This is a genomic window from Nocardioides sp. PD653-B2 (genome assembly GCF_002117935.1).
Lineage (GTDB): Bacteria > Actinomycetota > Actinomycetes > Propionibacteriales > Nocardioidaceae > Nocardioides.
On record NZ_BDJE01000074.1, the window covers coordinates 1 to 49763 of the forward strand.

Sequence of the window (49763 nt, forward strand, 5' to 3'; positions counted from 1 at the left end):
CTTCAAGGTGGCCGGCACCCGGCCGGCCGGGATGCTGACAGCGATCAGCTGCTGACCGGGCTGCGGAAGCAGACTGGTCGTCAGGGCGTCGTCGGTGAGGACCTGGCCTGGCACCAGCGCCACCGTTGTCCGCTTGCCGAATACCGAGCCGACATCGGCGACCGGGATCGCGCCATCGACACCCGACACGGTCCGCGAGACCAGCATCGGGTCCTTCGTCGTCCGCACGTCGGCCTCGGTGATCGGGTGCCCGGCAGGGATCGGCCGCGCCACCACCAGCACCTCCGAGGCGTTGTCCTTGTGCACGTACAAGTAGCCGCCAGCGATCACCGCGGCGATCACCACCAGAACAGTGACGAGCATCTGGCCGTACTTGCGGGGCGCCTTCGACACCGCCTTCGACAGCGAGGCCGTACCCGGCAGCCCGGGAAGGCCGGTGTTGGCACGCCGGTTGTTGGTGGCTCGGCGGGAGGTCCGAGAGTCCAGGCTTGTCATCAGTTCGTCACCACTGTCTGTCGCTGAAGCACCGTGATCGAGGTCGTGTTGCCCGCGGCCGCGAGCGCGGCCGGGAGATCGCCACTGGTCAGGCCGCCACAGTTGCCGGTACAGGTCCAGGCCAGCGTGTAGTTGATCCGCGCCGAGACTGTCCACTTGTCACCCGTGGGGTCCTTCATCGTCTTGTAGGCGTACGAGCAGTTCGTCGGAGAGTCCTCGGGCATCCCCTTCACCCATTCACGCCCAGGCCCGACACAGGAGACCGTGTCGCCGTTGCCCATGTCCCACTGCGTGTACGACGGCGTTGCCGTCAACGTGACCGTGGCCCCGTTCTGCGACTGGGAGGCGGACACCGAGTGCCACTGCGCGGCAGGGATCCACATCCAGTTCTTGTACGAGATGTAGGTGTGGTACGTCGGAGGCGGAGCGATCGAAGCGTTCGCCAGCTCGTACGGCAACGAGACGGCGAGCGTGGTGGCGACCGCCTTGCCGTCGACCGGCTGGTTGCCGGCCGACGACCACCACACCGCGTAACTGGCCGACCCCGGCCCGGCGCCGGTCTGGCATTGCCACCACTTGCCGTTCTCGTTCTCGTGGCCCTTCGGCGGCGGATCCTGGGGGTTCATGGGTTCGGCGTAGCAGTAGTGCGGAGCGCCCCACCAGGACAGACCAGCCGCATTCGTGCACGGCACCACCGACCCGTCCTTGTCGTGACACCCCGCTGGCGCGCTCCCGCCACCCGGCGGGGTCGACGGGCCAGGAGTCGGTGTCGGGCCCGGAATAGTGACACCGATGCATGCGTGGGTGGTGGGGTTCCAGTGGCCGGGGCAGTCCGACGGTCCGTTAGCCCACGCCGGGCTCGTCCCACCAGGCGCCAGCAGCATGCCGGCCGCCGCAAGCGGGATCAGCAGGGCGAGTGTGCCAAGCGTCGCGTTAAGACCCCGGCGGGCTCTCTGAGTCAGGGTGCCGTCGGACCGCATGCCCGCTCCTTGTTCTGGTACAGATAGCCCAGCAGCTTCCAGCCCTTGGTCGTGTTGAGCATCCGCACCGTGACGAGTTGCTTGAGTGGCGGATCGACGGGGTTGACCTTGCCGGTCGTTGGGTTAACTTCGTGGTCGGTGCTCATGTCGAGGCAGTAGTTGAAGTCCACGTCGGTCTTGGTGATCCTGGTGGCGCTGGTCCACAGAACCGTCGGGGCCCTCTCCATGCGGACGCCTCCGGTGACGTAGATGTCCAAGAAGTTCTGGTGCTCGGTGATGGGGTCCGTGACGTACTTCGCGAATCCCGCCTGGACCGCAGGAGTGTCCACACCCTTGCGGGCAGCCTCGGTATAGAAGGCCCACCACTCTTTCCAGCGAGTGAGCGCCGCGTTGTAACTCTTCATTTGAGCCGGGCTGAACTTGTTGTCCCACGTCGGCTGCGGCGTCGGAGAGCTCGAGGGTGAAGAGCTGATGGTTGGCGACGGGCTCGGGTCGCTCTTCGGGTTGCCGCCTCCGCAGGCGCTGAGGCCGAGCATGAGTACGACGGCCCCGAGGGCTGCGCAGGTGTTCGTATGAAAGCGGCGCATTAGCACCAAACCTCCCGAGTGAGCGAGTGTTGCCAAGGCTGAGCGTAAGCCGCCACCCCGACATCGCCGGCGTGGATCCGCATCGCGACGGCCTCTGCAAGCGCGGTCTTGGCCATGGCGGCTCCTCTCCACTGGTGGTTCTCCCCTACAAACGGGATGGCAACCCACTGCACGGCGGATCGGACATCACGACGCCAACTTTCTTCACCTGCCTCCGTTTGCACGAGCCTGGTGTCGCTCCCCGCACCGCCGAAGCGGACGGCCGGGAGCGACACCAGCACCTGACGAACGCCCCGGCCGTGGCGCCGGCCGGGACGGTGGGGACACGTCAGGCGGGAAGGACAACGGCGCGACGCGAAGACGACTGCGGCACCGACCATCGGCCGGGTGTCACTGCCTTCCGGGCCGCCGCGGAGGTGGGCGGCTGGCCCGGCGGCGATGGCAACAACGTGCCCTGCGGGCAGCCGTACGGCTCCTCGCGAGGTACGTCGCTGGTTCGTCTCCACGGTGTGTCCTTCCGAGACCGGCTGGTGGGCCCGGCGGGCCCGTCCACCTGCGACCCGGTGTGGCCGGTGCCTTGGCGGCTCCCACCATCGGGCCTTGTCGTGCATTACTCTGAGCATGACACATGACGGACACTAAATGTCCGTCATCATGCAATGAGTTCGGCGTGTTTCGGGTCCGGCACAATGCAGCACGTGCCGCGATTGTCGAAACCGCCCAGGATGCCCGAGGGGGTGGCGGCGATCATCGACGCGATCGGCAACAGCGCACGCACCGAGATCCTCCGGAACCTCTCGCAACGGCCGATGAGCGCTCCCGAGCTGGCCGAGGTCATCGAGGCAGCTCCACGCCAGGTGCTCAGGCACCTGGCACTGCTCGAGGACATGGGCCTGGTTACCGCCGACCACCCCCGCGGTGACCGGCGAGCGAAAGGGCGAGTCGTGTTGTGGACCACCGACATCGCTCGCGCCGAAGAGGTCGGCCGCATCTGGCTCGACTACGTCGCCGGGCGCCCCGTACCCGGCGCCGAGCAGGACGCTTAGAACTCACGATGGACACGACGTCTCGGGATCGTGTCCGATCCGCCGAGAGGTGTGTTGCCTCTCCCGACGTGTGGGAGACTCGGCTGCCTGGTCACGCCGCCCACGGTTTTTTCGCGAAATTTCTGTTATTTCGCCGACACGCCGCAGAAGCCGAGGTCCGTGACCCGTGCGCAGTCAGCCGATTGGATGTGCGCATGGGGCGAATGTCCAAGGGTGAGCGTCGGCAGATGATGACTCGTGTCCCCCCGCTTGCAGGGGACCTCATCAAGCGCGAAGTGCAAGCGCTTGGTTGCCACTACTCCGACTACATCGCGTATGTCATGTGCCAGCACGCAGGCGTACCGATGAACCTTCCAGTTGGCGAGGTCGACCAGCACCCGGAGCCGCGGGAGGCTCCCGGCAATCGGGTCGAGTTCAACTCGCGGGTCCCCGTCGCTGCCGCGAGTGTGGTGACCGACGAGGCCGACCGGATGGGCGTCTCGATCGCCGATTATGTCGGCAAGGTGCTTTGTGACCGGCTTGAGGTTCCGTTCGAGCCGCGCATCAAGAAGAAGGCTTTGAAGGCCTGGGCGAAGGCCGCGGAGGCCGGAGAGCAGATGCGGATGACCGGTTGACCGGGTCAGGGCAGTGCCCTGAAAACGACAACGGCCCCGCTGCAACGGGGCCAAGTCGGAAGTTCCACCGGGTTGCCGCCCGGGTTCAAGAAAGTTGTTCAGCCACACGAGCGGCTTTGTGCTGCCCACTGTACGGGAGGTCTAGGTGATGAGGAAGCCATTCCCACACCCGCGTGTCGAAGCTGACCGCGCCCTCGTTCCGGCGGCCGCCCGCGTGACTGTCCCTTGGACCGGTGTTGACCTGGTCGTTGAGCTGCCTGCCGTGACCTGGCCCACGTGCTCCCTGTCCCGTCGTACGCGGAGGGAGGTGATGGCCGCAGCCGGCGGTAGCCGCAGCGGGCGTGGATCGCCCTAGAAATGACGAAAGGCCCTGCGCCAACAGGACCTGACCGTCTTGGTGAAGACCGGGACCAGCGCCAACTGGTTTCCGGGGGACCTCTGAAAGGAGGTTGCTCAACTTGTTGCCGGTAACTGTACCGGCGTCGCATGGCGATGCCGCACACCCTGATGCCGTACGGCGTGTCTCGCCGGCGCTGTTGGCGTTGGACGAGCACCTGTTCAACCCTGACGCCTCCCAGTGGCTGGTGATCGATGCCGGCAACGAGGCTGTCCCCCGGACCACGGTCCCGACGCTGGTCGACGGGCTCGACCTGGTCGGCAAGGGCCGGATCGCCGCGCTGGTGGGTCACCTGCGTGACGGCGCCGGCGTGGTCGATATCGACGTCCCCGGTCCGTTGGGTGACTTCCTTGCGGCCGAGGTCGCGGACTGGCTGCGCCGTCGTGATATCTGGGTCCTGGAGCGCCCCTCGGGTGGCGCGAAGGGCCGTTGGCACCTGTTCTTCGCCCATCCCGACTTCCACTACGCCCCTGCCTCCTCGAGGACCGGGCTCGCGGCCGAGATCGGCTCCTACCTGAGCGACCTCGCCGCGGATGTGAAGGTCCCGCGCGGTGAGCTCGACCTGCGCGATGCCGTTCGCCCGCTGACGTCCCCGCACCGCCACGGCGCGGTCACCAAGCCCACCGGCGACCTACGCGCGGCGCTGCGAGAGCTGAAGCGCACTCTGCCCCGCCGGCCGGTGGCGACCCCTCTGCGGCCGCGGGCGAAGGTCAAGCCCAGCCAGACGATCCACCCGACCGCGAGCACATCTACGCCACCAGCGGGGACGGGGTCGGGTCTGGTCGTGCCGCTGGCGTTGCAGCGGTGGAAGCGCCAGCTGCGCGCCGATTGGCGCCAGTACCTCCTGGCCGGGACTGTCCCGGTTGGATCGTGGTCCGCGGGTGCGACCAAGCGGCGTACGGCGGTCGAGGTGGACCGTTCTCTGGTCGAGGCGGCGTGCACCCGCGAGATGGTGTGGGCGATCGGCGACCCGGAGCTGGCGTGGCGCCTGATCCGCGAGTCCCACCCGAGCGCGATGACCAAGGCCAAGCACCAGGGCTACTCCTGGTGGCTGACGTATGTGTGGAACGAGCTCGTTCGCTCCGCCGCGGAGTTCAACACCACTCCCGACCAGAAGCCCCGCGCGGTCGAGGCGCCGCCGGCCGACGTCGTCGACGCGGTGGCTGCCGGCCGGGCCGAGCTCGAGGCCTTGATGTGGACCGTTCCGGCCCGACAGCGGCCCGCGCTGCTCCAGGTCGGCCACCAGCTGCTGGACCGTGCCCTGCGCGTCGGCAGTCTGCGGGTGCCGTGTCCGGAGCGGGATCTGTTGCTCGATACCGGCCTGGGTGACCGCAAGACCGTCCGGTCGGCGCTGCGGCTCCTCAACGGGCGCCTGGGGACCTTGCACACCGACTGTCTGTCTCTGACTGCTCGCGACTCGACGTCGTATGAGTTCGAAATCAACTCCGCTCCTGAGCGGGGGGGACGGCAAATCCCCCCACCTGTTCTTGACCCACCCCCGCCGGCCCGCGGCCTCTGGGCCACCCTCCCCCGCTCGAGCCACAGCCTCTGGCGCACCCTGCTGCGGCTGGATGCCCCCGCTGACCCCGCTGAGCTGGCAGTGAAGGCAGGGCTGGTGGAATCGAAGACTGATGCGGTGTCGAAGTCGCAGAAGTCCACGGCGAAGGCGGCGCTGGTCGCGTTGGCGAAGGCCGGCATGGTGAAGGTTGACGAGCACGGACGGTGGCAGGCCGCTACCCGACCACGCTCGGTCCAGGTCGAGCAGGACGCGGCCGCCGCGTACGCCCGCCAGCTGGAGACGGTCGAAGCAGAACGGGCCGCCTACCGTGCAGGTACGACGTCGACCTGGACTGCGGGCCGTGCACGTGCGCTCAAGGCCTCCAAGGCACGCGAGAAGGCCTGGTGGGACAGCCTCTCCCCCGCCGCTCGCGCCGCCCGCACGGCCGCGAAGCGGTTCGAGTTCGACCAGATGTCCATCACTCAGCAGGCCAAACTCAAGGCCGAGCTCGCCGAACGACGCATCCGCGCCGGCTCCGAGGAGATCGACCACTACCGATCCTGGCTGCAGAGCCTCCGCGCCGACGAGTACGTGGCGCGCAGCCTCGAGCGCAAGGAACGCTTCAAGCAGCTCTCCGACGCCGAACGAGGCGCATCGGTCGCCGCATGGGACCGCCACCGGCTCCGCTACGGACTCACCGCCCAACGCCTCACGCCCACGGTGACGGTCGGCGCCCCGTCGTTGACATCGGCTGAGGTCGAGCAGGCCGCCCTTCTCCCCGACGGCGCCGCCTCACGCGACGCAGCCTTCCTCGAACGCCAAGGCAAGCTCTTTGAGAAGAACTCCGAGCAGCAAGCAGCGGGCTAATACCGGGGAGCATCCCTCGGCCCGCCCGGCCGTATCAGTCGGTATCTTTGATCCGAAAGATACCGACCGATACGACCTCTAGCAGCCGCCGACGGCCAGCGAGCGTGGCTCTTCGGTCGAGGTCAGTACCCCACGCTGGTGCAGGACGTCGATCAACGGGGCCGCCAGCTGCCCCTTGACACCGAGCTCGGTCGCAAGTTCCCGCCAGGTCGGCCCCTCCCCCGTCTCGGCCCACACGCGGGCCACGTGCGCACGGGCCGCATCCGCATGCTCATCGGCCAGCGCCTGCGCCTCCACCTTGATCCGTTCGGCCCGCGCCCGCTGGACCTCTCGGCGCCGTGTCTCCTCTGCGTAGATCGCGCTCGTCGGCGGCACGTCAGCGCCGCCCATAGCGCCGTTGAGCACCGCCACGGCCGCCTTCCACCGTCGTAGGCCGGGCCTGCCGGCATGAGTTGCGTACCCTCGATGCCGCTCGACGACCTCCGGTGTCACTTCGCGGTTGTAACCGGCCGCGGCCAAAATCTCCTTGACTCTCTCGTCACTGGCCTGAGGTTGCGCCTTGCGTTGCTCGCGACGGCGCTTGGCCTCGGCGTAGATCTCCCGAACATGAGGAACCTCGAGGTCCCCCGACGCGGCCGTGAGGACCGCGACCGCGGCCGCCCAGCGCGGCAGGCCAGGCTTGCCGGCATGGGTAGCGAACCGACGATGCGCCTCGATGACCTCTGACGTCACCGGACCGGAGTACCCGACGGCCGCCAGCAGCTCGACGACACGAGCATCGTCCGCCTTCGGCCGCGGCGGCCGTACGTCCCGGGGCGCTGGCGATGACGACCCGGGCTCAGTCTGTGCACGTGCTCGCGCGGCGGCGGCGGTCGCGTCGTCGTGCCGGCGATCCTCACCCGTGGCCGTGCTCGGGGTCGTGCTCGCTGTCGACGCCTCGGGCGGAGGGTGTGGGGCGGTTCGGCGACCGCGGACCGTGTGTCCGCAGTTGGCGCACACGGCGTAGGGCCACTCCCCCGATGTCCCGGTGCGTGACCCGTCGCGCTCACGTCGCAGCTCGACCCAGGTACTCGTCGACCCACACGCCTGACACGGCTTGCCCAACGGCCGGCGAGCATGAGGGCTGAGCGTCGCCTGGTCCGCGCTTGCGCGCACGTGCACTCCCCTATCCCTCGTTGCCCAGGTCGAGGTAGGCACTCAGCACAGCGGCAACGAATGGCGAACGCTTCACCGGCCCGTGCCGTTCAGCGAGGTTGTCGATCACGGTCAGGTTCGTCGACTTGATCCTCAGCGACACCCCCACGAACCGCTCCCCCGCCCCGCCTGTCCCACGGTCGAACAGGCCGTCACTGACCGTCGGCCGCTCCGACGCGGCCGCCACCACAGAACTCAGCGCGCTCTGGTTGGCAACGATCGCATCGAACAGCACCTCGACCTGGGAGGTACGGTCATTCTTCGCCCGGTCGCGCCACGCCTCAGCCAACGTGAACGGCACCGACACCGACACCGACTTCATCGTCTCCGCCGTCGAGCTCACCTTCGGCCGTGGCGGCTGCTTCTCGGCCCGCTTCTTGGACCGGCCCTCCGCCTTCGGCTCCTGGACGGTCTCAGTGCTCGTCTCAGGATCCTGCGCCGGGCTGGGGCGGTCCTCGACCGGCGTCAACGCCGGTGCCGGCGGTGCCGCGGGCACCGAGCTCTCGCCCTCCGTGATCTCGGCATCAGCCTGCGCTGGAGGAGGCACCGTGGCCAGTGTTCGTGGACGTGCCGTCGGGCCGGGCAGGTTGACCGGCTTCTTCAACCCCTCGATCCGCTTCATCGGCTCACGACGGCTCATGCTGACTCCTGCGCTTCCTCGAACGAGTTGATTCGGGTCAAGATCGCGTTGGTGAGCAGCAGATGGTCACCGGCCAGTCCCCCGACACTGCCCGGGATGCGGTCCACCTTGCGGCCCTCCCGCAGCGCCTGCCACCACGGCTCTTCCTCGTCCTGGGCCATCTCGGCCAACTCGTGGACGAGCTTGCCGGCGTTGCGCGCGTCGACCGCGGCGTTGGAGTGACGGATGAATACGACCTCGTCGTCGGCGTCGTAGAACACGTCCGACGCATCCCCCAGAACCGCATGGATGTCCTCGATCGCGTTGCGCTTGATCCGGCCAGCGTTGGTGTCGAAGTCGTACGGGACGACCCCGAGGATCTCGATGTCGGGGTTCGCGTGGCGGACCTCCTCCAGTTCCTCGGACAGGTCCTGCAGGTTGCCGATGCTGGACCGGTCGCTCTTGGTCGGGATCACCAGCCACCGCGTGGCCCCGAAGACAAGCTGCAGCACGTCCGGCCGGTCCGGCGGGGTGTCGATGACGATCAGGTCGTAGTCGCGGGCAATGGGCGCCAGCGCCTCGGCCAACATCAGACGGAACTCTGTCCCCCGCTGCCGCTTGCCCTCCAGAACGTGCTCGATCATCTTGAGCATCCTGCGGCCCATCGGGATCACGTCGAGGTTCGGTCGCACCTGCCGCAGCACCGGCTGCAGGGGCTTGTGTGCGTCGAGGACCTGCAGCATGTGCGCCCCACGATCGTTGTCCTCGGTGTCCTTGTAGCCGAGATCGTTACCGGCGTCGCCCTGCGCGTCGAAGTCAACGAAGAGCACCGTCCAGCCAGCAGCTGCACAAAGCCCGGCGAAGTTGGCCGAGCAGCTGGTCTTACCGACCCCGCCCTTGCCGTTGGCGAAGGTGATGACGCGGCTCAGCACGTCCTTGGTCAGTCGCGGATTCGTCACGGCCATCTCGGCCAAGCTGGGCACCATGGGGGAAGTCGGGCCTCTCTGTGTCAGGGACGACGAAGCGGTACGGACTGATGATGCCGCAGGCCACCACCGCGACGCGGTAGCGACACGCGGTAGTGAGTTGCGGTCGTGCTGTGCGGTAGTGGAATGCGGTAGTCCAAGAAATAGCGGGGGAACGTGGTGCAACGCCGTACAGATATGCGCTAGTGCGGTGACACACCGCTGCGCAGTGCCGCACCGCGCTGGTGTCAACCAATGCGGGACAGCGGTGGTGTGTAGCCGTAGTGCGCCGAGTCAACGGTGAGCGTCACTGTCTCGCACCGCCGCAGGCTGATATTGCGCGTCACTGCTGCGGCGGAACAATGCGGATCGGCAACGCAGCTAAGTGCCGACACGCGGCATTGCAATTGGTCCGAGCTCGACCCCGGTGTCGGGCCACCTGGACTAGGTGGCATGGCATCACCATGCCGCATTCGCGTAACGTCATGCGGTACGGCATTGCGGTAGTTCGCTGCGGTAGTTCGGTGCGTTATCGCTCCGCGGTAGTCCGGCGCGGATTGGGCCACGAGGCCCCAAGCGCCTCTGGCGCGTTGGCCTCGTGAGGCGTGGTTGGGCCCGGCCAGGGGTTGAAAGGCCGCGAGAGGGCCGTTCACGGCCTCTTCGTGGGGGTCCTGGGCACCAGTCCAAGGTAGTCGAACTACACGGACGAAATTCAGTGGAACTGGAGCTAATCGACGGCGGGTCGGCCGGTGAGGGACCCGACCTGGTGCCGATCCCGTTCGAGGGGAGGTTTGTCTTGGCCAACGTCAGGGGAGCCGCACTGGTCGGAGATCAAGCGGAATGTCGACGTAGGTGGACGCCGGCGGGTTGTCCAGGAGCGTCGCCGTGCCGAGCTGCTCGGCCTGGCGTAGGTCAACGTTCCAGCCCAGAAGTGCGGATGGGTGGGAGGCCGCGATCTGTCGACCGTTGCCGCGGGGGAGGCCGAACTTCACCCTGCCCTTGATGAACAGCACGGAGGCGGCCGACGCCATCGCGTCATGCCAGATGCGGGTGTCGGTGTGGGCCGGGATGAGGAGAACCACCTCTGATCCGGTCGCGCCGGCTTCCGCGCATCGACGAACCCAACGGACGCGGGCCTCGCCGTAAGGCGGGTTGCAGAAGATCGTGGCGGCATTCCAGGGGAGCGCTGCCCCGTCGTCGGGTAGTGCGTAGAACCGATCGGCGCCGACCGGATTGTCACCGGTGGTGCACGGGTCGAGTTCGATCCGGCCGCCCAGCACGGCGCGGATCGGGTCGAGGACGTAGCCCGGCGTCAGATGCACCTGCTCGGCGGCGGCCTCCGGCCGGCGTCGCAGCTCGTTGTCGAACCGGAACAGCGCGACCGAACCCGTCACCTCGCTCACCTTCGTCCCCACAGTCAGCGGGCCGGGGTCCGGTCGACCGGCACGGTGGGGGAGGGGAGCGGCGGCCGCGGCGTGACCGGGGTCGGTGGATGCAGCGCAGCCCTTTGGAGGCAAACCAGCGGGTCGGGTGCCCAGGCGGGCTGCTGGGGGAGTGGCTCGGAGGCAGGAGCCGCCACCCGATCGTCGAACATCGACCGCTCAGACGCGCCCCCGCACGCCAGCGACACCAGCGTCCGGGTCTCCTCGCGGACGGCGTCCCAGGTCACCAGGCGATCCGCAGGTGTGCTGGTGCGCTGCAAAGGCATGACCCGGTACTCCCGGCGCACATCCAGAAGCGCGGTCGCGGCCGCCCGGTGCCCGTCTGCGGCTGCGGTCTGGGCCGCGACGCGGCGGACATGGTCGATCGCCATGGTCGGGTCGGTGAACCTCGACGTCTCGTTGGATGCGTTCATCTCGTCACGCTCTGCTCAGCGTCCCGGGCTGGGCGGCCGCGACGAGGCTGGTGTCGGGGGATCGGGATGCGTGGACGGCGTGTGCGTCTCGGCCGGCGGCTGGAGCATGGAGCGCTGCAGCGCGGCCGCAGCTCCGGGGGATCCGGCCTGCTGCTCGGCGCCGGCCTGCTGACCAGTGAGCTCGGTGAGCAGCGCGATCGCGCGATCCGCGAGGTCGCACCCCGCATCATCGCTCGCCTGCCAGTCGCCGGCAGGCGGGAAGAAGGGACCAGCTTCCTCGGAGAGGCCTGCGCGCGTCGAACGCCATTCGGCATGCTCGGCGATCAGGTCAGATGCCGTACTCAGCTGCTCGACGCTCGGCCCTCCCATCCTGTTGCCCAGGGCGGTGGCGAGAAGTGGCAGGAGCTCCTCGGCGGTCGGCAGGTACACGTTGGCGGCCTCGCGGTGCTGGCGGTCCCAGTCGGGACGTGCGCCGGGCGGGTGTCCTTCGTAGTCGCAGTAGTGCCCGTCCTCGACCCCGTCGAGTGGGTAGCCGTCGACAGTGACCGGCGAGACGACCCATCGCGGCCCGCTACCGCTGTCGGCGAGCCAGAGCGCGTCGAATGTGGGTCCCGCGTAGGTGCCGGCCTGGTCGAAGGACACGAACACGCCACCACCCTCGGTGGTCCAGCCCGTCACCGTGCCGTACTGCAGGCCACGGGTGCCAGTGCGCCGGTAGACGCGGGTGCCTTCGGGTGCGGTCGCAGCTGTGGCGAGCACGGGCCGGGTCTCGGTCTCCTCGAGGTGGAGGTAGACCTTGACGTGGTTCTCGATGCGGTGCGGATAGTCCGGGGTGTCCTCCCACCCACTGTTCCCGCCGCCCGCATCGTCGTACCTGGTTGGTGCCTCGGCTTGCTCGCTCATGTCGCTCGCCTCCGGTCTCGTCGATCGTGTGTCGTTCGTGCCTGGTTGGTGTGGAGTGCTCGGCCCCGCAGGTACACCTCCCTGAAAGGAGGAAGGGATTGTGGGTGCCCTTCGCCGCAACAACCCGGGCGGCGTTGACGGGGCCGAGCTTGGTCTCTAGAAGGCCGGCGCGCTGGGACTGGCGCCGCGGGCCGTCGGGAACGGCGTCGGCGCCCGCGCGGGGTCCGAGGTCAGGGGCGGTGTCAGATTCAGCGTCTGCTGCAGGGCAGCGCGCTGGAGCGGGTCGCTGAACCTGGCCGCCGGCTCACTGGGAGCAGGCAGCGCGGCCAGGTCGGTCAGCGTCCGGTCCACCGGCGAGTACCGCCTCACCCGAGACGGGCCGGCGGGCTGGTTGGGGTCGGCGTCGAGGAGATTGCTGTTGCCGCGCAGCAGCTCGCGCCGCAACGAGGTGGCCAGGTTGTGGGTGACCTCGTGGGTCGCCTTGGCCAGTTCGAGTACCTGGGCCGGTTTGAGCCGGATCGGATCGCCGGAGGCCTCCATGCGTTCCACGGCGTTGACGAGCTCGCTTTGTTGCCACGAGCTGCGCTTGTTCGTCGGGTCACGTCGATCATTGACGTCGACGAGATGCTCGATGAGGGGGTGCAGGTCCTCGAGGACCTCAGCGCGGTCGCTGAAGAACGCCGCCAGCCTGCGTGTCGCCGCAGAGGTCTCGGCGGCCCGGGCGAAGACGCGGCACAGGTGGGTCTGGCTCGCGGTGACGTGCTTGGCGGCATCGGCGGTGATCTCGGGCTCGTCATCGAAGGAGTCGCTGGGCGTCGTCGGCTTCAAGAAGCGGGCTAGGCGCCGTTGCGCCGGCGCGAGGTCCTCGGGTCCGCCGACCAGCGCCACCGGTGCAACCACACCCACACCGGCCGTCGCCTCGACGGGGTCTCTGGGGGCCGCGGCATCGGGGCTCGCGCTGGTGGCATGCCAGGTCGCGACCCGGGCGGTCTGGGAGAGCACCATCCGCTTCTCATCGAGGCCCATCGCGTACTCGGGCCGCTGATGGTCGGCCAGCAGACCGACCTCTTCGAGCCGGGAGTCGAGCACCAGCACTGCCTCCAGGGCCACCGCGACATCGCGCATCACCCACCAGCCCGCCCCCGGATCGGAGCGCCACGGCTGCTCGGCGGCCGCCGAGAGTGCGTGGGAGCCTGCCTGCAGGTCGACCGCGGCCGCGCGCCACGCCTCGACGGTCGCATCGGCCGAGGCGGTGCCGAGGATCTCGGCGGGGGAGCGGCGCTCATCGAGCGGCAGCGAGGGCAGCGCGAAGGCGATGTTGTCCACCAGGGTGGCCAACTGCTCGTCGAGACCCTGCAGCACCGGTTCGGGTGCCCGGGCGGGGAGGTGATCGCCCGGCGGGAACCAGTCGTCCTGCCCCAGGTCGTAGAGCCTGCGACGTAGCGCGTCGATGACGACCTCACGACAGTGCAGCAGGTGATCGACCGCTGCCGGCTCGGCCGGCAGTTCATCGGCACTCACCAGCGCATTCAGCGCCCGGGCGGCGTTCTCGGCGTGCCAGCCGTACGTCGCCGACCTTCCCGCCTGTGCCGTCGACGGGCTCATCGCGGACCGTCCACCGCGCCCAGGCGGAGTCGAAGGGTGCTCATATCGGGAGAGGCAACAAACCCCTCACCGGATCGGACCTGTCCGGGCCAACAAGCTGCGCACGCTTCGCGCGCCGTGCCAGCGACCTACCGGCCGGGTGTCTCCCGACCCTTGTCGAGGCCGCGCGTGGACGGCGCGTTCGGGGGCCGGTTCGTCGTCGGGCGCTGGTCCAGCGCGGCGGCCTGCAGCACGGGGGAGCGGCCGGCCGGTCCTGGTCCACCAGGGGATGGGGCTGGTAGTACATCGGCAAACAGCCGCAGCTCGTGCTCGGCGATCCCGTTGCGCGCAGCGACGGTGCGCCACGTGGCGGCCGCCGACCGGCTCGAGTCGATCAGTTCGGCCGCCACGTCGGGGCGGATCCCGAAGTACGGTGCCGCCTCCAAGAGCGCATCGTGCTCCTCGCTCGCTGCGGCGGCGCCGTTGATCGAGGTTGCGCGACTCTTGTTCGGGTCGGGGTTCGGGTTCACATCGAACGCAGGGGCCAGGGCCCACCCGCGAGCGGAGTGGAGGAACCCGTGATTGCGGAAGTGGTCGTCGATGTTGTGGAGCGCGCTGAACACCGCCATCCGATGCCACATGGACGCGAGGTCGGCGTCGGGTTGGGCGGAGTGATCGGCGATCGCCGCCGCGAGGTCCAGGTAGTCGGCAGGGTCACTGTCCCGCAGACCCGTCAGGGTCATCGCACTGGCATATCCGAGCCTGCGGGTGCCGTCCCGGTCGAAGCGGCGAAGGATCAAGACGCTGCGACCGTCGATCTTGGTCAGATGCCGTGCCGGAACCTCCAGGCCGGCGAGCTCGGCGATGTCGAGGGCAGTCTTCTCCCATGCCATCACATCCCACTCATCGCCAGGGTGGGGGAACTTCGCGATCGACAGCGCACCGTTACCGTCAATCACCGACGCCTTCGGGCGTGCACCGCCCAGTGTCGTCCCGCCGACGTCGAGGAGTTCGCGTACCGCATGCATCTCCTCGTCCGTGGTGTGCGCGATGTTCGCGAGGTGGTCGGAGGCGTGCAGGAGTCGGGGGAGATCGATGAGACGAGGGATCGTGTGTCCTGCCGCCAGGTACTCGGCTTCCCCTGGCCGGCGGAACCGCAGGGCGCCCTGTCGAGAGTGGTCGGAGACGCCGACCAGGTAGTCGACCTCACTGATGGACCCAGCAGCGTCCCAGGCCTTCTCGATGAGCCGGCGACCCCAACGGTCAGGTGCGCTGTCGGCGAAGGCACCCGGTAGACCGGCCGTGTGCCCGCGACCCACATCCAGCGGCAGCGCGGGGTCGATCGCGTAGGCGTCCGGTCGAGCAAGGTAGCCGGGGGAGTAGGTGAAGGTCGTGGTGACCGCTCGTCCTCGGCGGGAGAAGTGAGCGGTCCCGACAGGTACCGCCTGCCCCTCGCGCTCGACGTCGACGTCAAGTTGGGTGTCCATCAGCGACGCACCCGCCTGGCCAGCACCTGGTCGGCACGAGCGCGACCCAACTCGGTCTCATAGGGATCCAACGCGACCACGGCCTCATCGAGGCGCCCAAGAGCACGCAGCACGTTCAGGTAGGTCTCCAGCGTCACCGTCGGATCCCCGTGCTCCAGCTTGCGTAGCGTCGGCGCCGAGATGCCCGCCCGCTGGGCAACGGTCTCGGCTGTCAGGCCAAGCAGGCGCCGCCACGTCACGACATGCTGACCGATCCGCTCGGCCGCCAACGTCACCTTCGCAGGACTCGGTCGACGCATCATCACCACCCCATCCCCGCTCATACCGATAGCACCACTCCAATAATGGCACACAAGCGAAACGATGCTTACACTTAACAAGTGAGAATAGCGGCTGGACTGTTCTCACTTACGATCAGAACCGGATCAGCGGGTGATCGTGGGTCCGCTCCTGTCGATGGGGCCTGGGAGATCAGCGGGCTGAGCGGGGTCGCCCCGGTGGGCTGGTGCCGTGGACAGGGCACCAGCCTGGAGAGCGGCGCTGCCTGACGGCGGGGGAGTGGCCGTGGTCGGATCATCGGTCCCGAAGTGGTCGGGGTCGCCTGGGTCGATCAACGTGACCCGGCTGTCGTAGGCGGCGCAGGTCTGCGTGATGGTGGCTGACTCCGGTGCGACGTAGACGTCGTCGAGCCACTCGGTGCCCTTGGTGTCCTCGCAGAAGCTGTCGATCAGCAGCGAGTCCTGCATCGCGCAGACCGCCTGCGCGTACGACGAATAGGGGCCGACCGCCTCCGGGCGGGGGTCCTCACCGTCGTACCAGCACAGTGTCACCCACCACCCCGAGGCCTGCGCCCCGCCGTGCGCACTCACGTAGTCCTCCCACGTCGCGTCCGCGGGCAGCACGCCGCGGCCGACGCTGCCGTCGAGACCGATGAACACCGGTGGCAGGTGACCCTCCCCAGACTCGCCCGGCGCCTCGGCCGCTGTTTCGGCCGGTTCCTGGGCTGGTGTCAGATCAGAGGACTCGGCTGCGGGCGGTGCGAACCGAGGGTTGCTGCGGTCCATGGCCGCGGCGAACTCGGCATCGCTGAGCTCGGCACTGTTCATCGCGACCTCGCCCGCCCAGGCCAATGCCTCATCCCTGTCCGGCCCGTCCGCCGGCATCCGTCTCGTCTCGCTCATATCGGGAGAGGCAACAACCCGCCGCCTCGATCGGACACTGGACCGAGAGGCCCCGGAGCGCAGCCGTACGCCGAGGTTCTCGCTACCTGCTCATCGGAAGGCTGGACTGCACAGGCGGACCTCGAGGGGCGCATCACGACCGCCGTCGCCCAGCCGGTCGTTGCCTCGCTCGTCGTTGTCCGGCCCGTTGGCTGGGGCCGTCAGGCCGCGCAGGATCGCGGCCCGCGCTGCCGTGGGGGAGAGGCCGCCGTGCCCGGCGCCGATCAAGGGCATCGCAATGGACTCGATACCCAGCTCAGACGCTCGCATGACCGCGTTCCGCGTGCAGGCCTCGACGCCGGCCGAGGTGGCTCGCCACCATGTGTTGAGCCCGACCACGTGAATCAGCCACTTTGGCCCAGGCATCACATCGGCGCTATCGGTGTGCGGTTCGCGGGCCATGTCGCCCGTGGTGGTGACCACCGCGTCACCGACGTCGAGCAGGCCCATCTTCGCCAGATCCCGCCACGGCGCCGGCCCGGTGGCCCTCTTCAACTGGCCGCTCACCCCGCCGGTCAGCAACAGCCACCGGGGGACGAAGTTCCGGTTCCACGGGTTCACCAACGCCTGCACCGGCTGGGCAAGCAGATCGCCGTCGACCTCGAGGACCCTCACGGCCGGCACGGCGCGGTGTTCTCGTGCTCGTGGCCGTCAGGCGGCGATCGCGGAGGTCGCGCGGTGCAGGAACCGCAGCGCGGAGTCGATGCGGAGCGTGTGCTGGAGGATCTGCGAGTCCGTCATGAGCGCGGTCATCCGATCTTCGAGTTCGGCCAGGCTCGCACGGAAGTCGTCGATCTGGATCGCGACGTAGTGGGTGGGTCGCCGCTGTCCGAAGTCGACGAGCTCGGCCTCAGCCATCCCGAGGAACGGCGCGGCCCGCCTCTGCTCGGGATGCCCGGTTGCGCCGATGAGGGCCGCGATGAGCGAGATGACGTAGACGAAGTCCGGGGACGAGTCGTACCCCTCGCGCTCGTTGTAGGTGGTGGCGATCGGCATCAGTGGTGGTCCTTTCCAAGCAGGCCAAGTCGCGGGCTCGACCCTTCTTCCAGTGGAACAGATCGAGAAGGGCAGCGCACCAGGCGCGCCCGAAGTGTGCAGTAGCTGTGCAGAACTCCCGGCGAGCGATCGATCGGAACCCGCGGCAACGGCGGCGCGGTCATCGCGCCCAACTCGCCTGGGTCGTCGGGCCACCGAAACCGATACCCGGCGGCGCCGGTGCCGGTGGGGGAGGAGGAGCGATCGCCGGACGAGCCGCCTGGAGATCCGCTTGGGCGGGGAGTGGGGATCCGTTAGGCGGGAGCGCTGCGGTTGCGTGCTCGGGCTGCATGTGCGTGGAGGCGTCGCGTGCGTGGATGCGTGGCCGCGGTGCCGGTTCGCCCCGGAGATCGCGGGCCCGTTCGGCCATCTGCTGCTTGACCCGGCGGCGCGAGGTCCGCACGGCGCCCATCTCGGCTGGCTTCACATTTCCCGGTGCCTCGAGGCGGGCATCGCGCAACGCACGCCACGTGTCGGTGGTCTCGTTGTAGCGGGCCTCGGCCTCGGCCACGAGCTCGGCGTGCTTGCGCGCCGCCTCTTCACCAGCACTACCGGCGGTTGCAGCTGAGGGCTCCGCGTCGAGGCCCTCCACAGTCGGCGGCACTCCATCCGGGCGACCTGCCGCGTCTGGTGGGGGAGACGTGGGGTTGTCGGCGGCGACCAGCCGCATTAGCTCGGTCAACGCCTTGCTGCGTTCCTTGAGCGCGTCCAGCTCGGCGGCCGGCTCGAAGACGGTGTCCTTCTCTGCGGCGGAGACCTCGACCTCGCCCTGGAGTCGCTCGAGGCGAGCCTGCACTACGGCGGGGCGGTCGTGGATGGAGCGCACGAGGTTCTCCAGGCGGGTGATCGCGCCGACGTCGATCTTGCCCGCGCTGAGTGTCGCGGGGGGGACGTCGAGCAGGTCGGGTGCCCATTCGCGGGTGTTGCGGGGGTCGTCGACCCCGACGCGGTAGGACGCGTCTCCGATCCCCGGCCGGTAGGTCCAGGCATAGAGCCGGACCCCGCCCAACTTCCCGATCAGGAACGGGCGGCCCTCGCCGTAGGGCGCGTACTCCAGGCTCCCCGCCAGGGTCGGTAGCTCAGCCAGCCGCTCTGCAGCCTGCTTACGCTCGGTGACCGGCTGACCCTCGATGCGCCCGTACTTGTTGGGCACCTGGATCGCGAACGCCTCACCGGAGGTATCGGACAGCTCGGTGGCGGCCGCCTGCAAAGCGGAGATGTTGACGTTCAAGGTGTCGATCATCCGGGTTCCCTGGGCCACCACGTTGGCGTGGTACTCCTTCGAGGCCGCGAACGAGTCGGCCTGGTTCTGCATCCGGCGCAGGTCCAGGTCGAGCTGGGCCTGGTCGAGCAGCAGCGGGTTGTTCGCTGCCAGCGCGGTCAGCATCGCGGACTCGGACTGGGTCGCGGACTCCGACTGCCCGATGATCGTGGCATCCAGGTCGGCCAGCGCGAAGGCACGCAGGAAGTTGTCCTTGCGGGCGACGTGCGCCCACTGGAAACCCTCGGTGGAGCCTTCGAGCGGGTAGTAGAGGACCCGGACCTCGTCGTACTGGTTGCCGCGTCGGATCGCGCGTCCGTTGCGCTGCTCGATCTGATCGGGCCGGTAGGCGCCGTCGACGTGATGCAGCGCCGAGAGCCGGTTCTGCACGTTCAGGCCGGTACCCATCTTCGCGGTCGACCCGATCAGCACCTTGATCTCGCCGGTGCGGCACCGCTCGGTCAGCTTCCCAAGCTTGGCGGCATCGCCTTCGGCGTCGTGGATGAACGCGACCTCGTCGGGCTTGAGCCCGCCGTCGACCAACGCGAGCTTCAACGCCTCGTAGAAGGAGTGCTTGCCCTCGCTGTTGGGAATGCCCTTGTCGCAGAACACCAGCTGGAACCCGCCCCGGATCGGCGCCGGTTCGGTCGAGCCGCGCGCCACCATGAACTCATCGTCGCGGGTGCGCGCCCACTCATCGAGGACCTGGCCGGCCACCAGGGGCACCTTGGAGTCGGCATCGGTGAGCTCGGCGGGGTCGATCCCGGCCTCCCACAGCTTCAACGGTGAGATGAGCCGCAGGTCGACCGCGGACGTCAGACCGTCGGTGCCGATCGCGACCACGGTGTCATCGCCGGGCTCGGGCTTGAACTTCGGCTTGATCGCATCCCGGCGGGCCTTCAACGCCCGGATGAACGCCTGCTGATGCTCCGAGACCCCCTGCAGAACCTTCTCGGCCTGCCCGCCGCGCAGGGCAGGGCGCTCCAAGCCGACGTCGTCGGCGGTGACCTCGTCGGCGAACTGCACCCAGATCCGCTTGAGCTCACCGGCGTTGACCAGGCCATCGCCCTCACGCTGCATCACCTGCAGCCGCCCGGTCACCGTGGGCGCGATCGTCTCCTCCATCTGCAAGAACGCCTTGCGGAAGTCGTCGAACTCGGCCACGCCGGCCTCGGCGAGCAGGTCGGGGCGCAGGAACCGGATCATCACGTAGAACTCACGCGTGCTATTCGAGATCGGGGTCCCGGTAGCGAACAACGCCACCGACCGCTTCCCGAGCTCGGCGTTGCGCTCGCGGAGCCAGTCGAGCTTGGCGCGCAGGTCGACCGCACCCAGGTTCGGCTTGCCCTTCGCCAGCGCGCGCACACTGGATTCGACCTCGTCGTTCTTGTACTCATGGGCCTCGTCGACCACGACGTAATCGAACCCGGCGGTCTCGAAGTCCAAGGGTCCGACGTCGCCGCCGATACGGTCCTGCAGCTCCCGCAGCGAGGCCTCCTCGCGCTCGATGCGCTCACCGATCCGCTTCACGGCCTTGGTGTCGCCCTCCTCCAGGGCGGTGGCGCGCTCATGGCGCAGCTTGTCGAGCTTCTCTTCGATGTTCGCCTCGACGGTCTCCTCCGACAGCGGCAGCAGCCGGAACGAGGACGCGGTCATCACCACCGCGTCCCAGTCGTGCGAGGCAGCCTGCGCCACGAACCTGCGGCGCGAATCGGCACCCGAGATGCCCTTGGTGTCGGTGGCCAGCAGCTGCGCGTCGGGGTAGAGGATCGTGAACTCCCGCACCCACTGCTCCAGCAGGTGATTCGGCACCACCACGACCGGCTTGTGGACCTGCCCCAGCCGCTTCTTCTCCATGATCGAAGCCGCCAACGTGAAGGTCTTACCGGTGCCGACTTCGTGGTGCAGCAGCACCGACTCGCAGTCCTTGGCCATCGCGACCGCGTCGTTCTGATGCGGGTCCAGGGCGATCGCATCCGACATGCCCGGGTAGGCCGAGTAGGGGGAGTCGACGTAGTTGACGTCGGTGTAGGAGCGGTACTTGTCGTTGTAGACCCCGTGCAGGCGCTCCTTGCGGTCCGGGTCGCGCCACAGCCAGCGGGCGAACTCCTTCTCGATGACCTCCATCTGCTCACCGGCCGCCTCGGTCTCGGCGCGGTTGATCCGCTCCACCCCCTCCGAATCCTTGTCGGTGACCTGCGGACGCTGGCCCTTCAACGCCGTCTCGACCAGCTGGTAGGTCGTACGCCGCGACGTTCCCCACTTCGCCTTCAACGGCTTGCGCCAGTCATGCCCCGGAGGGGCACACATCGAACCGCCGCCCTCCAGGGCGGCGTTGCGGGAGCGGCCGTTAGCCGGCGAGCACTTCCAGCCGTCCTCCTCGCTGTAGGTCACCGTCGCCCGGTCGTTGCTGGTGATCTCGCGGACGAACGCCTGCACATCCGATGCGGGGATCCAGACCATGCCGAGCTTGGCGCTGATCTTGGTGACGTCCTTGTCCGGAGGCACAGCAGCGCGCATCGCGGCCGCAGCCTCACCCCACTTCTCAGGATCCTCGGCCGCCAGCGCCTCGAGCTCGACCGCTTTGCGGCGCACGTTGCCCGACAGGTACAGGTGCGCCGGAACGAGCTCGCCGGTGTGGTGATCGGTGAAAACCAGCCCCTTGGTCATCGCGGTCGCCTCCTCGACGGTGACGTCCATCAGGCCCGCGATGCGGTCCATGTCGATGCGGCCGTCGTGCTCGCGGCTGATCGCCACCGCGTCGGCCGGCGACTCCGCGCGGGTCGGGAGCTCACGGAACCCGACCATCCGGCGGGTGAAGAACTTCGCCTTCGTCGCGGTGTTGGTGCCCTCGTCGTAGGCGGACTCCAGGCCGGTCAGCGACCACCAGGTCGGGTCCTTGCGGATCCCGCCCATCCCCGGCGTGGTGTAGCGGACCTGGTACCACTCACCGTCATCGCCCTCGACCAGTCCCTCGGTCTGGTTCGGGTCCTCGGGGTCCTTGACCGTGACCTGCTTCTGGGAGGGCTTCATCCGGCTGATCGGGCCGTAGTCGGCCACGTAGGTGTCGTAGGCCGTGTTGAGCGCGGCCCGCAGCCCGGCGATCTCGTCGGTGTCCTCGAGGCTGTCGCGCTCGGCCTCGCGCAGGTCTGCGGCCAGGTCCCGCATCCGCAGCAGGCTCACCAGCTCATCGGCCTGGGAAGGATGGTGTCCGTCCTTGGTACGCCGCCCCGCCGTCACGGCCCCGTCCGGCACATAGGGCACCTCGGTTCCGTCGTAGTCCACGACCGTGAACGAGTGCGCCAGCGACCCCGCCGACCCGGCGCGCTTGCCGGGGACCCTCTCGGTGCCGGTGTGGGTGATCTGCCCGACCTTCTTCGCCCGCGCCAGGGTGCGGGCCGACCGCACCGGCTCGAGTCCGGCCCGCTCTGTCCCCGCTGCCGGCCCTGCTGCCGGCCCCCCGGTCGGCTTCGGCTCGGGCCTTGGAGACGGCGTAGGAGACGGCGCAGGAGTGCGGGCCGGCTCGTCGGTCCTCGTCGGCTCTCCTGCCGTCGATGGGCTGGGCGTGGGGGAGTGGCCCCGGCCCTGCGCGATCGCGTCACGCGCGATCGCCTCGAGGCGATACTGCAGCTGGGTGCCCAGGTCGGCGGCCGTGACCTGGTTGCGGACCGTGAGCACCTCGCGGCCCATGGTCGCCTGGCCGGTGGAGGTGACACCGAGGATGTCGTTGCGGTGCGCGGTGAAGTAGCCGTTGACATACCGTTCGGTGCCGTCGTCGAGCGTGGTGGGCACCGAGGTGAGCCAGGCGTCATCACCCGGGGTCTGGTCGGGTTCGCGGCGCCGCAGAACCAGGACGTCGGTGACGACCTCGGTGCCCGCCGCGGCGCGGTGGGCCGCGTTCGGCAGCCGGACCGCGCCGAGCAGGTCGGCGTGCTCGTACCAGCTGCGTCGCACCGTGGACAGCTGCTTGTCCAGGGTGCCGGCCGACGTGATCACTGCCATCGTCCCGCCGGGCTTCAACCCCGCCAGTGCCTTGGTGATGAAGTGGTCGTGGATCAGCAGCTGGTTACCGGGATTGTGGACGCGGTCCCTGACCGGATATTTCCCGAACGGGACGTTACCGATCACTGCATCGAAGGCGCCGGCACGGACCGGGGTATCGCCGAACGACTCGGTCCGCACGACGGCGGTCGGGTACAGCAGGCGGGCGATGCTCGCCGAGACCTCGTTGCGTTCCACTCCCACCATCTGCGCACCGGCCGGTGCGAAGCCGATGAAGTTGCCGGTGCCGCACCCGGCCTCCAGCACGCGGCCGGACTCGAACCCCAGGGCTTGCAGGGCCGACCACATCGGCTCCACCAGGCCGGCGTCGGTGAAGTGGGAGTTCAACGCGTTCTGCATCGCCTCGTCGTACTCGCCCGGGGACAACAGACCACGCAGCTCCTCACGCACGGCCGCGTAGGTCTCATCGGCGGTCACGAAGACCTTCGGCAGCGCGCCCCAGCCGGCGAACCGTGCAAGAGCCTGCTGCTCATCACCGGTCGCTGCACGGTCCTCGGACTCGATGCGGCGCAGCAACCGGAGCGCTTCCAGGTTCGCGGCGACCTTCGCCGCCACCCCAGGCGGGGCCAGATCAACCTGACCAGCCGGAACGAAGTCCACCGCAACCACCGCGCCCGCAACAGGCGCGACAGCCGCGGCCGGCGTCGCAGCCGGCAGCGGTGCGTCTACCGGGACAGCGGGGGAGAGGGGCTCTACTCGCCGGTCAGGTACGTCGGGGTCTCGCGGCTCTTGGTGCCCCGCTCCTTCGGCAGGTACACCAGTTCGGCCAGTGCCTCGTCCTCGGCTCGCATCCGCGCCATCGTCGCCTTGCGCCGGGTCAGCTCCGGCGGGTCCTGCGGGCGGCTCGAGGCCCGCAGGTTGTCTGCCGCCAGGTAGTCCACCATCTGCGCCACCTGAGATCCCAGGTCCTCGAAGAACGCTCGACGATCCGCGAGGGGCACCGTCGCCAGACGGCTCGGTAGGTACGTCTCCCAGTACCGGGCCGCCACCGTGGCGTACGCCAACCTGGGCTCGACCTCGTTGCTGGCCTGCTCCATGACCTTCCCCTTCCACCTCATCGGGTACACCGGGATCGTCCCCAGTGTGCTCTTGGCCGCCGACAACACCAGTCGGCCCACCAGGTTCTTCGGTGGGCTCCTCGCCCAGATCCCATAGCGACAACTGCTCTGAGTCATCCACGCTCGCTCGACGACGCGCCAACGCCCAGCACCTCCAACCAGGTTTTCGGAGGGCCTGGATCGGCAACCCGCGCCACGGCTCACCGCCGCCCTCAACGGGAGAGGCAACAAGCCGGACCCCGGATCGGACATCGGATCGGGGACGTGTTCAAGACGTCCGATCCGACCCTCGATGTGTTGCCTCTCCCGATAGGACGGCGCGCACCCGCACCCGAGAGTCAACAGGGTCAAGGAGGCCTCGATGCAGACCACAGAGCAGGACACAGAGCAGGGCACGTCACGTCACGCCAGATCAGACGATCACGGCGGGGCCCATGAGCGAGACCGGCAGACCTTCGAGCTGTACGGCCGCCAGCTCACCGCCACGAACCACCCCGATACCCAGCAGCTCCTCGCGGCCGCGCACGCCGATCGGGTCCGCCCACTGTGCATGTGCCGCCCCGACGGTGTCGCCATGTACGTCGCCAAGATCGGGCCCGACAAGTACGTCATCAAGCGGATGCCCGACACCGGACTCGCGCACACCCACCGCTGCGCCTCCTACCTCCCTCCCGAGGAGCTCTCCGGCCTGGGACAGGTGCTCGGCTCAGCGATCACCGAGGAAGCCGACAGCGGCCTGACCGCGATCAAGCTCGGCTTCCGCATGTCCAAGGCCGAGCGCGCCGCCCCCGCCGGCGCCGGCAGTGGGGCAGTGGCCGACTCCGTGGCCGCCGACCCCAACAGGCTCACCCTGCGCGCGGTCCTGCACTACCTGTGGCAAGAAGCCGACCTCGCCACCTGGTCCCCCGGCATGGCCGGCAAGCGCAACTGGCGCATCGTGTCCTGGTACCTGCGTCAGGCCGCCCGCGGGAAGTTCACCAAGGGCAAGCCGCTCGCCACCAAGCTGTATGTGCCCGAGCCGTTCAACCTCGAGAAGAAGACCGAGATCGCGGCCCGCCGGCTCTCCGCATGGGCGCCGATGCAGCAGCACGGCTCCTCCCAACAGTTCATGATGCTCATCGGCGAGCTCAAGGCCATCGACCCCGCCCGTTTCGGGCACAAGCTGGTCATCAAGCACCTGCCCGACGCACCGCTGATGGTCGACGACGTCCTCCTCAAGCGCCTCAACAAGCGCTTCGGAGACGAGCTCGAGCTGTGGCAGTCAGACGACGAGGGACACCTCATGGTCATCGCGACCTTCTCCGTCGGCCGCGCCGGCCTAGCCACCGCCGAGGAGATCTCCCTGGTCATGACCGACCGCAACTGGCTCCCGTATGAGTCCCTGGCCGACAAGCTGCTCCTCGACACCGCCCTGGACGCCCACCGACGCTTCACCAAGTCGTTGCGCTACAACCTTGCCCCCGACAAGCCCATGGCCTCCCTGGTGTTCACCGACACCGAGACCCCCACCGCCGCGTTCCTGCTCGGCAGCGACGAAGACCGCGAGACCGCAGCCCAGATCGCTGCCGACACCGGTACCGAGGTGTGGACGTGGGTCATCGGCGAAGACATGCCAGCGCTCCCGCCCGCAGTCGACCACCGACGTCCCCAGGCGCAGAGCGGCCAGCCGACCGGCCACTGAGCCCAGGTATCCAGCCCAGGTCTCCAACCCGGCCACGCCACCTGAGCGTTGACACACCGGAATGTGTCGGCGCCACGAGGCACCATCAAGCAAGCACCACCCCAACTCGGAGTTCCGCTCGGAGGAATCCATGTCGCACCAGCTCGCCACCGCCCACCTCCCGCAAACGATCGACCCGGCGTACGCGGCCCAGCGTGCCGCCGACGTCGTCGACCGGATCTGGGACACGGCCCGCTGGAAACCCCTGGTGCTTGTCTCGTGTGCCGTCGAAGATGTCCCCAAGGTTCCAACCCGCAGACTCGCCTCCGCGATCGGTGACGCCGCCGAGCTCGTCTTGATCCCCGCCCGGCAGGCCTGGGAACTGCAGAGGCTCCTTCCGCGGGGATTCGAGGCCTACGGCGGCGCGATCCGCGTCGTGCTCCCCGACGCCACCCAGCAGGACCCAGCAGAACGGCACCCGCTGTTCTTCACCTTCGACCGCGACGACCCCAACGACACCATCTCCCGCATCTGCGCGCATCTGGCCCGCCACGGCTTCACCCGCACCACCCCCAGTGCCTCCGAGCAGCAGTGCGACAGTCCTCGACAGCAACGCCGCACCGAGAAGCTCCGCGACGCCCAGCGCCAGATTGCTCGCCTCGAGCACGAGACAACGACGCTGGCTGCCACGATCAACAAGCTTCGCGACGAGAGGGACGCCGCCGCCGCCGAGGTGGCGCAGGCGAGACGTGACGTCGACGCGCTCACCGCCGAGCTCGATCAAGCCACCTGCCCGCACGCCATCGTCTACAGCGACCCCGAGGCCCAGCTGCGCCACGAGCTCTGGCTGACCTGGCTGTCGAACACCCCCGAGACCGACCGAGCCGCGCAACCGCTGTGCGACTACGACCTCGGCCCCGACTTCCTTGAGTCCATGGACCTCCAGCTTGTTCCGCGCGGCCGGATCCTCGACGTCGTCGTCGACGTCCTCACCCGCCGCGTTCACCAGATCCCCGCCCGCCGCAGCCACCCGCTACGGTCCGCCGATGCCGGCAACGCACCTCAACGCACCCGCGCCGACGGAGCCGCCGCCTGGCGATGCGACCTCAAGACCGGCAAGGCCGGCGGCCCACGCCTCGCCTGGTGGCAGCACACCGACGGCCGCATCGAGCTCGGCAAGGCCGGCCACCACGACGACTACACCCTTCGCTGACACTTCACGGTTGGTCCGGTGTCGCGCACGCGGGGGGCCATCTGGCCGAGTCTTCAGCGGCACCCGCGCCGGAGTCGGTAGCGTCGCCTCCGTGCCACCTTCCCTTGCTCGCGCCGATCTGATGGATCGCCTCGTCAACAAGGCCGGTGGCGTCCGGTCCGAGGCAACCATTCAGAGCGACGTCCGGATTCTGCTGCTGGACAGCGAACTCGGCCTCGACGACGTCCATCTCGAGACCCAGGTCGGTGGGCAGCATCGACGGATCGACGTCGAGGTCGGCTGCACGGTGATCGAGGTCAAGCGCACACTCGCCTCCGCGGCCGCGATCCAGGCGGCAACCGCCCAGCTGACTGACTACGTCGTTACCCGTCAGAGCGAGATGGGGCAACGTTACGTCGGGATCCTCACCGACGGCGCACTGTGGATCGCCTTCCATGAGGTCGACCATGGACTCGAGGAAGCAACCCGGCACTCAGCCACCAGCGGAGACGCCGGAGCCACAGCGCTGCTGCGCTGGCTCGAAGGTGTGCTAGCCACGAAGACAGCGGTGCGGCCCACGCCAGACGAGATCCACATCCGCCTCGGTGCCGACAGCTCCAGCCACGCCCTGGACTACGCCACACTCCGAGCCCTGTACGACGATCACCGTGACGAACCCACCGTCGTGCTCAAGCGGGACCTCTGGGCAAACCTGCTCCAATCCGCACTCGGCACCCAGTTCACCAACTCCGACGACCTCTTCCTCGAGCACACCCTCCTGGTGAACTCGGCCGAGATCATCGCCCATCTTGTTCTCGGTCTCGACGCCACGCAACTCTCGCCCGCCACACTGCTAAGCGGCGATCAGTTCGTGGCCGCTGGTCTACACGGCGTCGTCGACCGCGACTTCTTCGACTGGGTGCTGGAGGTACCCGGGGGAGAGGGCTTCATCACCGCGCTTGCCCGACGACTCTCCCGATTCGACTGGGCTGCCGTCGAGCACGACGTCCTTAAGGTCCTCTACGAGTCGGTCATCAAACCCGAGGTCCGCAAGAGCCTCGGCGAGTACTACACCCCCGACTGGCTGGCCAACCGCGTCGTCAGCGAGGTCGTCGACGACCCGCTCAACCAACGTGTGCTCGACCCCTCATGCGGATCCGGGACGTTCGTCTTCTACGCCGTACGGCGCTACCTCGCGGCCGCTGATGCAGCAGGTTTGACGCTGGCTGAGTCGATGGCTCACGTCAGCTCACGAGTGATGGGAATCGACCTTCACCCCGTCGCGGTGGCCCTCGCCCGCGTCACGTACCTGCTCGCGCTCGGGCGGGAGCGTCTCACCTCGCCAGACCGGGGCACCCTCGCGGTTCCGGTATACCTCGGCGACTCCCTGGGCTGGCACCAGGAGCACGACATCTTGTCAGTGGACATGCTCGTGATCCCGACCGAGGTCGGCGACCAGCTACTCAGCTACCCGCTCCGTTTTCCCGATCACCTGCTCCAGGACGCAGCCCGGTTCGACGACCTGGTCGAGGCGCTGGTCAACGAGAGCGGACTGGCGGCGGGGAAGACCACGGCCCAGTTGAGCCAGGGCGCCATCCGGCGCTTGGCGCTGGACGTCGCTGACCTGCCCGTGCTCAATGAGAACTTCGCCCGGCTCAAGCAGCTCCATGAGGACAAGCGCGACCACGTCTGGTCCTACTACGTCCGCAACGTCGCCCGGCCAGCCTGGCTGAGCCGCGAAGAGAACCGCGTCGACGCCCTCGTGGGGAACCCTCCGTGGCTGTCGTACCGGCACATGACCAAGCAAATGCAGAAGGAGTTCAAGGCCCTCGCCCGGGCTCGGGATTTCTGGCACCGGGAGAACACCGCGACCCACCAGGACCTTGCCGGCTTGTTCGTCGCCAAGGCTGTCGAGCGCTACCTCAAGACCGGAGGCCGGCTCGCGTTCGTCGTCCCGAACTCCGTGATCGACCGCGACTACTGGGGAGGCTTCCGCCGCGGGGCGTTCGATGGCGCCGGCGTGCGGTTTGGCATCCCGTGGGACCTCCGGCGAGTGCGGCCCCACATGTTCCCCCGCGGCTCGGCCGTGATTTTCGGCGAGCGGGCTGCCACGAGCCGCGAAATGCCACCGAAGGCGGTTGTCTGGAAGGGCCGCGCCCCCAGACGACAAGCGGCGCTTGAGACTGCGACCGGCCTCACCCAGGAGCTGGCGGCTCTTCGCATCGGCAGCGCCGAGGATGAGCTCTCCCCCTACCACGCCCGGTTCTCCCAAGGAGCCAACCTGGTGCCGAGGCTGATGTTCAGAGTCGAGGAGATCAGTGCCGGAGCACTCGGCGTGCCACGCGGCAACGTGATGCTTCGGTCGAAGCGGTCGGTCTCGGAAAAGAAGCCTTGGAAGGACCTGCCCGCACTGACCGGGACGGTCGAGAGCCAGTTCGTGTGGCCGACCGTCCTTGGAGAGCACATCCTCCAATTTCGTCTGCTCGACCCCGACCGGTTCGTGCTACCTCTCACGAGCCGCGGCGACCTGCTCGACAGCGACGGCGATAGGATCAACGCCTACACAGGCGTCGCCAACTGGATGCGGACCGCAGCGGAACTGTGGAAGGAACACGGCGACTCACGGCTGACCCTCGGCCAGCAGATCGACCACATGCGCAAGCTCACCCAGCAACTGCCGATTCCGCCAGTCCGAGTGGCGTACGCCGCGTCGGGAATGCACTTATCGGCAGCGCTCATCACCGACCCTCGCGCCGTGATCGAGCACGGCGCCTACTGGGCCGCAGTCTCGTCGGAGAGCGAAGGTCACTACCTGGTCGGGATCCTTAACACCCCCACGTTGACCGAACTGGTCCGGCCGCTGATGTCCTACGGCAAGGACGAACGGCACATCGACAAGAACGTCTGGAAGTTGCCGATCCCGGCGTACGAGTACGACAACCAGCTTCATCGCGCCATTGTCGAGACGACCAAAGAGTTGACCGATGAGCTCGCCACCGTGGAATGGCGCTCGGATTACTTCGTCACCATCCGCCAGGACACGCGGACTTGGCTGCTTGAGCACGACAAGGGGCGCCAGCTCGACAACCTCGTGCGCGAGCTGCTCGGCGAGCCCCCACTCGACGATGCCGACCGGACCGCCCCGCCCGCCGCGGCCCCCGAGCTTCTGCGACTACGCTCCAGCGACCTCGGACTCTCGCCGGCCGACGTCGAGATCGACCTCGACATCGAGTTCGACGAAGACCATCAGGTCTACCTGTGGGGCTTCCTCGTAACCCACCCAGCAGACGGCGACTCGACCTACACGCCGATCGGCAGCCACGACCCCGCGGTCGACCCAACCGAGCTCGCCCAAGCACTGCGTGCGCAACTCATGGCAGTCATCGAAGCCGCCCACACGCAGGGACACACCGTGCGGCTGTACCACTACGGGCCCGTCGAACAGATCCACCTCGAGAAGCTCCTCGGAGAAGCCGCAGCCGGACTCCTGGAGATCTCGACCGACCTGCTCTCCGTCATCCGAACCCACTACTTCGCCGGAACCGGATACGGGCTCAAAACGCTCGCCGCACAGGGCGCCGAGAGCGTCGCGCAGCAGCCGTGTGCCGTCGTAGAAGGCCTGGGCATCCTTGTAGCGGCTCTCCTGGACCAGCTCCGAGGTCGGCGACTGCAACGCGGCCCACACCTGCGGGATCGTGACCGGCTTGAGCTGTGAGGCGCCCGAGGACCAGCCCGACAGATCCTGGAGCACCTCGTTGACCACGGTCTCCTCAGTCGGGGTGAAGGCCACGCCCTGGGAGCCGACCAGGCCCTTGATGAGCTTGAGCCAGCGGGTGAAGATGATCGCTGCCCGCTTCTTCTGCTCCTGAGGCGACTGCTTGTCCCAATCCACCCCGAGCGCACCCAAGTCCAGCGGGTTGATCCGGCCCGGCAGGCCCGGCCCGATGCGGAACGGCTCGACGCCGAGGAAACGGGAGAGGTCCTCGTACTCGTCCTTCACATCACCGAGCACCAGCGAGCGGTAGCCGTAGCGGATCATGCGCAGCATGAACGCCTTCACCGTCGCGGACTTCCCGCGGCCGGGCTTGCCGAAGATGAAGATGTTCGGGTTGGTGACCGGGATCGAGTCGTCGAGGACCCAGCCCATCGGGTCGCAGTAGAACTTCCCGCCCGAGAGGACGTCGTAGCCCATCTCCGCGCCCCACGGCGGCAGACCGTCGCCGGAGATCAGCGGCCACAGCACCGGGATCTCCTCCGAGGTCATCTGATACCCCGCCAGGGGCGGCATCGTCGGCGCCCAGCCGTGCCCCATCTGGCGTACGCCACCGGCCTTGATCGAGTGCGGGAACAGCTTCTCCGCCGGGGGCGCAGCCGGAGGCGGCGCCTTGCGGGGCATGGTGGTCCCGAAGTCGGCCAACAGGTCATCGATCGTGCGCGCGGCCGGGCGCGCCTTCGCCCCGCTCTTCGTCTTGGGGCGGATCTTCGTGGCGCTCATGCTCACCACTCCCCCGCCGCCCGCGTCACCCTCGTCGACCGAGCTGGTGCGGCCACAGCGGCATCGGCGAGCGAGGCAGGCCCCGCACCACGCACAGCCTGCGGGGACCTCCACGCCCTTCGCGCGCCGCAGATCTTTGCCACGTCGCCGTCCCCCGATCGCGCTGGCCGGGCCAGCGCCAGGTCTGCGAGCGTGTGCGTCGCCAGGACCTGCGGTGCCGTGTGCTTCCGAGCCAGCCTGAACGGGCCGACGAGACGGGTTCCGAGACCGGGGTTGGTGAAGTCGATCAGCGTTGCGCCGAGTGAGAGCGTGAGGCTGGTGTACTCGCCGGCGGGGTCGTGAACGGCCCGCGTGTGGGGCTCCTGGGTTGCGATGCGCTGCAGGGCGATCTGCTTGGCGGTGGCGCCCTTGCCGTGGCCGGGCTTGCCGAAGATGAAGATGTTCGGATTCGCCGGCTGGGCGGTGTCGTGGCCTGCTGCGGCGGGTGGCATGCGAAGGCTGCTCATATCGGGAGAGGCAACAGTCCGGCCGCCGGATCGGACACCGGCGGCCGGACTGCTTTCAAATGGGGGCTTGCGTCGAAACGGTTCGCTTCTCGGGTTAGCGGCGCTTCTTCGGCAGGCCCGCCCCCAACGGGATCGTCGACACGGCGAAGGCCGCGTCGTGTGCCCCGTCGAGCGGGAGGGGGGTAAATCCGCTGATGCGGATGGAGGCGTCCAGCCGACGCCCGAAGTCCTGCACGTTCCAGCCGGCCGGGACGGTGATCGAGACCGCGGAGGCGACCTTCACCAGGGAACGGCCACGCTCGAGCTTCTCGTCGCGATCGGCGAGCTTGCCGACCGAGGAACGGTCCTTGGCCCGCTCGACGCGTCCGACCTTCTCCCGCAGGGTGCCGGCCATGACCGCCGACATCTGCGCGGTGCCGGTGGACCGATCGGCGGCCTGCTGAGACACGGGCCGGTAGAACACCGTCAGTGACCGCCGCTCACCGGGCTGGGACGGCACCAGGACTCGGGCCAATGCACCCATGCGTGCGCCCTTGCGCGGGAGCAGGATCGTGGAGGAGATCGACTCCCACTCCCCGTGCCGGTAGGACCGCATCGCCGTGGTGGCGTTGGTCGGCCCTGCCGCGGCGACCGGGACACCCGCTGCGATCGTCGCGTTGCTCTGGCTGTGGATCTCCGCATCGGCGAGGGCGGGGAGGTCACCGGGCTCGAAACCGGTTCGGATCGCCATCGCGAGCTCGGCGGTGTCGAGCCAGTTCACGCGGGTGCAGCCGATCGACCCGGTCAGGCGTGCCTCGACCTCGTCGAGCAGGGAGTACAGGATGGCCGCGCGGCCGCGGACGCCGCGGCCGGCGCGCTTGGCGTCCTTGCTGATCACGTCCTCGCGGACCACGACGGTCACGAACGCCTCGTGCCGCACGGCAGCTCCGGCGGTCATGGCCACCAGCTGGGCGTTGACCTCGGCGGAGACAGCGGGCTCTTGGGGGCGGGCGTTCTGCCGAACCCATTCGGCGCGTTCGGTGCCGTCATCGGGGATGGTGCGCACCTGCACCACGACCAGGTCGATCTGGTTACCAGCGGTCGCGGCCTCCATCATCTCGGTCAGGCCGGCGCCCATGCGGAACCGGTCGGCGTCGTCGCTCATCCCGATCCCGGGGTGCACGATCCGTGCCGTGGCTGCCCATGTGCGGGCGGCGTGGTTCTGGATGATCGCCGGACGGGCGGTCTGCCCGCTCATCGGGGGGCCGTCGTGGATCTGGATGCCGGCCAGGATGCCGGGCAGGTCCGCCTCCCCGGCATCGCCGTCGTCCTCGGGGTCTTCGCCGTTGCCCAGGTCGAGGTCCCCCGCTGCGGCCTTGGACTGGAACCGCGACCAGCCGAACGCGACCCCGGCAAAGTGGCGGAACACCACACCGATCCACTGGAAGGCCGAGTGGCCGCGGATCGGCAGGCAGACCAGCAGGCCGACCACAATCCAGGCCGGGACCAGCCCGAGTAGGGGCAGCCACTGCTGGAGGGCGATCGCAGCCCAGGTCGGGATCCCGGCGACCAGCAGCAGAATGAACTGGGGTCCGGTCAGACCGAACAGCCAGGCCTGCCGGTCCCGGATCGCGGATGCTCCGTACACGCTCATGGGTTCCTCACTTCTCCGATTCGGTCGTTTCGGTGTATGGGTTGCGCCGTGCTCAGGCGAGCAGCTCGGGGTTCTCTTCGACGGTCGTCATCGCCTTTTGGGGGATCTTCTGATCGGCGATAGCTGCGTCGTGGCCAGCGTCATGGCTCTCGTGACTCCCGGAGTGCCGCTGGTGGTGGCGCCTGTTGTGCGCGGCGCCCTGCCTGGCATCGTGGTCGGTCGGGTAGTAGCCCTGGTGGCCGACGCCGGACTGCCCGAGCACGTCGACGCTCATCGCGGCCCCGGCCTGGGCGATCTTCCCGGCGGCGTGCATGCCGCCACCCAGCGTCTTGCCGGGGTGACGTACCGGGTACGTCAGGCCCCGGCCCACGCTCTTGCCGGCGCCCTTTGCCAGGGCGCCCGGGTTGGAGAGACCGGCCTTCCAGCGTCCCGAGGTCTGCGACTCGGCACCTTCCTCCGAGGAGCTGCGTCCATCGGCTGCGGTCTCGGTGGCGGCGCCGGATCCGGATCCTTCGGCGGCGTGCTTCTTGCCGCGCAGCAGCCCCGAGACGCCGCCGTTGGCGCTCATCGTGGATCGGAAGGAGGCACCCGAGGCGGTGCCGGGGTCGACGAACGCGAGGAGCCGGAACAGCACCATCGGCATGAAGCAGGCGACCAGCATGATGATGGAGCCGACCACCGACATGCCGATGTTCGAGGACGTGTCGGAGACCTGGAGGGTCTGGCCGAAGACTTGGACGTGCTGATCGCTCTGCTGGCCGTCGGGCATCCCGGCCCAAGCGAACTGGGTGCCCATCCCCACGACGAGGGCGAGCATGGGTTCCATCAGCACGCAGGCCAGGAACCAGCGGATGGACTTCCACATCCACGACTTGGTTCCCTCAGAAAGCGCACCGGCGGCGGCGATCGGCATCGTCGCGGTCAGGATCAGCAGGGCCGCCGAGCGGACCATCATGATCACCATGTGGCCGAAGGCAGCCGGGATCAGGATGAACAGGGCACAGATGCCGAGAGTGGCGGCCTGGGTCGTTCCCGAGACCGTGTCGACGAACCCGTCGCCGGCCGCGTAGCCGGAGAAGCTGTCGACGCCGAGCAGGCTGTTCAACAGGCCCTTGGTCAGGCCTGAGGCGGCTGCGATCAACCCTGCGCACACGCCGATCCAGCAGCACAGGACGACGCCGTACTGCACCACACCGGCGGCGAGAGTGCCGAACCCGCGGCCGTCTTGGCGGATCACGGCCAGGCCGATCTGGCCGAACGCCACCAGCAGTGCGATGACCAGTGCGATCCACAGGGTCACCGAGTAGAGCTTGGACAGCCCCGGGTCGGCAACGTTGGGTGTGAAGCTGTCGATCAGGCTGAACGCGGTCTTCAGCAGCCACATGGCGCCCGACCAGATCGCCATCATCATCGAGGTGAACCCGTCGGCCAGCGTCTCCTTGGCCTTGTCGCCCAACCAGTGCAGCGGGTTGAGATCGATCATCGGGACGATGTTTGCGACTTGCGTTGTCATGACTGTGGCACCTCCAGCCACTGGTAGCCGGCGTCGAAGGAGGCCTGGGTGCCGGGCCACAGCGAGGCGGCCGGGGCGGGCTCCTTGCCGGGGCCGATCACCCACCGGCCGCTAGAGGAACCCGAGCCGGAGCTCTGCCAGACCATGCGCTGGCAGTCCGCGGTGGCGACCTGCTGCGCCTGCCCACCGGGAAGGGTGGCGGTGATGATGTAGTCCACGCACGGGACGACGAAGTCGGATCCGACCGTGCCCTTGATGAACCCCATCTTCGGATCCACGCTGATGGTGATCGCGTTCTGGGCGTCCGAGGACAGACCCGCCGACCCCAACAGCGCAGCCACGCCCTGCACACCGGACCACGACTCGGGAGTCGGCCCACCGGCTGCGGCCCACTTGGAGATGACGTCTTGCGCAACCGGCACCGAGGCCGAGCTCAGGGCGGTCGAATCGATCGCCGCCAACTGACCCAATGCACCTTGAGGTGTGTGTGGGAAACCGGAGGCGACCCCGACGTCTCCCACCGCCATGGGCGGGGGGACCTCCAGGGTGCCGGTCTTCCCGGTGGACAGATCGCCACCGGGCTGAGCGGCCTCCGCTGGCGCGGTCGGGAGCGCCTTGTCGGCCAGCGCGTCCTGGGCGGAGCGACCCGAACCCGCAGCGCTGGTTCCGGCGGCGCTGGCATCGCTCGAGCCGCGGCCGGTGAGCATGTTGATCACCGACCAGGCGCCGCCGACGACCAGGGCGAGCACGACCAGTCCCGTCACCCCGAGCAGGATCTGCAGCCGCAGCCGGCTCCACTCAGTGTCGGGGTCCGCCAGCTGGCTCGGGGAGAAGTAGTGGGCGACCCGTCGGGCTCGGGTGAACATGTCAGCAGCCGGATCCGACGATGCCGTTGAGGATGGCGTAGATGCACACGAACGCGATCGCGGCGCCAACGGTCCAGAACAGGCCCGAGGCGCCGATCTGAGCGGCCCGGCCCATCTGGCCGAACTTGCCCACGAGCAGCGCACCCGCCGAGGCGAACCCGCAGCCGATGATGATCGCGATGACGCCGTACTTGACCCACCCCAGAACCTGGTCGACGTACGGTGCGACACCGTCGGGGGCGCTGGCACAGACGTTGTTGACCGGTCCCGCCTTGATGGCGGTGTGGGGGGCCGCGGCCACCAGCTGGGTGGCGACCTCGGAGATGATGTGAATGGACATGACTTCTCTCCTGCTTCCTGTGTTAGGTCCGGTTCGCCGACTGCGGTCCGGTGATGGTGGTGATCCGCTCCAGCAGGCGCTGGGAGGGGCTCGTGAGCTGCTTGGGCAGCGGGTCCGGCCCCAGACCCGGAAGGGCCTTGGCCGCCAGGAGCGGCACACAGAGCACCGCCTCCTGCTCGTGGGCGGTGCGCAGCAGCCGACCCGCAGTGGCGAACTCGCGATCGCTCCACCGAGACGCGCCCACCACGACGACCACCACCCGCTGCGCGGCGAGGCGGTCGCTGAGCTCGGCCAGCGCCGCCTCGGTCTGGGACAGCGCGAGCTCGTAGGGGCGGGTGATGAGGACCTCGACATTCGCCGTCGCGGCGGCGACCCAGGCGGTCGGGTCGGCTGCCAGCTCGCGGGGTGTCCAGCCCACGTCCAGCACGGTCAGGTCGATCCCCTCGACGATGCGCGGGGCCGGTACAGACGACGGGACCTTGGCGGGCTCCTCGACGCGGTCGATCAGCACGTTGGCGCCGCGGCGGCCGCGGCGCCACCCCTCGCTGGCACCGAGCTCGGTCGCGGTCGCGCCCATCAGGCCTGACCAGGCCGGAGCGGCCGCATCGAGGATCCGGGTCCGTACGCCGGCGGCATCGGCGGCATCGGCCAACGCCAGGGTGATGGTCGAGGCCCCGGCTCCAGCGTTGGCGGCACGCACCCGCACCAGCGGAGCCAGCCCGCCAGCAACCTCCACCGCAGCTGATGCCGCGGGGCCCGCGGCCGCGGTGCGCACCGGCGGTGCATCGGTGGGCGACTCGCGGTGAGCAGCCCCGGTGCCCGCGGCGTCGGTGGTCTCGAGGTCAGGCTCGGGCTGGGTGAAGCGGGCGGTGGCGAAACGCCCTGCGGCCAGCGCGTCGGCCGCGGCCTGCAGCTCACGCACCGAGAACTGGGGCGCGGTACTGGTGCTCATCGCGCCGTCCCAGTCCGAGCGGCCCGCAGCCGCATCGCCTCACGCAGCACCGGAGCCGGGGTGTTGCGGATGACCTCGCGGGCCTCGGCCGCCTGCTCGGCACCCTCACGCAGACGGGCGATCGCATCCTCGATCCCGGACAGCGCGTGGTCGACGTCGTGCGTGGCCACGACGTCCAGCAGCTCTGCGACAGCCTCGGCAGTAGGCGTGGCAGTCAGGTCGGAGGCACCGGCCGCGGTGTGTGCGTACTCGCTCATATCGGGAGAGGCAACAGCCCCCGGTCCGGATCGGACGCGGGGGCCGCAACTTGTTGCCAGGAACATCTGGACCGACTCGAGTCGGGTACCGAGACCGACCTCAGGCGATCGCCTCGAGGTACCGGGGAGCGGCCTCGGCGAGCCGGGCCGCGGTCCGGTCCCGGCGCCGTCGGATCTGCCGCATCGTCACGCCGTGCCGCTCACCGACGATCCGCTGCGCCTCCTCACGCGCCCGCTTCGTCTCACCGCGCGCAAGAACCTCGTGCTCGGTGGCCATGAGCTCGACCAGCAGGTCGATCTCGTCGACAGCGATGACGCCGACGTTGCGTGCCCAGCACAGCAGGTCGCTCAGATCCTCGACCGGGTCCTCAACGACCGGCATCGCCAGCGCGAGGTCGATCGGGTCATCGCCTTCCACCTCGCCGACGGCGGCCTCCTTGTTGCGAGCGATCCACCCCTCCAACGACGTCGTCCGGAATCGGTCGGGGCGCTTGCTCTCCTGCTGTGCATCGGCCTGCCGGCACAGCCGCTGGCGAGCACGGTCCAGCAGGTAGCGACCCGCGCGGTTGCCCAGCTGCGGCTCAGCGCGCTTGATCTCCTCCCACACCGTGGCGTGAACATCACCGACTTCGCACAGGTCGCTCAACTGGCCGGCGACCCGGTTCACCCCTTCGGCCAACAGCACCAACACCGCCAGGGCCGCGTCGTCGTCATCGCCACCACGACGCGACCCGAGGACCGTCAGCGCAGCCACCACCGGGTAGCAGTCGTCGTCACGTCGACGCCATGCCGCGCACGCCTCATCGAAGCTCGCGAACCCGGCCAGCCGCGGCTCGACCTGCTGCCACTGCTCCCACTTCCCCGAGTACGCCAGGCCCTCAGTGACCGAGGAGGCCAGGGCGCTCTGGCCGTCGCGGCGCTCGCGCTCATCGCGGGCCGCACGCGAGGTATGGGCCAGGTCGTCGCAGTACAGGTACTCGCGCCCCGCCCGGCCCCGACGACCGCCCTCGGCGGCAGGTCGAGTGCAGCCGGGGAAGTTGCACGTGCGCACCCCGGCGGCTCCGTCGAGCGCGTCGAGGGCGTCGTTCTCGGCGGTGAACGTCGCCGACGTCGAGGCGAGGCGGATGCTGCTCTGGGCGGTAGTGGGGGTGGTGATGGCCGACATTGCGGTCCTCCGAGAGGGCAGAGGCGATCAGGACCCGCACATGTCAGAACCGACCGCCCACCACCTCGCCCACCAAGCCGCCCACCACCGTCGAGACAGCCGTCGGTGCGCGCCCACCAAGCCCGCCCACCAAACGCAAAACCGCAGGTCAGACCGCCCACCAGAACCCCCAGAGGCGCCCGCGAAAAAGTCTGAAAAAACTTCCGCCGCCCAGGTTGCGGACCCTCGAAATCGGCGCTCGGCGGCCCGGTCGGCGGCGTTCGCTGACCGTAAGTCGTTGACCAGCCCACCCCATATCTTCCGATACACTGGCCAAGTTATCGGGAAGTATTGGGGAAGGGTCTGATCGATGCGGCGCAACATCTACAGCCCCGGAGCGGGGCACCAGCCACCACTGCTCGTCGGCCGAGAGACGCAACTCACCAGCTGGGAGCTCATGCTCGACGAGCTGGCATTCCGCGGCCGCGTCGGCGCACGCGACCTGCTCCTCACCGGCCCTCGAGGAGTCGGCAAGACCGTCCTGATGTCCCGGTTCATCGACTCGTCCCGCCGCGCAGGCTACGAGATCATCAGCTACCAACCGGCCGTCAAACAGGCCGGCTTGGTCGCCTCGGTTGTCGCCCGCGCAGCCGAACGTCTCGACGCACAGTCCGGCACCTGGGGCAAGGTCCGACGCTCCTTCGAGAACCTCGCCGGCGTCACCCTCGGCGCCGGCGGACTCAGCGCCACCCTCTCTCTCCGCCAGGCGCCCGCCAACACCCTCACCAACGATCCGTCAGAGGTTGCTGCGGCCCTCGCCGCACTCGCTGACGCAGCCCGCGACGAGAAGCCGACCGGCGGTGTCCTGCTCGCCATCGACGAGCTCCAGGTCGCCGCCGATCCCGACCTCAGCTTCCTTGCAGTTGTCCTCCAACGCCTCAACGTCGACCACCCCGATGCACGAGTAGCGTTCGTGGCAACCGCCCTCCCCCACGTCTACGCCGTGCTCGCCTCGGCCGGTGTGACACACCCCGACAGACTCTTCCCCAGCGAGCGCATCCCCGTCGCCCTCCCGCACCAGGAGGCGACCAGTGCGATCGTCACCCCCGCCATGCAGGCCGGGGTCGTCTGGGACCCAGAAGCGGCCGCAGCGATCGTCGCGTCATCGAACGGCTACCCCGCCCACCTCCAACTGATGGCCTCCCACACCTGGGACAACGCCGCCGACGGCACCACAACCTTGAGCATCCGCGACGCCCGGACCGGGATCGCCGCAGCGCTCGCGAGCATCGAGGTGTCAAACTTCGCCGAGATCTGGGACAAGCTTCCCGACGCCCAGCGCCGCTACCTGCACGCGCTGGCCAACCTCGGTGGCGAGGCACGCACATCCGAACTCGTCGACGCCCTCCAGGCCAGACGCGCCAGCGACCTCTCCTACCAACGTGACGAGCTCCTCCAACGAGGGGTCATCCACTCCCCCCGCTACGGCACGGTCGCACTGACCACACCCGCCATGGCGGGGTACATCACCGCCAGGCCCATGGCAGAGCTGAGCGCGCCCGACGCATGAGGCGGTGCGGCCTGAGGCCGCTCAGCGGTCCGCCATGGGCGGGCCGGGCAGCACGCGGTTGAGACGATCGCGTAGCTCCCGGACCCACGCCAGCGCTTGCTGACGGTCCTCGAGGATCTCCGCCTGGTCGCGGCGCCCCGGTGCCACCGCCGTGGGCAACCAGTCCCGAATCGCGCTCTCCAGGCCAGCGTCGAGCTGGAGCGCTCGGTCCTGCAAGATCAGCATCAGCGCCACCACAGCATTGCGGGCGGCGATTGCGTCACGCCAGCGGATCAGGAGCGGCTCATCGGGATCGTAGGACCGCCCGGGCTCGTGCCACTCGGCGCCGACTGGCATCAGACCGCCCAGTTCTTCTGGTCGAGGATGGTCTCGGTGCGCTCGGGCAAGTCCTCGTCGTAGCGGTCGACGACCTCCCGGCGCAGCCACTCATCGAGCGCTTCCTGGCCCTCTTCGGCCGCCTTGATGGGCGCTTCGTCGAGCCATGAGACGTCGGCGGCCGGGTTGGCCAGCCGCTCGATGGCGCACGCTGTGCGGACCACATCGCTGCGACCCATGGTCACGCCTCGGTTGGCCAGCGTGTGGGCGGCGTCGGTGATGGCGCCGCACAGGATCGCGTTCTGTGGCTGGGTGGAGAGCACCGTCAGCCACGGGAACCGCCTGTCGGTACCTCCCTCGAACGGCGTACCGGTGACCAGCGACATGGCGGTGAGCAGGTCCTGCTCGCAGCCACCGGCCTCGCCGCGACGACCGGCCCGGTGCCGCAGCCGGATGAACAGGTCCGCCGAGGACAGCACGCCGCCCCGCTCCTGGTAGGGGAGCTTGTAGGTCGCGGTGCCACCCATGCGCGCGGTTTCGCTGTCGCCGGCCTCCGGGAGCCAGTGGCTGCCATCGGGCCGCTTCCCCAGCAGGGTCCGTGCGTTGACCACCCGGTTCTCGGCCGTCTTCTTGCTGGCCCACTTGAAGTCGGCGGCGATCCTCTCCGAGGTCACCCCCTTCTCGTGACAGGCCAGGTAGGCGATCAGTGACACCGTCATGTTCAGGTTCGGGATCGACGCCGGGTCCCCACCGTCGATCGCGCGGACCTCGACCGGGCCGAGCAGGTGCACCTTGGGACGCGTGCACGTCTCGTCGAACCAGTCCGCGACATCGGCGTCCAGCGTCGGATCCAGGTCAGCCATCTCGGTGCGGGTCGACTCGGGAACACTGGGTCCCAGCACAGCGAGATCGGCCGCGGTCGTGGCGCCGGCCTCGAGGTAAACCTTGTCGGCCTCGGGCAGCACCGAGGAGGTGTCCCCGCCCTCGGTGTGCCGCGGCTCGGTGTACTCATCTCGCAGCGACCCGTCGGCCTTGGCGTACTTGCCCAGCGGCCCGTCGTCGCTCGCGGTGTTGGGCATCGGGACGGGAACCCGGTTTCGGGTGGCCTCGTAGACCACCGAGACCCGGGCGGCCTGCTCGGCCGGCATTGTGAACGCCTGCAGGCTGATCCCCCACATCGGCAGATACGCGGTGCCGTCGCCGCGCAGCTCGACCGCCGGGGAGTCGTTGTCGGCGTGCAGCAGCACCACCCGCGAGCGGCGGCGCCCCGCGATGGCCGCCACCACATCGCCTTCGCCCGCGGCCTCGCCGGTGTTCTTGCTGCCCTCGCCCCTGTCCTGGTCGTCCTCGTCGACGTGGGTGTCGAGGACGACCACCACCGGGTTCGCGGAGTCGGTCACCAGGCTGTCGCGGCGGCGCGTCAGCACGTCGGCATCGAGGTTGCGCTCGACGAGGTCGAGCTCGCCGGCCACCGAGGCCGCCCGCGCCAACGCGTCGGCGCGCGGCACCTGCCGCACCCGGGCCGGGTTCAGTCCGACCATCTCGTCGCCGAAGGGCTCCGCCAACAGCACCTCGACACCCTCGGCCCACTGGTTCACGGCAAGCTCGCTGACAAAGAACCTGGTCAGGTCCTCCACCTGCTCGGCCTCACCGGCGATTCCGCACACGCCGAGGGTCTCCAGGTCGAGGTACCACGTGTGGCCGCTCTGGCTGAGACCGATCTCGACCAACGCCGGGTACGGCGCGGGCTGCTGCATCAGGTCGTCGTCGAGGAATGTCTCGCGCGACAGCATCCACGCCCGGTCGTCCTCGGAGGCCTCCCAGCCCTCCGGTACCGCGGCAACCGCTGGTGCGGTGAACAGCAGCGTCAGGTCGTCCTCGCCGAGCACCGCAGCCCCCAGCTGCGGCAGCGGGCTGCGTGCGACCTTGCAGGATGCCGCCATGTGCCGCAGCGCCCGGTCGAGGAACACGATGTCCTTCTGTGCGGCGTCGGCGTTGTCGAGGATCGACCGCTCGACGTCGGCGTACTCCTCAGGCACCTGGGCGATCGTCATCCCGATCGGACGCTCTCTCATCTGCCGCCGCCGGTTGAACACATACAAGCCGGCGAGCCCGACCGCCAGAGCACCGGCGCTGGCCAGCAGCGCGTCCAGCGCCGAGATCCCGCCGCCCTCGTCTGCGTCCTCGGCCGAGGGAGAAGCCACGGCGGCGGGCTGCGGGTCCGGTGCGGTGGTGGCAGGCTGCGACGGCGCCGCCGGTCTCGCAGGAGTCGCCGGGGTCGCGGGAGCGGCCGGGGTTGCAGGCACGGCGGGCACGGCGGGGTCATCGGTGTGCCCCGTGCCCTGCCCGTGGTTGTCGTGACCGGTGTTGTGACCGGGGTTCGTCTCGTTGCCCGGCTGCGTGCCCGAGGGACTCCTCGGCTGCGTCGCCTTCCCCGTCGACGGGCCGGTGCTGTGCTGGGTCGGGTCGGTGGCGCCAGGGACCTGCAGCTTCCAGCCAGGCTGGATCAGGCTCGGGTTGGAACCGATGACGGCGCGGTTGGCGTCGTACAGCGCTTCCCAGTTGCCCGGATCGCCAGTGGTCTCCTGGGCGATTTCGGTCAGGTTCTCCCCCGGCCGGACGGTGTGCGTGCTCGCCTTGTCGACGTGGGCGCCCGTCTGGCCGGTGGGCAGGTTCGTGGCGTCGTCGGGCAGCCAGAGCTGCCAGCCCGCCTCGAGGGTGCGGGGGTTGGTGAAGGTGCGCCCGTCGGGCATCTGTCGGCCGTGGTTGAGCTGGGCGATCTCCTGCCACCTGAATCCGTCGCCCAGGTGCCTGTCCGCGAGCCCCCACAGCGTGTCACCGCGCTCGGTGACGACGCTGAGATGCGTGCGCTGTTGGGCGTGGTTCACCGTCGCTTTCGACGCGCTCTGCGGTGCGGCAGTGGAGGACGTCTGGACTGCCACATGGCCCACGGGCGCCAGCGGCACTGCCGGTGCGGCATCGGCACGGCCAGCGTGAACGCTGAGCAGGGTCGAGGTCACCCCGACCGCCAAGATCGTGTGCACCAGGATCCGGATCAGCCGCTGCTGGCCATCCAACGCGATCGGCATCCGGGTCGCCCCTGCGGGCTCGTGACGCAGCGCGGGCGGAATCTCCCACAGGGTGCACAGCAGGAACTGTGCCCACACCAGCCAGCCGAGCACGGAGACGAGCTTGAGCGTCGCGGAGTTGCTCATCATCGACAACTCGTTGAGCCCGCCGGCGGGCCAGGGGCTTCCCACAGCAGCGATCAGGAACAGCGGGAACCCGACGAGCAGGCCCAGCAGCAGCACGAGTGCCCCGAGCCGGGTGAGCAATCGGACCATGATGACTTCTCTTTCTCCAGGACCCTTGTGTGGTTGGGCTACTTCGGGCCCGTGATGGATGTTGCGTGCCCGGTCTCGTCGATCGGGAAGCTGTTGAAGCCGATGACGCCGAGGAAGACGTTCTGGGACTTGCCGGTCACCCTCACTGTGACGTCTAGACCGTTGATAGTCACGGTGCCGTGCCAGCCGGCCTGGGCCAGGATCTGGTCGGCGCGGGTCACCGCGGTGGCCGGGTTGACGCTCTCGTCGCCATCTCGCAGGCCCCGCATCGTGTCGGCGGCCGCACGTGCGGCCTGCTCGGCGCTGCGGTGTGCGCTGATGCGGTTGTTCATCGCGTTGCCGCCGTCGTACACCAGCCCGAGAAGGATCAAGAAGACCCCGGAGGCGACGGCGATCGTCCAGACCGAGATGATCGCGCCGACCTCGTCGCGACGGCCACGGACCCGGTCCACCAGGGCAGACAGGCTCCGACGCAGTCGCGTGGCGGGCGTTCTGGTGGTTTGAGTGCTCATGGGAGGTCCCGGTACTGCTCAATGGGCACCACAGCGGTGGAGGTGAACTCCTTGGAGCCGGGGAGCCCGAATCCGACGACGTCGCTCAGATCGGCGTGGCAGGTGATCTCGACCTTGACCTGTCCGCTGGTGGTGAAGTCGGTGCCGTCGAAGGCGACGGTCATCTGTGTGCAGGCCTTGCCGCGGTCGGCCAGCGACTCCTGAGCGGCGCGGCGGCCCGCGATCTGTGCGGCGTCGAAGTTCTGCTCCAGTGACGCGGCCCGCGCGGCGGCGTAGGCCGCGTCGTTGACCTGACTGTTCGCCTCGACCAGCCGTCCCGCGCCGACTACCAGGGTGATGAACGCGACCATCAGCACGGCCCAGGCCAGCAGCTCGGGTGCGCTGTAGCCGTACTCGTCGCGGGGACCGCGCAGCCGGCGCACCAGCGTCCGCGTGCCGCGGTCGTCGCGGAGCGGGCCGTGGGGCCGTGGGCGTCGCGGGCGTCGCGGGCTCATTGCGCGAACTCTTCTCGGGGAACGGTCTCGGTGGCGCTCACGCGCTTCGACATGCCCGGCACGAGTGCCTGAACGTTTCCGGAGACGGTCACGGTCACCTGCGTGGCCTGCACGTTGACGGTGATGGTCGTGTCCGACAAGTCGTCGCCTGAGCTGGAGAGGTAGTCCTGGGCGGTTTGGCGGCCGATGGCCTCGGTGCCGTCCCAGGCCGCGGCTGCGACAGCGGACTCCCGGGCGGCGGCATGCACGATCCGGTCGTTGTAGAGCTGGACCGACCATTGGATGAGCGTGAACAAGATCAGTACGACGACCGCCATCACGAGGATGAACTCGGCGCCGCCGTAGCCCCGCTCGTCACGTCGGCGACCCATCAGCCCACGCACCCGTACACCCCGTCGTCCACACCGGCGCCCGTGTGGGGCGTGCGTGGGGGTGTCGGTGCTCATCGCCGGTCCGCTCTGTGTGGCTATGGGTCAGGGTGCTGGAGTCAGGACGCTGGGGTCAGCAGTTGTTGCCGCCGCCGTTGAGACAGTCGCCCTTGTTGGTGACGAACGTCTTGACCGCGGCGATCGCCAGTCCGGCGATCAGCAGGACGCCGAGCAGGAGCACCAGGTACTCCGGCGCACCGGCGCCGCGCTCGTCGGCGCGGGCGAGCTCGAATCGTGCGCGCCAGTAGGCGATCGCCATCTGCAGGTGGGTGAACTCGTTCATGACGGTGGGCCTCTTTCTGTTGACCACAGGATTGGTTGAGAACGTGTCGACGGGTTGGGCGGTGGATCAGGCGGTGAACAGGAACAAGATGCGGGCGAGGATCACGTACGCGGCACCGACCAGCGCCATGACCATCAAGGTGTTGCGCATGGCGTCGGTGGACTTGGACGCGCGCTCTTCTGCTTCGTGGAGGCGGCTCTGGCGCATCGACTTCGCACGCTCGATGAGGGTGTCGTGGATGCTGGTGCCGTCCTCACGGGCGAGGTTGAGTGCGGCCCGCAGGTCGATCAGCTCGACCACGCCGTAGGCCTCGCCCACCTCGCCGAGAGCCTGCCAAGGCGTCATGGAGTTGGCCCGGGCGTTATCGATCGTGTCGTGGAGCGTGTGGAAGGCCCACCCGGTGCCCTTGCCGGCCACGGCCGGGAGCGCGTCGGCGTGGTCGCTGCCGCCCTCCATCGACATGACGACCAGGTCCATGAAGTCGGCCAACGCATCACGGAGCTCTTCGCGCTTCGCCGCGGCGTCCGTCTTCAGTTCCCGGGCTTCGGCAACGACCGCCACGACGCCGAACACCAGGCCGAGGACGGGTCCGGCGATCATCGGGATCGACACGCCGACGGCGTTGAACACCGCTACGGCCGCGGCGGGTGCAAGCAGACCGATCAGGAACCACACCAGCAGGTGCGCCAGCCACTCCTCCATCGACTGGCCAGTCACCGCCAGATCCCGCTCGTAGGTGCGCAGGTCATCGGGCCGCCTGTTGCGCAGCTGCTCGGCGATCCACTCCGCGACGGTCTTCGACCAGGACCGCTCATCATCGGCAGTCTCGGCACGTCGACCGGCACGGGCACGTTCCCTCTCCCACCGCGCAGCCTGCTCGACCAACGGTGGAGCGGCAGGGAACGCCAGGCGGCGCAGGTGCAGTAGCCCGAGCGCGATGATGGCCGAGACGATCATGATCGCGGTCACGACGACGTCCTCTCGGTGGTGGTCTCCATGAGGGCCTCCACTCCGGCAAGGAACCGTGGCTGCGGCTCGGGGGCGGCGAGCTGCTGGAGCCTCCACAACAGGCCGAGGAACGCGATCGCGATCAGCGCCAACACACCCTGGCCGGCCACCGTGCTGTACGGCGAGACCCAGCTGCGCAGGAACACCGCCTGAACCAGCGCCAGGCCGAGGATCGCGAGCACGACCTGGTTCGACTGGCGACGTACCCCGTTGCGCTCACTGAGTACCTTGCGGCGCAGCTCGAGCTCGGCGCGGGTGTCGAGCGCCAACGTGGTCAAGACCCGCTTCAAGCTGCCGGACTGCTGCTCGAAGGTCTGTACCAGGGCGATCACGACCTTGTCGGCTGCGCGGTGGTTGATCTCGGCGGCGAAGTCAGCCAACGCGACCGGCATCGGGGTGCGCAACTCGATCGCGTTGACCAGGTTCCGCAGCGGGCGGCGCAGTAGCATCGGCGCACCATCCACCGTTGCTGGCAGCGCCTGCGCCAGGCCGGACTCTGCGGCCGCGGCGTCACGCAGCGACTCGGTCCAATTCGCGAGCGCCTCCAACCAGGCGACCGAGGTCTTCTCGATCGCGCCGGAGCGAGCGATCTTGGGCCACAGCGCCACCACTGCGACCGCCATCGCGGCCGCGACGGGCCACCGGGTCAGCACTCCGACCACCACACCGGCGGCCAGCGCGATCGTCACCGACTTGGCGAGCTGCTGATGGTCGACGACTTTGCGGCGCGAGGTCACCACCCGTGCCGGCAGTGGCGGCTTGCCCTGCCAGGTGCGGATGAAGCCGATCACGCCCAGGCACAGCGCCAGCACACACCCGAGAAAGGCGCCCATCAGATCCACGCCTCGCCCTCAGCGCCCGTGGCTTCTGTTGCGTGGGGGCGGGTGTAATCGGCGTTGGGGTCCCAGCCTGCCTCGAGGAGGGCTTCCTCGCGTTTGATCGCCTTGCCGGTGAACTCGGTACGTTCGGTGGCCTTGTTGTACGTCCACAGCTCGGTGGTCTTCACGACGCCGTCGGCGTGGCCGGTGATCTCGCGGATCGACTCGATGACGCGCCGCTGGGTGCCGTCGGCGAGGCGGATGCGTCGCATGAAGACGACGAAGTGCAGCGAGGTGGCGATCAGTCCGTTGGTGGCCTCGAACGGCAGCCGCTCCTCGGCCTGCAGGGCGTAGGTCCTGATCTTGTCGATCACGTCGCGTGAGGAGTTCGAGTGGATGGTGGACATGGAGCCGTCGTTGCCTTGGGCCATGGCGTTGAGCATCGTGATGACCTCATCGCCCAGCACCTCGCCGACGATCACTCGGCTGGGGTTCATGCGCAGTGAGTTGCGCACCAGGTCTGCCATGCCGACCGCGCCCTTGCCCTCGACGTTGGCCAGGCGCTCTTCGAGCGGCACGACGTCGGGGTGGCGCGCTTGGTCCTCGTGCAGGCCGAGCTCGATGGACCGTTCGACGGTCACCAGCCGCTCGACCGGGTCGATCTCGGAGGCCAGGGCTCGCAACAACGTGGTCTTCCCGGCGCTCGTCGCGCCGGCGATCATCAGGTTCTGACGCGACTTCACAAGTGCCGAGAGGAACGCCGCAAGCGCATAGTCCACGGTCCCCTCGCTGAACAGGTCCTTGGTGCGCTGCGAGAGCGGTACACCGTCCTCCAGCTCCTGCGCCGCCAGACCGGGTACAGGGAGGAGCGTCGCGCGCTTGTGCCGGTGCTTGCGGATCGAGATCGATACGAAGGGCACGACGCCCTGCACCGCGTGGAGACGCGAACCGTCGGGCAGCCGAAGCGTGATGCTGTAGTTGATCGTGTCGAAGGGCCGCGTCGAGAGCCCGTCGTGGGACGAGATCGTCTTCACGATCTCCTCGAGCTCCTTGTCCGAGGAGGCGATCGGCGGCACCTGCTCCTTCGTGCCATCGGCGTAGGTGACCTGCACGTTGGCCCACCCGTTGATCGCGATGTCCTCAACATCGGGATCATCCAAGAGCTGCTCGAGGTTGCCAGCGCCGAACAGCTGCGCCTTCAACGCGGCCTCAAGCCGATCCCACTCATCACTCTCAAGTGGGGACCCGCCGCCCTCGACCAGTTCCTGCTCGTGGTCCCGCAGCACCGAGGTCAAGATGTCCTCGGTGTGCTGACGCGCGTCCTCACCCTTCGGAATCGCCTTGCCCTGGGCGCGGAACTCCGCCAACGCCTTGCCTCGGCGAACCCCTACACGCTTGTGCAGCCGCTGCACCAAGACCTGGTCGACAGGCACTATCCGCCGGAGCACACTGCCGGACTGGCTACCAGCGAGTGGGCCAACCTCGTGCGCGCCGGCGTCGCGCGGCTCATCGGTGTACAGCCACTCAGGGTGGACGCCGTTGCTGTGCGTCCCGTTGCGCGGCGCTTCTCCGGTGCGGTCCATCACGCGATCTCCCCCTCGTCCTCGGGCTCCGCATACGACCGCACGCCGGAGACCCCGTCGAGCTGGTCGTTGAGTACGGCGGCAGAGCGCAGCAGCGGCGTGCGCGCGTCCTTCCCGCCGACCTTGCCGGCGTACATCAACTCGTAGCCGTCGGGATCGATCGCGACCCAGCCGATGCCCTTGATCACGCCCGCGGCGTTGCTCGGCGCCAGCAGTTGCCCCACCTGGTCGACCACGCCTCCTGCGATCCGCTTGGGCGTCACCACCACCGGCACGATCATCGGCGGGGCGTTGCGGATCTTCGCCACCACCGGCGCCAGCCGCTCGAGACGATCCTTCAAATGCAGCACCGCGCCCACCTCGGGCCGGGTCACCATCACGATCACATCGGCCGCAGCCGCAACCGGAACCGTCGGGGAACTGGAGTGGATACGACCCAGATCGGCCACCACCCGAGAACCAGACATCCGCAGCGCCGCCGCGAGCGGCTTCCAGTCGTTGATCCCGCCCGCGAGCTCGGCCGAGTAGTGACCCGGCAGCACACGGGTCGAGGCCGTGAACTCATGCGCCATGCTCGCGACGAGGCTCGCGTCGAGAATCTTGCGGGCCTCGCTGGCCAGCGTCAGGACCGTCGGCGTGGGCGGGAACGACCCGCCGCCCGGGGCGATACACCGCTGCGCCAAGTCGTCACCGTAGGGGTCCACGCCCACCACAACCGTCGGCTCGGGGGTCGAGACCCCGAGCGCCAGCGCGGTCGTCGTCGACCCCGGCGCGCCTCGGTCACAGCACACGGCGATGAACATCAGTTCTGCCCCCCAGACGCCGACCCCGGGTCGCCAGCCGGACTCGAGGTTGCATCCGAGCTCGGGGTCGGGGTGAGGGCCGCGTCACCGTCGGTGACCGGCGCCTGCAGCAGCGTCAGCTGACCGACCGATCCGTAGGCCGCCACGATCTTGGCGTCGGCGTCATCGATGAGCAGCGTCACCGTCGTGTTGCCGCCCTGGGAGTCGCCGACGTCGTACACGGTCGCACCGGAGGCGAGGTCCTGCGGCTTCGACAGCTGCGTGGGGTCACCGGCCTGCCCGCTCTGCGGGACCTCGATCACGTTGACCACCGACCCCGC

General features: G+C 68.8%; 42 protein-coding genes and 1 pseudogene. 7 read left to right on the forward strand and 36 right to left on the reverse strand.

From position 1 onward, the window contains the following. The 3 genes from PD653B2_RS23780 to PD653B2_RS24645 form a co-directional block, all read right to left on the reverse strand. A partial coding sequence (locus PD653B2_RS23780) for an SAF domain-containing protein (protein ID WP_207568288.1) occupies nt 1-495 on the reverse strand: 495 nt, incomplete at its 3' end. After that, nucleotides 495-1121 carry a hypothetical protein gene (locus tag PD653B2_RS23785; protein ID WP_089504066.1) on the reverse strand — a complete coding sequence of 209 codons (627 nt, stop codon included), beginning with the start codon at nt 1119-1121 and terminating at the stop codon, nt 495-497. The genes PD653B2_RS23780 and PD653B2_RS23785, both read right to left, overlap by 1 nt. A gap of 332 nt (nt 1122-1453) precedes the next feature. After that, entirely contained in the window at nt 1454-2011 is a 558-nt protein-coding gene (locus tag PD653B2_RS24645; protein ID WP_133059009.1) for a hypothetical protein, read from the reverse strand. Nucleotides 2012-2751: 740 nt separating this feature from the next. Between PD653B2_RS24645 and PD653B2_RS23795 the strand changes: the two genes are divergently transcribed. The 3 genes from PD653B2_RS23795 (at nt 2752) to PD653B2_RS23805 (ending at nt 6484) form a co-directional block, all read left to right on the forward strand. After that, nucleotides 2752-3108 carry an ArsR/SmtB family transcription factor gene (locus PD653B2_RS23795; protein WP_085874908.1) on the forward strand — a complete coding sequence of 119 codons (357 nt, stop codon included), beginning with the start codon at nt 2752-2754 and terminating at the stop codon, nt 3106-3108. Between the two features lie 227 nt (nt 3109-3335). Further along, nucleotides 3336-3722, forward strand: a complete 387-nt coding sequence (locus PD653B2_RS23800) for a hypothetical protein (RefSeq protein ID WP_133059008.1) — start codon at nt 3336-3338, stop codon at nt 3720-3722. Nucleotides 3723-4264: 542 nt separating this feature from the next. Next, nucleotides 4265-6484: a hypothetical protein gene (locus PD653B2_RS23805; RefSeq protein WP_242665426.1), complete on the forward strand. Its 2220-nt coding sequence runs from the start codon at nt 4265-4267 to the stop codon at nt 6482-6484. Nucleotides 6485-6562: 78 nt separating this feature from the next. Here PD653B2_RS23805 and PD653B2_RS24650 read toward each other — a convergent pair whose 3' ends face one another. The 14 genes from PD653B2_RS24650 to PD653B2_RS23880 all read right to left on the reverse strand — a co-directional run bounded on the left by PD653B2_RS24650 (nt 6563) and on the right by PD653B2_RS23880 (nt 23706). Beyond that, nucleotides 6563-7216: a hypothetical protein gene (locus tag PD653B2_RS24650; protein WP_133059007.1), complete on the reverse strand. Its 654-nt coding sequence runs from the start codon at nt 7214-7216 to the stop codon at nt 6563-6565. A 433-nt stretch (nt 7217-7649) separates the two neighbouring features. Continuing rightward, nucleotides 7650-8318 carry a hypothetical protein gene (locus tag PD653B2_RS23820; RefSeq protein ID WP_085874912.1) on the reverse strand — a complete coding sequence of 223 codons (669 nt, stop codon included), beginning with the start codon at nt 8316-8318 and terminating at the stop codon, nt 7650-7652. Further along, complete coding sequence (locus PD653B2_RS23825; RefSeq protein WP_085874944.1) at nt 8315-9262, reverse strand: ParA family protein; 948 nt, start codon at nt 9260-9262, stop codon at nt 8315-8317. The genes PD653B2_RS23820 and PD653B2_RS23825 overlap by 4 nt, the downstream gene beginning before the upstream one ends. Nucleotides 9263-10068: 806 nt before the next feature. Further along, entirely contained in the window at nt 10069-10665 is a 597-nt protein-coding gene (locus PD653B2_RS23830; protein ID WP_207568289.1) for a DNA N-6-adenine-methyltransferase, read from the reverse strand. 14 nt (nt 10666-10679) lie between these two features. Next, nucleotides 10680-11117 (reverse strand): hypothetical protein, encoded by a 438-nt coding sequence (locus PD653B2_RS23835; protein ID WP_085874913.1) that lies wholly within the window; start codon nt 11115-11117, stop codon nt 10680-10682. Between the two features lie 15 nt (nt 11118-11132). Further along, nucleotides 11133-12020 (reverse strand): hypothetical protein, encoded by an 888-nt coding sequence (locus PD653B2_RS23840; protein ID WP_085874914.1) that lies wholly within the window; start codon nt 12018-12020, stop codon nt 11133-11135. A 156-nt stretch (nt 12021-12176) separates the two neighbouring features. Continuing rightward, a complete protein-coding gene (locus PD653B2_RS23845; protein ID WP_085874915.1) occupies nt 12177-13625 on the reverse strand; it encodes a hypothetical protein in 1449 nt (482 codons plus the stop codon). Nucleotides 13626-13753: 128 nt separating this feature from the next. Then, nucleotides 13754-15091 (reverse strand): type II toxin-antitoxin system HipA family toxin, encoded by a 1338-nt coding sequence (locus tag PD653B2_RS23850; protein WP_085874916.1) that lies wholly within the window; start codon nt 15089-15091, stop codon nt 13754-13756. Next, a complete protein-coding gene (locus PD653B2_RS23855; RefSeq protein ID WP_242665427.1) occupies nt 15091-15366 on the reverse strand; it encodes a helix-turn-helix domain-containing protein in 276 nt (91 codons plus the stop codon). Before PD653B2_RS23855 ends, PD653B2_RS23850 begins: the two co-directional genes overlap by 1 nt. A 150-nt stretch (nt 15367-15516) precedes the next feature. Then, complete coding sequence (locus PD653B2_RS23860) at nt 15517-16272, reverse strand: hypothetical protein (protein ID WP_085874917.1); 756 nt, start codon at nt 16270-16272, stop codon at nt 15517-15519. A 90-nt stretch (nt 16273-16362) separates the two neighbouring features. After that, nucleotides 16363-16926 carry a macro domain-containing protein gene (locus PD653B2_RS23865; protein ID WP_165763599.1) on the reverse strand — a complete coding sequence of 188 codons (564 nt, stop codon included), beginning with the start codon at nt 16924-16926 and terminating at the stop codon, nt 16363-16365. Nucleotides 16927-16962: 36 nt separating this feature from the next. Beyond that, nucleotides 16963-17307: a hypothetical protein gene (locus tag PD653B2_RS23870; protein WP_085874919.1), complete on the reverse strand. Its 345-nt coding sequence runs from the start codon at nt 17305-17307 to the stop codon at nt 16963-16965. 160 nt (nt 17308-17467) lie between these two features. Further along, on the reverse strand, nt 17468-23269 hold the full coding sequence (locus PD653B2_RS23875) for an SNF2-related protein (protein ID WP_133059006.1): 5802 nt from the start codon (nt 23267-23269) through the stop codon (nt 17468-17470). Nucleotides 23270-23361: 92 nt separating this feature from the next. Beyond that, nucleotides 23362-23706: a hypothetical protein gene (locus PD653B2_RS23880; protein ID WP_085874921.1), complete on the reverse strand. Its 345-nt coding sequence runs from the start codon at nt 23704-23706 to the stop codon at nt 23362-23364. A 382-nt stretch (nt 23707-24088) separates the two neighbouring features. Here PD653B2_RS23880 and PD653B2_RS23885 point away from each other — a divergent pair, with 382 nt between their 5' ends. The 3 genes from PD653B2_RS23885 (at nt 24089) to PD653B2_RS23895 (ending at nt 30294) form a co-directional block, all read left to right on the forward strand. Beyond that, nucleotides 24089-25408 (forward strand): DUF1173 domain-containing protein, encoded by a 1320-nt coding sequence (locus tag PD653B2_RS23885; protein ID WP_085874922.1) that lies wholly within the window; start codon nt 24089-24091, stop codon nt 25406-25408. Between the two features lie 130 nt (nt 25409-25538). Further along, nucleotides 25539-26600, forward strand: coding sequence for a hypothetical protein (locus PD653B2_RS25240; RefSeq protein ID WP_085874923.1), 1062 nt, complete (start codon nt 25539-25541; stop codon nt 26598-26600). A gap of 91 nt (nt 26601-26691) precedes the next feature. Then, on the forward strand, nt 26692-30294 hold the full coding sequence (locus PD653B2_RS23895; protein WP_165763600.1) for an N-6 DNA methylase: 3603 nt from the start codon (nt 26692-26694) through the stop codon (nt 30292-30294). Between the two features lie 782 nt (nt 30295-31076). On the opposite strand, the gene PD653B2_RS23905 is transcribed toward PD653B2_RS23895, so the two are convergent. From PD653B2_RS23905 to PD653B2_RS23940, 8 genes are all read right to left on the reverse strand, one after another. Beyond that, nucleotides 31077-31580 (reverse strand): hypothetical protein, encoded by a 504-nt coding sequence (locus PD653B2_RS23905; RefSeq protein WP_085874924.1) that lies wholly within the window; start codon nt 31578-31580, stop codon nt 31077-31079. A gap of 94 nt (nt 31581-31674) precedes the next feature. Next, nucleotides 31675-33213 carry an SCO6880 family protein gene (locus PD653B2_RS23910; RefSeq protein WP_085874925.1) on the reverse strand — a complete coding sequence of 513 codons (1539 nt, stop codon included), beginning with the start codon at nt 33211-33213 and terminating at the stop codon, nt 31675-31677. Nucleotides 33214-33265: 52 nt separating this feature from the next. Continuing rightward, nucleotides 33266-34726 carry a hypothetical protein gene (locus PD653B2_RS23915; RefSeq protein ID WP_207559406.1) on the reverse strand — a complete coding sequence of 487 codons (1461 nt, stop codon included), beginning with the start codon at nt 34724-34726 and terminating at the stop codon, nt 33266-33268. Further along, a complete protein-coding gene (locus PD653B2_RS23920) occupies nt 34723-35592 on the reverse strand; it encodes a hypothetical protein (protein ID WP_085874926.1) in 870 nt (289 codons plus the stop codon). The genes PD653B2_RS23915 and PD653B2_RS23920 overlap by 4 nt, the downstream gene beginning before the upstream one ends. A gap of 1 nt (nt 35593) precedes the next feature. Beyond that, nucleotides 35594-35932: a hypothetical protein gene (locus PD653B2_RS23925; protein ID WP_085874927.1), complete on the reverse strand. Its 339-nt coding sequence runs from the start codon at nt 35930-35932 to the stop codon at nt 35594-35596. A gap of 22 nt (nt 35933-35954) precedes the next feature. Next, nucleotides 35955-36884 carry a hypothetical protein gene (locus PD653B2_RS23930; RefSeq protein ID WP_085874928.1) on the reverse strand — a complete coding sequence of 310 codons (930 nt, stop codon included), beginning with the start codon at nt 36882-36884 and terminating at the stop codon, nt 35955-35957. Beyond that, nucleotides 36881-37141, reverse strand: coding sequence for a hypothetical protein (locus tag PD653B2_RS23935; protein ID WP_085874929.1), 261 nt, complete (start codon nt 37139-37141; stop codon nt 36881-36883). Before PD653B2_RS23935 ends, PD653B2_RS23930 begins: the two co-directional genes overlap by 4 nt. A 100-nt stretch (nt 37142-37241) precedes the next feature. After that, nucleotides 37242-38306: a hypothetical protein gene (locus tag PD653B2_RS23940; protein ID WP_085874930.1), complete on the reverse strand. Its 1065-nt coding sequence runs from the start codon at nt 38304-38306 to the stop codon at nt 37242-37244. 349 nt (nt 38307-38655) lie between these two features. On the opposite strand from PD653B2_RS23940, the gene PD653B2_RS23945 reads away from it, so the two are divergent. After that, nucleotides 38656-39855: an ATP-binding protein gene (locus PD653B2_RS23945; RefSeq protein ID WP_085874931.1), complete on the forward strand. Its 1200-nt coding sequence runs from the start codon at nt 38656-38658 to the stop codon at nt 39853-39855. Between the two features lie 21 nt (nt 39856-39876). On the opposite strand, the gene PD653B2_RS23950 is transcribed toward PD653B2_RS23945, so the two are convergent. From PD653B2_RS23950 to PD653B2_RS25245, 11 genes and pseudogenes are all read right to left on the reverse strand, one after another. Beyond that, entirely contained in the window at nt 39877-40191 is a 315-nt protein-coding gene (locus PD653B2_RS23950) for a hypothetical protein (protein ID WP_085874932.1), read from the reverse strand. Next, nucleotides 40191-43514, reverse strand: coding sequence for a LysM peptidoglycan-binding domain-containing protein (locus PD653B2_RS23955; protein WP_085874933.1), 3324 nt, complete (start codon nt 43512-43514; stop codon nt 40191-40193). Before PD653B2_RS23955 ends, PD653B2_RS23950 begins: the two co-directional genes overlap by 1 nt. A 38-nt stretch (nt 43515-43552) precedes the next feature. After that, nucleotides 43553-43966, reverse strand: a complete 414-nt coding sequence (locus PD653B2_RS23960) for a pilus assembly protein TadG-related protein (protein WP_242665428.1) — start codon at nt 43964-43966, stop codon at nt 43553-43555. Nucleotides 43967-44022: 56 nt separating this feature from the next. Further along, nucleotides 44023-44520 carry a TadE/TadG family type IV pilus assembly protein gene (locus PD653B2_RS23965; protein WP_085874935.1) on the reverse strand — a complete coding sequence of 166 codons (498 nt, stop codon included), beginning with the start codon at nt 44518-44520 and terminating at the stop codon, nt 44023-44025. After that, a complete protein-coding gene (locus tag PD653B2_RS23970; protein WP_242665429.1) occupies nt 44517-44891 on the reverse strand; it encodes a TadE/TadG family type IV pilus assembly protein in 375 nt (124 codons plus the stop codon). The genes PD653B2_RS23965 and PD653B2_RS23970 overlap by 4 nt, the downstream gene beginning before the upstream one ends. 130 nt (nt 44892-45021) lie before the next feature. After that, on the reverse strand, nt 45022-45231 hold the full coding sequence (locus PD653B2_RS23975) for a hypothetical protein (protein WP_085874937.1): 210 nt from the start codon (nt 45229-45231) through the stop codon (nt 45022-45024). Between the two features lie 66 nt (nt 45232-45297). Further along, entirely contained in the window at nt 45298-46200 is a 903-nt protein-coding gene (locus PD653B2_RS23980; RefSeq protein ID WP_089504068.1) for a hypothetical protein, read from the reverse strand. After that, complete coding sequence (locus PD653B2_RS23985) at nt 46197-47072, reverse strand: type II secretion system F family protein (RefSeq protein ID WP_085874938.1); 876 nt, start codon at nt 47070-47072, stop codon at nt 46197-46199. Before PD653B2_RS23985 ends, PD653B2_RS23980 begins: the two co-directional genes overlap by 4 nt. Continuing rightward, nucleotides 47072-48640 (reverse strand): CpaF family protein, encoded by a 1569-nt coding sequence (locus tag PD653B2_RS23990; RefSeq protein WP_085874939.1) that lies wholly within the window; start codon nt 48638-48640, stop codon nt 47072-47074. Before PD653B2_RS23990 ends, PD653B2_RS23985 begins: the two co-directional genes overlap by 1 nt. Continuing rightward, nucleotides 48640-49443, reverse strand: coding sequence for a hypothetical protein (locus PD653B2_RS23995; protein WP_085874940.1), 804 nt, complete (start codon nt 49441-49443; stop codon nt 48640-48642). The genes PD653B2_RS23990 and PD653B2_RS23995 overlap by 1 nt, the downstream gene beginning before the upstream one ends. After that, a pseudogene (locus tag PD653B2_RS25245) lies at nt 49443-49763 on the reverse strand (hypothetical protein); the annotation flags it as partial. The pseudogene PD653B2_RS25245 and the gene PD653B2_RS23995, both read right to left, overlap by 1 nt.

Bases quoted from the DNA above. Each gene is read 5' to 3' on its own strand.
- PD653B2_RS23820 (WP_085874912.1), bottom strand. From the start codon at position 8,318: ATGAGCCGTCGTGAGCCGATGAAGCGGATCGAGGGGTTGAAGAAGCCG.
- PD653B2_RS23920 (WP_085874926.1), bottom strand. From the start codon at position 35,592: ATGTTCACCCGAGCCCGACGGGTCGCCCACTACTTCTCCCCGAGCCAG.
- PD653B2_RS23965 (WP_085874935.1), bottom strand. From the start codon at position 44,520: ATGAGCCCGCGACGCCCGCGACGCCCACGGCCCCACGGCCCGCTCCGC.
- PD653B2_RS23835 (WP_085874913.1), bottom strand. From the start codon at position 11,117: ATGAACGCATCCAACGAGACGTCGAGGTTCACCGACCCGACCATGGCG.
- PD653B2_RS23850 (WP_085874916.1), bottom strand. From the start codon at position 15,091: ATGGACACCCAACTTGACGTCGACGTCGAGCGCGAGGGGCAGGCGGTA.
- PD653B2_RS23925 (WP_085874927.1), bottom strand. From the start codon at position 35,932: ATGTCCATTCACATCATCTCCGAGGTCGCCACCCAGCTGGTGGCCGCG.
- PD653B2_RS23990 (WP_085874939.1), bottom strand. From the start codon at position 48,640: ATGGACCGCACCGGAGAAGCGCCGCGCAACGGGACGCACAGCAACGGC.
- PD653B2_RS23955 (WP_085874933.1), bottom strand. From the start codon at position 43,514: ATGGTCCGATTGCTCACCCGGCTCGGGGCACTCGTGCTGCTGCTGGGC.
- PD653B2_RS23870 (WP_085874919.1), bottom strand. From the start codon at position 17,307: ATGCCGATCGCCACCACCTACAACGAGCGCGAGGGGTACGACTCGTCC.
- PD653B2_RS23785 (WP_089504066.1), bottom strand. From the start codon at position 1,121: ATGAACCCCCAGGATCCGCCGCCGAAGGGCCACGAGAACGAGAACGGC.
- PD653B2_RS23985 (WP_085874938.1), bottom strand. From the start codon at position 47,072: ATGGGCGCCTTTCTCGGGTGTGTGCTGGCGCTGTGCCTGGGCGTGATC.
- PD653B2_RS23905 (WP_085874924.1), bottom strand. From the start codon at position 31,580: ATGAGCAGCCTTCGCATGCCACCCGCCGCAGCAGGCCACGACACCGCC.
- PD653B2_RS23885 (WP_085874922.1), top strand. From the start codon at position 24,089: ATGCAGACCACAGAGCAGGACACAGAGCAGGGCACGTCACGTCACGCC.
- PD653B2_RS23860 (WP_085874917.1), bottom strand. From the start codon at position 16,272: ATGAGCGAGACGAGACGGATGCCGGCGGACGGGCCGGACAGGGATGAG.
- PD653B2_RS23950 (WP_085874932.1), bottom strand. From the start codon at position 40,191: ATGCCAGTCGGCGCCGAGTGGCACGAGCCCGGGCGGTCCTACGATCCC.
- PD653B2_RS23845 (WP_085874915.1), bottom strand. From the start codon at position 13,625: ATGAGCCCGTCGACGGCACAGGCGGGAAGGTCGGCGACGTACGGCTGG.
- PD653B2_RS23880 (WP_085874921.1), bottom strand. From the start codon at position 23,706: ATGGAGCAGGCCAGCAACGAGGTCGAGCCCAGGTTGGCGTACGCCACG.
- PD653B2_RS23910 (WP_085874925.1), bottom strand. From the start codon at position 33,213: ATGAGCGTGTACGGAGCATCCGCGATCCGGGACCGGCAGGCCTGGCTG.
- PD653B2_RS23945 (WP_085874931.1), top strand. From the start codon at position 38,656: ATGCGGCGCAACATCTACAGCCCCGGAGCGGGGCACCAGCCACCACTG.
- PD653B2_RS23930 (WP_085874928.1), bottom strand. From the start codon at position 36,884: ATGAGCACCAGTACCGCGCCCCAGTTCTCGGTGCGTGAGCTGCAGGCC.
- PD653B2_RS23800 (WP_133059008.1), top strand. From the start codon at position 3,336: ATGATGACTCGTGTCCCCCCGCTTGCAGGGGACCTCATCAAGCGCGAA.
- PD653B2_RS23915 (WP_207559406.1), bottom strand. From the start codon at position 34,726: ATGACAACGCAAGTCGCAAACATCGTCCCGATGATCGATCTCAACCCG.
- PD653B2_RS23970 (WP_242665429.1), bottom strand. From the start codon at position 44,891: ATGGGTCGCCGACGTGACGAGCGGGGCTACGGCGGCGCCGAGTTCATC.
- PD653B2_RS23975 (WP_085874937.1), bottom strand. From the start codon at position 45,231: ATGAACGAGTTCACCCACCTGCAGATGGCGATCGCCTACTGGCGCGCA.
- PD653B2_RS23995 (WP_085874940.1), bottom strand. From the start codon at position 49,443: ATGTTCATCGCCGTGTGCTGTGACCGAGGCGCGCCGGGGTCGACGACG.
- PD653B2_RS23795 (WP_085874908.1), top strand. From the start codon at position 2,752: ATGCAGCACGTGCCGCGATTGTCGAAACCGCCCAGGATGCCCGAGGGG.
- PD653B2_RS23840 (WP_085874914.1), bottom strand. From the start codon at position 12,020: ATGAGCGAGCAAGCCGAGGCACCAACCAGGTACGACGATGCGGGCGGC.
- PD653B2_RS23825 (WP_085874944.1), bottom strand. From the start codon at position 9,262: ATGGCCGTGACGAATCCGCGACTGACCAAGGACGTGCTGAGCCGCGTC.
- PD653B2_RS23935 (WP_085874929.1), bottom strand. From the start codon at position 37,141: ATGAGCGAGTACGCACACACCGCGGCCGGTGCCTCCGACCTGACTGCC.
- PD653B2_RS24645 (WP_133059009.1), bottom strand. From the start codon at position 2,011: ATGCTCGGCCTCAGCGCCTGCGGAGGCGGCAACCCGAAGAGCGACCCG.
- PD653B2_RS23940 (WP_085874930.1), bottom strand. From the start codon at position 38,306: ATGTCGGCCATCACCACCCCCACTACCGCCCAGAGCAGCATCCGCCTC.
- PD653B2_RS25240 (WP_085874923.1), top strand. From the start codon at position 25,539: ATGTCGCACCAGCTCGCCACCGCCCACCTCCCGCAAACGATCGACCCG.